This window comes from Rhizobium sp. P2_G2, assembly GCF_056403555.1.
Map to the genome: position 1 here is coordinate 1 of NZ_JBFUFF010000065.1, position 41,637 is coordinate 41,637.

Genomic DNA, 41,637 nt, shown 5'->3' on the forward strand with positions numbered 1-41,637 from the left:
CAAAGCACACTTTGGCAATGACTGTTGTAAACTCTCGCGGAGGAACGAGTTGATGAAAAAACTGCAGGAAACCGTAGCGGTCGTGACCGGCGGCGGCCGAGGCATCGGGCGGGAAATCGCCCTCCAACAGGCTCGCAATGGTGCCAAAGTCGCTGCACTCGCGAGAACCGCCCATGAGATCGAGACGACGGTTTCGGCCATCGAAGATGCAGGCGGCACCGCCATGGCCATCGCGGTCGATCTGGTCGATCGTGCCGCGGTCGAAGACGCATTCCGACAGATCACATCACGTTACGGATCGATTGACCTGTTGGTCAACAACCACGGTTCGTTTCGCGCCTTCGGTCCTATCTGGGAGTGTTCGCCGGAGACCTGGTGGCAAGATGTTGAGATCAATCTGCGCGGCACGTTCAACACCTGTCAGGTCGCCGTACCCGGCATGCTGGTGCGGAGATCCGGGCGCGTGGTGAATTTGGTGGGCGGGGGCACCGGCAACAGCTTCCCCAATGGGTCGGGCTATGCCGCCAGCAAGGCAGCGATCATGCGGTTCACCGAATGTCTCAACGACACGACGATCGATAGCGGCGTTCGTGCTTTCGCCGTCGACCCCGGCTTGGTCCGAACTTCCATGACCGAGCTGCAGCTCTTTTCCGATGCAGGCAAGGCGCATCTGCCTGGCATCCAGAAGCTGTTTGATGACGGTGTCGATGTGCCGCCTGCACGCGCCGCCGAGCTGATCGTCGATATCGCGGCAGGCCGCTTCGATCCTCTCGCCGGTCGCCTGTTGCGGGGCGTCGACGACAAGGATCTTCTCGAGCGGGAAATGCGGGCGATTGTCGACCAGGACGGACGCGCACTGCGTTTCAGCGGCGTCCAGCAAGAACGGCTGTGATCGGCCGCATCGTCGTGATCTGTCATGGGTGTCCCCGCCGACACGCCAGAGCCGATGCAGTAACTGCCTGGCTCTGGCGCGCATTGCATTTCGGCGCCCGGCCTCTGGTGCGCGACGAGCCGACAGCGCTTGGCGTGCGAAGTTCACCCGATTCAGGTCGCGCAATCTGCCCGGATGGCATGCGACTGGCCTTGTCAGCGATACCTCACCTGGTTCCAGCGGTGGCCAAGCAAGGACAGGATGATGATGAGACCGTAGAAGAACTGGGTGTAGAAGCCCGAAAGCCCGACGCCGACGACTCCTGTTTGAATGAAGGAGACCGTGAAGCTGCCGATGGCGCTTCCGAGTATCGTTCCGATGCCGCCCCACGGCGCCGTTCCGCCGACGAAGACCGACGCCAGGCCGGGGAGCAGGTAGCCATCGCCCGAAGTCGGCCACCAGGTGAAATTGATGAACACCGAGAACACGCCTGCCAGCGCCGCACCGAGGCCGACGAAGACAAAGGTCTGAAGCCGCACACGCTTGACATTGATGCCCATCTGCTGCGCTGCTTCGGGGTTGTCACCGACAATGTGGACACGGACACCGAATCGATGGCGGTTGTAGAGCAGCGCCGAGACGATGATGAACAGCAGAGCCCAGCCGATCTGGGCAGGTATTCCGAACACGTCCGCCGCCAGAACACGATATGCGAGACTGTCTCGCAGCTCCACCAAGGCGATGGAAATCCCCTCCGTCTTGATCTGGATGAGGCCGCGAAGCATGAAGTTCATTCCAAGCGTCGCAATCAGTGACGAGAGATTGCCGTAAACCACCAGAAAGCCATTGCAAAAACCAAGCAACAGCCCGGTTGCAACCGCAGCCAGCCCCCCCAGAAAGGGGTCATATCCGGCCTGAACGACAAGGGCGAATGCCCAGCCCGCCATGCCCATGGTCGCCGGAAACGACAGGTCAATCTCGCCGACGGTGACGACAAAAACCAGGGGCACCACCACGAACAGGACCATGGGCAGGCTGGTGAACACCGCCTTGTAGATGGTCCATTGAGCGAAGACCGCCGGATTGCCGACATAGAAAATTGCCAGCATGACTGCCGCGACCAACGCCGAACCGATCGCGGCACGGTTATCGATGGCGAACCTGCGCAGGCGAGACTGATCGGCGTGGTTGCCCTCGGCCAGCCTGCGCACAGCGTCGGCGTCGAGCGATCCATCCATTTCCTTCTCCGGTGCGTCCAGCATCAACTCGCTCATATGGACGCCCTTTCAAGCAGCTGACGCCCGATCTCGCCGGGATGCGCGATATCTTCCATGAACTTGATCAACCTCTCCGCAGAACCGATTTCGGCTTTGGTTGCCTGCACTGCCACCCTCCCCCGATCCAGAACGATGAACCGGTCGGCAATATCGAAGACGTGGTGTATGTTGTGCCCGATGAACAGGATCGAACGTCCAGCTGCGCGTGCCTGACGGACGAAATGAAACACCTTGGCGGTTTCGGTGAGCGAGAGTGCGGTCGTCGGTTCGTCCAGCACGATGAGTTCGCTTTGATTGTAGAGCGCCCGCGCGATCGCGACGCCCTGCCTTTCTCCGCCGGACAATTGACCCACGATAGAGTTCGGGCCAAACACTTTTGACGTAAAGCCGATCTCACGCATGAGCCGGGCCGCCTCTTCGCGCTGCTTGCGCGCCCTCAGGAAACCGAGTGGCCCGACGATCTCGCGGCCCATGAAAATGTTCCAGGTTATCGTCTGCTGGACCGCGAGCGCGCGATCCTGGAACACAGTCTCGATGCCTGCCTGCCTCGACTTTGCTGCATTCCATCTTGCCGTCACCGGCTCGCCGTGCACGAGGATCTCCCCGCTTGACGGCCGGACTGCGCCAGCAAGGATCTTGATCAGGGTCGACTTGCCGGCACCATTGTCTCCGACCAGGCCGACCACCTCGGCCTTGCCGACATGCAGGTCAACACCGCCGAGGGCATAGACTTGGCCGTATGATTTCTTGACGTCCCTTAGTTCTATTATCCGATCGCTCATCGTTCGCCTTCCAGCAAGGGGAATCCGGCCAGTGGCCGGATTCCGCAGGTGACTAGCGCAGCCCTTGCTCGGCGAGCTTGGCGACTGCCTCATAGTTCTCTGGCGTGACAAATCCGGCGCCTGTATCCACGTTTACGGGGCCAAGGCCGAGAACCACCTGCTCGCAAAGATTGAGCACCGGAAGGTATCCCTGTTGAAACGGCTGCTGGTCGGCCGTAAGCTGCACCCATCCGTCCCGGAACGCCTGGATGATCTGCGGGCTGGTGTCGAAGGAAATGTTGATGATCTCCCCCGGCTTCTTGCCGGCCGCCTTCATATAGGCGGGCGCGGTGCCCAGCTGCTGACCGCCGGCATAGGCGATGACCTTCGTGCCGGGGTTGGCAGCGAGCGCTGCGGTGATGATCGGAATGCCCGCATTCGGATCGGCCTTCATTTCTTCCGGCTGCTGCAGCTTGACGACTTTCATGCCCGCCGCCTCGAACACCTCGATGATGCCCAACTCACGCTGCGCACGCTCTGCCTGGGCAAAGTCGCTGATGACGATCGCCACGTCGCCAGCCTTGAACCCGAAGCGGCGCAGGGCTTCGGTGCCCAACGCCCGCCCCTGGGCCTTCTGCTGGGCACCGACATAGCCGCCGCCGAACTTGGCGACGACCTCGTCGACGGGAACGTTGAGATACATCATCTTGATGCCGGCCTTGGAGGCTTCGTCGGCCAGCCCCATGATCGCTGCATTGCCGGGATGACCCATCATGGCAATCGCTTCAGGCTTGGCCGCGATCGCCTCACGCAGCTGCTGGATCATCGTTTCCGAGTTCCACTTCGAAAACAGATAGTCCACCTGCGCGCCAGTATCGGCGGCTGCCTGCTTGGCGCCGTTATAAACGATGGTGCCGAACGCGTCGCCCTCGCCGCCGCCGGTAAAGAAGCGGATATGGACATTCGAACACCACTTGTCGGGAAGCGGACCCGCTTTGGCGACGGCGGAAAATGCGGCGATCATCAGGGCTGCGGTCGCAATGGACTTCAGCGTCCTTGTATAAACAGTCATATAGTCCTCCCTTTGTGCTTGGCTTGATGTGAGATGCGCTTCTAAGCTGCCTCGCTCGCGAACCGGTCAGGGGCGAGCGCTGAATTTCCCCTCGCAGCCGGGCCGCGAGATCTTCATTTTCACCTGCTTGAAACAACGCGACTGCATTTGCCGATCGTTCGAGCGGCCTTGTGGCACCGGCTATCGGCACATGCCGATCGATGGTGACCCGTTTCACGGTGACGATCGCGGCTGGATAATCGCCGCATGGGCCAATTCGCCCGGTCTGCGCACGGCTGGGCAAGCCGTCCATGGTGAAGGTCCTGCTCCCCGCAGGGTTCCCGCAATCCGACTGCACGGCTCGTCATGATCTCCTCCCAGAGCGCACCCTACCGTAAGCGCTTACGGAAGTTCCGTAAGCGCTTACGAAGCTATTATTTTTGTGAGTTTCATGTCAATAGGAAACAAAGAGCACGAGGAATTCATGCGGGGCATAGCTCGACTGGCCAAGGAACTCGGTATTTCTACCGGCACTGTGTCGCGTGCGCTCAATGGCAAGCCGGATGTCAGCGACAACACACGGCGCATCGTGCTTGAGGCGGCGCGCCGGCTCGGCTACGCGCCCAACCAGGCGGCAAGGGCATTGGCGCAGGGCAGCTCACGCTCGGTCGGGTTCATGATGGACCTTGACCATGACAATGCTCCCAGCAGCGAATATTTCTTCATGGGCGTGTTCGACGGCGTCCAGTCGGTGCTCACCCGCCATGGTCTCGACCTGCTTGTCCTGCCACGGCCGACCAACGAAGATTCCCATCGCTTCCTCGAGCGCTACGTGGCGCGCGGGGTGTTTGACGCAATGATACTGTCGGGCACACAGACGATCGACCCACGTATCGACATGCTCGAAGCCGCCGGCGTTCCATTCGTCACGCTCGGACGAAGCCGTTCCGGAAGCGACTATCCGTGGATCGACATGGATTTCGAGGGTGTTGCCGATGCCGCGGTCGACCGCCTTGTGCAGCAGGGTCATCGCCGCATTGCCGTCACCTTGCCCTACGGAGGCATCAACTTCGGTCCGGTCTTCGCTGACGCATACAAGAAGGCGCTGGAGCGCAACGGCATCGCATTCGACCCGCAGTTCGTCTTCGTCACGCGCCGAAATGAGGAGGCAGGTTACGAGCTGGTTGACCGCATGCGTGCCGTCCCCAATGCGCCCACGGCGGTGCTGCTGATCTACGAGATCACGGCCATCGGCATATACAGGCGGTTGGCCGAGATCGGTGCCGTGCCGGGGGCAGACCTCGCGCTCATCGGCTTCCGCGACGAACCAACCATCCGCTTCCTCGCGCCCGCGCTAACCTGCTTCAGTGTTTCCCTCGATCGTCTTGGGGAAGAACTCGCAATCGCGCTCCTGAGCAGGATGCCGCAACATGCCGGGGCGTTCCCCAAAAGCCTGGTGCAAAAATTGGTGCCCTTAGCCTTGCGCCCCGGTCAAAGCGGCTGAGGCGGCCAACGCACACGGCGTCCACCGGCATGCTGGCATTGAAACAGCGCCAATTGGCTCAGCGTTTACATCACAGGCCACATCTGCTATCCGAGCGCCAATCCGTATTGCCGCGGCTGCTGACCCGCAAGCAAACGGAGCATAATCATGCAAGAACCGCTCACGAAAGCCGGTATCGCGTCACTGCGTGTATCGGACTATACCGTTCATTCGGTGTCAGCCTTCAACGAAACCGAAAGCCAGAAGCGCAAGTCCTACAGGGATCTGGCAGAGGCATTGCCTGACGCCGCAGCCTGCGACGAGGTCTCGGCCTCGATCCGCTCGATCGTCACCACGCCCGATTTCCATCCCGGCAAGCCGGTGCCGGTCGGCGTGGTCGCCGATATCGAGGGCGGCCTGCTGCCGCATATGATCGGCAACGATATCGGTTGCGGCATGCGCATGATCGTGGTCGATGGTGTCGGCCCGGACGATCTGCCGCCTGCCCTCGATCATCATCTACGGCATATTTTCTTCCAGGGCGGCCGCGACATCGCTCTGACCGGCCACCACCGCCAGGCGCTGCTGCGTGACGGCTTGCCCGGCCTCTTCGAAGGCCTCGCCGTCCGCCGCCGCGGCCTGCTGGAAAAGCTGGATATCGGCCAATACTGGTCCGACCTCGACCGCACCTGCGATACCGGCGCCTTTGCCACAACCGGAATCGACCCCGATTTCGCGCACTACGCTTCGCCGGACGACGATTTCCGCCACGACGCCATGCTCGGCAGCATCGGCGGCGGCAATCATTTCGTCGAAATCGGCCGCGTCGAAAGCATCGCCGATGCCGCTTTTGCCCAGGCTTTGGGCGTCGGAAGCACCTCGCTGATCGTCGTCGTGCATTCCGGATCGCTCGATTTCGGCCAGCGGATCGGCTCCGCCACGCGTGAACGGCTGTCGCAGCGTAAGGGCAAGCGGCAAGATCACCGCCTTCTCTCGCGACACGCGGATGCCGCTCTCTATGCGCGTTTCGTCATGGGTCAGGCCAATGCGGTCAATGCCGCCTTCGCCAACCGTTTCTTTCTCGCTCTCCAGACGGTCGAGGCGCTGAGCCGGGCGACCGGGCGCACTCTCGGCTTCCGCACTGTCTACGACGCGCCCCACAATGCGATCTGGATCGAGGATGACGGACAGACGGCCCTGCATCGCAAAGGGGCCTGCCCTAGCCGCGGCCCCGGCGGCATGCCGGCTTCTCCCTGGATCGGCGAACCCGTCATCCTGCCGGGCTCGATGGGCGACGGCACCTGGCTGCTCGGTGGCTGCGGCAATCCCACAATGCTTGAATCCTCCGCCCACGGCGCCGGCCGCCGGCTGTCGCGGCAAGAAGCGCGCAAGGCGCCCTCATCCTTCGATCATCTCAGAGTGGTCGGGCCAGTGGACCTTGATGATCCGATGATCCGCAGCCGCCCGGAGATCGTCGGCGAGGCCCTGGGTCGGCTGAAAGAGGAAGCGCCGACCGCCTACAGGCCGATCGACGATGTGGTGGAAGCGATGTGTGCCGCCGGCATGGTCCACAAGGGCGTTCGCATCAAGCCATTGCTGACGGTGAAGGGGTGAGCCAACGCTTTTGAACCCAATAGCGGCATCAGCCTAAAATGCTGACGCCGTGCTTCCGCACGATGGAAAGCAGCTTCAGTGCGGTACCCGATGGGCGCTTTGCCCCCGACTCCCATTTCTGCACCGTGGATTCGCTGGTGTTGAGATAACGGGCAAAAACCGGTTGGCTCAGATGACTTCCTTCCCGAAGATGCTTGATCTCCTCGGGTGATAGATCGAGAGCTTTTTCAAGGCAGAGATCATCGAATTCGCGCAGGGTCACCTTGGACACCGTCCCCGCTCGAACCATTCCGGAAACTGCGCTGTGTATCGCCTCGAAGGCATCGGATTTGAAGCTATTTTTCCGCATGGCATATTTCCTCGAGTTCGCCGATCTCCAGTTCTTTTGCCAGGGCTCCCGGCGATTTCTGTCGATAAAGGGCGGCGAGCTTGCGAAACGCAGCCAATTCATCGTCTGTGATATTGGCTCGATCCTTTTTGGCGAACAGATAAGCAAACACCCAAAATTCCCCGCTCTTCGCCAAAATGATCGATCGATGGCGATTGTCATTCAGGCGCTCTTGAAAACGCCACTGCCGAGGTTATCGGCCTAGCCAAGCGCGACCTCTCCGATTGCTTTGCACAACTCGGAATCACCTATCCGGGCGCTACGCGCCGCCTTTGAAAACCACGTCGTCTTGAAGACCCGAGCCATTACAAAAAAGATAGCACCAGGTGCCACCCGATTCAAGTCGCCGAATGGAACGCAGTGACACTGAGGCGATGCGTCACGTCAACAGCACAACCCGCCCTCTCCGCATTGACGGGAAGGGCTTTAACCATTGCTGCCAGTTCGACAGGGACCGGCTGCCTTTGTCCTTCAGACTCAAACCGGCTTATTGCCCGCCGTCCGAATCGTCGTCGTTATCATCCTGGCCGCCGGCGCCGGTATTGTCGTTCTGGTTTTCCATCTTGTTGCGCTTGTTGCGTTTGCCGTTTTCGTCGCCACCATTTTCCTTGTCCTGCTTCGGACCGCGCACGCGGACGACATCGGTGCCGAGCGGGCTGCCCAGTTCGACCTTGCCGGTCCTGCGATCGACAATGCAGATCACCGCGGCCCTGCCCCTGAGCTCCTTGGAGCGACCCATCACGATCGCCAGGCCATAGGTCTCGGTGCCGCTGGGATCGACGACGACCTGCGGGCGGCGGAAGTCGGCGCCGGCGGCATCCATGCATTTCTGTTCGACCTGGCCGGCAAACGGGTCGGCGGCGCCGTTGGACGCGGCGAAGGCGGCGCCCGGCGTGGCGAGCGCGAGCACAATGAGGGCAGTTTTGGCGGGTTTCAGCATGATGGTCCTCCACATGGATTCAATCTGAATGATTAAAGCGACTGTCGGAAACAACAAGTCGGTAGAGACGTTAGGGCAGCGAATTTATTCGCCGTCGACTGTTGCCTTCCAACGATGGCAAACCTATGTTCCAACCGGCTTTTATTCCTTGGCCACAAGGATGAATTAAGGAGAGACGACCATGGCTTTTGAACTTCCGCCCCTGCCGTACGACTATGATGCGCTTGCCCCATTCATGTCGCGCGAGACGCTGGAATTCCACCACGACAAGCACCATCAGGCCTATGTCACCAATGGCAACAAGCTGGCGGAAGAATCCGGCATGGCGAACCTGTCGCTCGAAGACGTCGTCAAGCAGTCGTTCGGCAAGAATGCCGGCCTGTTCAACAATGCCGGCCAGCACTACAACCACATCCATTTCTGGAAGTGGATGAAGAAGGGCGGCGGCGGCAAGAGCCTGCCGGGCGCGCTGGCCAAGGCGGTCGATTCCGATCTCGGCGGCTATGACAAGTTCCGCGCCGATTTCATCAATGCCGGCACCACCCAGTTCGGCTCCGGCTGGGCCTGGCTCTCGGTCAAGGATGGCAAGCTCGAAATTTCCAAGACCCCGAATGGCGAGAACCCGCTCGTGCATGGCGCCAGCCCCATCCTCGGCGTCGACGTCTGGGAACACTCCTATTACATCGACTACCGCAACGCCCGACCGAAATATCTCGAAGCCTTCGTCGACAGCCTGATCAACTGGGATCACGTGGCTGAAATGTACGAAGCCGCGACCAAGTAAGCACGACGTCCCGCTAAGCAAAACACCCGGTGCTGCCGCCAGCGCCGGGTGTTTTCATTTTCCGCTGCCGCTCTCCTGTTCGAGCAGGCTGTCGAGCAAGGCACGAAGCCGCGCGAGACGCTTGAGGTCGCGGTGATAGCCAAGCCAGGTGTCCCGCGACGGCGGCATTTCAGAAAGCGGAACGCAGCGAATATCGGGAACAGCATCCCCGAGCGGTCGCGGCAGGACAGCGATACCGACGCCGCCGGCGCAAAGAGCCGCCTGCACATCGCGATTGTTGCTGCGCATCGCCACCCTTGCTTTGGGAAATTGCGCTTTCAGCCAGGCGACATCAGGCATGCCGCTGAACGCCTCATCCATCGTCACCAGTTCAAGACCCTCGCCATCTCCGGCCACAGGATCCTCATAGTCTGCGCCGATGTAGACGCCGTATTCGACATGCATGAATTTCCGGGCAATCACATCCGGCTCGGTGAATGGCCGGATCCGGAAAACCAGGTCCGCCTCCCGCCGCGAAAGATTGAGAAGCTGGCTGTCGGTGATGAGCTCCACCACGACATTCGGATGGCGGCGATGAAACCGCGCCAGCATCGGCGACAGGATATGCCGGCCGAACCAATCCGAAGATGAGATCCGGATCAACCCATCGAGTTGCCGATCGTAACCGGAGAGCGCGCGCTGCAAGCCAAGCGCCTCCTCTTCCATCCGCTCCGCATGCGGCAGCACCGCCGCGCCCTCGTCGGTGAGCACGAATCCATCCGCCGTGCGCTGGAACAATGTCTGGCCGACGGCTGTCTCAAGCGCCTTCAACCGCCGTCCCATTGTCGGTTGCGTCACGCCGAGCCTGCGGGCCGCCGCACCCAGCGTGCCCTCGCGGGCAATGGCCAGGAAAATCCTGAGATCGCTCCATTCCATCACAGTATCCCATACAAAAATGCATGGATATTAAACAGTATTTTTGATTTTCATACAAGAATGAAGGTGCCACATATATGGCCATGCAAACACGGAGACCCCCAATGGCCGCTATGATGAAGTCCCTGATTCTCGATGCTCCCGACGCCCGGTTCCGCCTCGCCGATATGCCGCGGCCGGAGCCGCGCGCCGGCGAAGTCCTGGTCCGCATCCGCGCCAGCGGCGTCAACCCGCTCGACACCAAGATCCGCGCCGGCAAGGCCGCTCATGCTCGCCACCCCTTGCCCGCCATTCTCGGCATCGATCTTGCCGGCGTGGTCGAGGTTGTGGGCGAAGGCGTCACCGCCTTCCGTCCGGGCGACGAGGTCTATGGGATGACCGGCGGCGTCGGCGGCATCCAGGGTTCGCTGGCCGACTACGCCGCCGTCGATGCGCGGCTGCTTGCGCCAAAACCCTCGCATCTGTCGATGCGTCAAGCCGCCGCCCTGCCGCTCGCCTTCATCACCGCCTGGGAAGGTCTCGTCGACCGGGCGAATATTCAGCCTGGCCAGAGGGTGCTCGTGCTCGGCGGCGCCGGCGGCGTCGGTCATGTCGCGGTCCAGATCGCCCGGGCGAAAGGGGCGGAAGTCTTTGCCGTCGACGGTGCGGCAAAGGCGGACTACCTCCGCAGCCTCGGCGCGACGCCGATCGATCGGAATGAAAGCGTCGAGGATTACGTCGCGCGCCACACCGACGGCAAAGGCTTTGACATCGTCTACGATACTGTCGGTGGCGCAGGTCTCGACAATGCCTTCCAGTCGGTGAAGCGTTTCGGCCATGTGGTGAGCGCGCTCGGCTGGGGCACGCATGCACTGGCGCCGTTGTCCTTCAAGTCAGCGACCTATAGCGGCGTGTTCACGCTGCTGCCGTTACTCACAGGCGAAGGCCACGAGCATCACGGCGAGATCATGCGGCAGGCGACGGCGCTGGCGGATGCCGGCAAACTTGTGCCGAAGCTTGATCCCCGCAGCTTCACACTCTCGGACGTGGCAGAAGCCCATGCCCTGATCGAAAACCGCCAGGCCCAGGGCAAGTTGGTGATCGATATCGCCTGAGTGAAAAGAGAGCCGCCGCATCGCGGCAACGACGCGGCGGCTATTGACCAGATATCTCGATCAGGGTGTTACCCGCACCGGGCTCCGCATATCGACATAGGATCGCGGAGCAAAGAACGTCCCACCCGCTTCGAACGGATGAAGCTCTTCCGCCTCGAGTGCTGCCTGGACGCTTGGACGCGCCGCGACGGCCTGCCGGAAGACCTGCAGCTTCGGCCAGCGGTCCATGTCGATGTCGATCCAGGGCGCCCAGTTCAGGCAGACAAACAGATAGGCGTCAGCGACGGTAAAGGCCTCGCYGGTCAGGTAAGGGCCGGCCATCCTGTCGCTCATCCAAGCGAGCCGCTTCTCCACCGTGCCTCGGATACCGTCATGCGCCCCCGCCAGCGCCGCGTTGAACAACATCGCCATCGGCTTGTGCAGTTCCGAGGTGATGAAGTTCAGGTAGGACTGGATTTCGCTGCGGGCAAACGTGCCCGAGGGCGGCAGCATGCGCGTGCCTTCGGGCGTGCTGTCGGCCAGGAATTGCGCAATCGCCGGCCCTTCGGTCAGCACCTTGCCGTCATCAAGCATCAGCGCCGGCACATAGCCGTTGCCATTGATCGCCAGATAATCCTCGCCGCGGCTCGTCCTGTGCGTCTGCCGGTCGACGGTCACCAGTTCGATATCGAGGCCGAGTTCGCGGCTGATAATGTGCGGCGACATCGAGCAGGCCGCGGCATGCATGTAGAGCTTCATCGTTCCTCTCCCGCGCGGATCACACCGCGCCATTGCGATTGAACATTTGTACTATTTCGCATAAAATTGATTTGGTCAAGAATTTTATGCGAGGCGGTACAATTATGAAGGACGAAAAGAAACGCGGCCGGCCGCGCGCCTTCGATGCGGCGAAGACAATCAGCCGTGCAAGGGAGGTATTCTGGGACCGCGGCTTCACCGGAGCATCGCTGGACAATCTCAGCCAAGCCACCGAACTCAACCGGCCCAGCCTCTATGGCGCTTTCGGCGACAAGCTGGACCTTTATGTGGACACGCTGGAGGGCTACCGGGCCGACAGCAACATAGCCCTGGACAAGGCGCTCGACCCGTCACTGCCGATCCGCAACAACATCGCCAATATCTACGACACCGCGCTTGTCATCTACCTGCACGGCATATCCGGCCCGCGCGGCTGTTTCCTGATCGGCACGGCGACGGTGGAATCGGTGCAGCACTCCCGCGTCCAGGAGGTTTTACGTCGCAGTCTCAATGAGTTCGACGCAAAAATTGAATCACGTTTGGAACTGGCTGTCGAGAAGGGTGAACTGCCCAAAGGCACCGATCCGAGGATGCTGGCGAAGCTCACCTCCGCCATCATGCATTCGCTGGCAGTGCGCTCGCGCGCCGGCGACAGTGAGGCAAGCCTCAGGGCGCTGGCCGCAGCCGGCGTCGAGATGATCTGTGGCAAAGCATGAGCGAAGACGAACGCACAGGACGCCGGGATTGCTACGATCCAATTTCGCCAACAGACCGTCGCCGAAAGCATAGCCTGAGCAACAGACCGCCGAGGTGCTCGAGAGCGCCGCTTGAAACTCGAAACACCCGGTTAAGTCTTCCAGGGTCCGGCCAGGCGCGTATGACAGGCAATCCGACCTTGGAAATGTGGCGAGCGGCGATCGCATCGAGATCGATGTCCTCGACCGGAACAGGCTCCGGGCGGTAGATCTTGCCCTGGTCGAGCGACAATATGGTCAGCGTGGTGATCATGATGGCCTCCCTGTTCGATGACAGGAGAGAGCATCGGTCGGCGCGGATGAAATGTCCTTCAGCCGTCGCCTAATAATTGCTAATTGTTGTGAAGACCGGCTGCGGAATACCTATTGCAAGCCTGCCAGGCGAAGACCTTCGAGCAGCGTTTCGACGCGGCCTCGATGCAAAGCAGGTTGACCGGCCTCGATGCTTTCAAGCGTAACCGCCGGCGACATTTTGCGCAGCCTTCCGAGACAATGACGCGCCTCGTCAAGCCGTCCGAGATGCGCGTTGGCGGCAATCAATACCCAGAGCGCAGGGTCGAAATTGGGATTGCTCGCCAGAGCCCGCCCGGCACACACTATGGCCTCCTCAAAATTGCCGAGGATAAGATGAGCATGCCCCATGCCGGAGAGGGCGAAATGCGCGCCCGGATCGCCGGGGCCCAGCAGGCTGGAACGCTGGAAGAAGTCGAGCGCCTGCTCGACGCTGCCGCAATGCAGATGCGCCACCCCTGCCCTGACGACGACCATCGGATTGTTGGGATTGACCTCGACAGCCGACTGAATGACCGACATGCCCCATCGATAATCCTTCGCCGTCTGCAGCAGCGCTATGCCGCAATGCGCCATCACGATCGCATCGCCATCCGCATGGCGAAGGGCGTGGTGGATGAATTCGATGCATAGCCCGCGGTCGTCGGCGGTCAAGGCGGGCCAGCCCATTGTCGTCCGATGCTCGATCGCCCAGACGGCATGCGCCAAAAGCAGAGCATTATCGGGCGCAAGTGCCAATCCCTTTTGAAGAAGAAGGAATGCCGCGGCGTTATCCTGCTCCGACTCGGTGGATATCAAAGCCAGCGCCTGCAGATAGATGTCGTAGACGGCAATGCTTCCGGGTCGCTCGGTTCTGGCGCGCAAAATCTCAGCGCGCTGAATGTTCGGTTCGATCAGCGCGACGACATCTTCGGCGATCCTGTCCTGGAAATCGAAGATCTGGTCGATCGAGCCGTCATACCGCCTTGCCCACAACTGGCGGCCATCAGTGCCATCGACGAGTTCGGCAGAAATCCGTATACGATCCCTCTCGCGCTGGACACTTCCCTGCAGCACATAGCGGACCTGAAGCCTGTTTGAGGCTTCCTGGGCAGACGCGCCTCGCAGATGGAAAGACGCGCTACGGGCGACAACCGCAAAACTCTTGAAGCGACTGAGTGCGGTGATGATGTCGCCGACAACCCCTTCGGCGAAATAGGCGGCATCGGGATCGCTCCTCGGCTCGGTGAATGGCAGCACGGCCAAGCGAGGCTTGTCGAACTCAGACGAAGATGATTGCCGGGCCGTATCCGGCAACGCGAGGCGGTATCCAAACCGCGGCACAGTGACGATCCAGTCTTCGCCCTCATCGGTTTTGCCGAGCGATTTTCTCAGCGCAGAAATCTGGACCGTCAGGTTATTTTCCTCGACCAGCACATCGGGCCAGGCATTGGCAAGCAATTGCGATTTGCTCACGGCCTCTCCCTTGGCCGCAGCGAGTTCCCCCAGAATGGCGAGCGCGCGTTGATTGACGGCAATCGGCGATCCCTGGCGCAGGAGCACCCCGCGGCGCACGTCGAGCGTGAATGGACCGAAACGATCTATTTCCATGCCGATCATTTATAGGAGGTGCGTCGCCCTGTCGCAAAGCGAAAGTCGGTTGCTGCTACCGGCTCATCTTAAGGACATTGGTTAGGCACGATTACGACTTGGCCGAAATCGCCGTCAGTTCCTCAAGGTCGAGATCGCGTTCCAATTCGTGCAATGTTTCGTCATCGATATCGCCTGCGCGGTGCAATCGAATGAGTTCGCGTCGTCCAGTGGCGACTGCCGCGAGGACGACGTCGAAATGCGCCTGCAGCATGGGCGTGTAATGCTCCGTCCGTTCTGCATAGTCGACGATTGCCACGGCCCGCCGCTGATAGCGCTCCAGCAATTGCGGATGGATGAGCGTGCCGTCGCTGTCGTAAGCGTGGCTTTGGACGGTGGCGAACTGCGCCTGCGCCATCGACGCCTCCGCCTGGCTCATGCTCATCTTCGGCTTTTCCGACTGCGGCTCGCTCAGCCGTGCCCAGTCGATCACGCGGCCCAGCGTCGTGCCCTGGATGAGCACGGTGCCGAGAATGACGGCGAACGATGTCACCAGGATGAAGTCGCGGCCGGGAAAGCCCTCGGGCAAGCTGAGCGCCAGCGCCAGAGTGACGACGCCGCGCACGCCCGCCCAGCCAAGCACGGTGGAGCCGCGGGCGCCAAGCGGCTTGTAACGCTTAAGACCCAGCGCATTGCAAAGCGCGATCGCCAGGTCGGACCCGAACACCCAGGCAAAGCGCGCCAGCGTCAGCGCGAGCAGGATCACCAGGATCGGCCCGCCCATGGTTGCCAGCACCACGCCGAAGCCGCCGCCGCGCTCGACGACGCCGCGCAAGGAGAGCCCGATCAGGATGAAAACCGCCGCCTCCATCAGGAAGATGATCACCGTCCAGAAAGATGTGCCGCGCATGCGGGTCGCGGCCGAAAGCAGCGTGTGCTGATACCAACCGGCGATCAGGCCGACGGTGACGGTGGCGATGACGCCGGAGACACCGAGCATTTCGCCGAGCAGATAGGACACCCAGCCCAATAAGGTCGTGGTGGCGATGATCAGATATTCGTCGCTCAGGCGACGGACGAACAAGACCCAGACCGTGCCCACGGCGATGCCGACAAGCGCGCCGCCAACCGCCAGCAGGAAAAAGCTTCCCACGGCATCGGCAGTACTGAAGACACCGGTGACGACTGCAGCGACCGAGAAACGGAAGAGCACCAGGCCGCTCGCATCGTTGAGCAGGCTTTCGCCTTCGAGCAGGATCTGCAGCCGCCGCGGCAGTCTCACCCGCTGCAGCACGGCGCGGGCGGAAATCGCATCGGGCGGCGAAACGACTGCGCCCAGCACGGCACAGGCCGCCCAAGGCAGTGCTGGAAACAACAGATGCGTCACCACGGCAACGACGGCAGACGTGAAAAACACGGCACCGATCGCCAGCGAGGCGATACCGAATACATGCCGGCGCAACCGGCCAAGCGCGATCGCCCATGCGCCATCCATCAGAAGCGGTGGCAGGAAGATGACGAGCACGAGGCCGGGATCGACCGTGATCGTCGGCAGGCCAGGCAGGAAGGCAAGCAGCGCCCCGCCCGAAAGCAGCGCCACCGATGGCGGCAATCCCAGCCGTTCGGCAACGTAATGCAGCGCGATGATCGCCATGAACATGGCAATCACCAGTTCGAACAGGTGCGTTGAGTCCATGAGCTCGCAATTCGAGTGTTACGGAAGCTCTATGTAATAGCGAAGCCGAGGCCGACGTCCAGAGGCAATCCGGCGAACAGGAGCGGCCTTGCAGTCAAGCTATTCAATCACTCGACAATGATCGTCGCGCCGTCCTTGACGCGGCCGTAGAGGTCGATGACATCCTGGTTGAACATGCGGATGCAGCCCGACGAGGCCTGCTTGCCGACCGATTTCCAGTCCGGCGTGCCATGGACGCGGAACAACGTGTCCTTGCCGCCGGCATAGATATAGAGCGCGCGCGCCCCGAGCGGGTTCTTGATGCCGCCGACCAGACCGCCATAGGAGGCGGAGAACATCTTCATGTCGGGCTTTTCGGAGACGTAATTGTCCGAAGGCGTCCAGCGTGGCCATTCGCGCTTGTACTGGATCACGCCGCGACCCTTCCAGGCATAGCCCAGGCGGCCGATGCCGACGCCATAGCGCATCGCCCGGTCATGGCCGAGGATCAGGTAGAGATGCCGGGTCGCGGTGTCGACCACGATCGTACCGGGCCGCTCGCTGGAGGGATAGTCGACTTCGGCGCGCAGATATTTCGACGCCACGTCCTCGGTCGGGATCGGCGGCAGCCAATGGCCGGCATCGTCGACCTTGTCGTAGAGTGCGACACTGGTCGTCGGGATCGATTGCGTCACCATGCTGGTGTCGGTCTCGACGCGCTTGTAGATCACTTTCCGTTTCGGCTGCGGATCGATATCGCTGGCCGACACGCCGGGATCCAGATGCGTGCCCTCGGTATCGCCGTCATCGGACGTATAGACGGGGATGTTTTCAGGCTGAGAGCGGACATAGCGCTTGTGGTTGGTGGTGTATTGCTCTTCGCGGAAGAGATCGCGCTCCTTGTAGGGGCCGGTCCGGTTCCAGACGGGATAGGTCTGGCGTGCGAACCGTTCCGCGTCCATGGAACCGGTGTCGTAGACGTTGACGTCGTTGAGGAATTGCCCTGTTCGGTCGTCGGCGGTGCAACCCGCAAGGACGATGAGGGTAGAGCCTACGAACAGCAGTCGGGAAAAGGATCTGGCCATGGTGAATCCGCGCGCGTGAATGCCTATCCGGCATGCCACAGGCATCTGGCGCGGGGCTTGCCGCCGGCTCTACGCGTTCTCGGAGCGGAGGATATGTTCGAAGCGGCGGCTCGGGATCAGCCAGACGAGCGCCACGAGCGCATAGATGGCAAGGCTGACATAGGGCACGACGAAAGCAAGCGCGATGCCGATCGCATAGGCGATCACCGACAGCCAATCCCGGTGATCACCCTGGGCGGCGCGTGCCAACTGGCTGTCCTTGGCATGATGATGCAGCAGCACCCGCATCAGGATCGTATAGGCCGCACCGCAAAGCGCCAGCACAAGACCATAAAGCGCGACCGGCAGGCTCTCGAAATGGTCTTCGGCCATCCAGGCCGTGGTGAAGGGCGTCAGCGACAGCCAGAACAGCAGATGCAGATTGGCCCACAGCACCCCGCCGGTGACATTCTTCACCGCGTGGAACATGTGGTGATGATTGTTCCAGTAGATGCCCACATACATGAAACTCAGCACATAGGAGAGAAAGACCGGCCAGAGCGCCAGGAGGTCATGCAGTTCCGGACCATGCGGCGTTTTCAGTTCCAGCACCATGATGGTGATGATGATCGCAATCACCCCGTCCGAAAATGCCTCGATCCGCCCCTTGCCCATCAGCCACCCTCTGCCATTGCTTCGAAAGCGCCTTAACACATGTCCGGCGGCAAGGCGATGTCCTGTTCCGGAACATATCTCCTGGCACGCCGCTTGCTCGTTTCCGGCATGACGATGAGAGCTTCGATATCGAGACGCGCGTTCTTAGCAGGCATTGCCGCCACCCTGCCGGCAATGGCCAAGGCCGGCAACCCGTCATTGATGGCCGCGGCGGATTTCCGCGGCTCGCTGTCGCCCGGCGACTATGGTGTTCAGCCGAATGCGCTCGACCCGGCGGCAAAAGCTTTTTCGCTGATGCTGGCGGATGCCTCGCGCCGCAATGTGCCGATCTTCCTGCCGCCCGGCATCTACCGGATCGCCGATATCGACCTGCCGGAAAATGTCCGCATCGAAGGCGTGGCCGGCGCCACCAGGCTTGCCTATACCGGCGACGGCAAATTCCTCAATGCCCTCGGCACCAAGCGGCTGCAGCTTTCCAATCTCGTCATCGACGGTGCCAATCGCTGGCTCAATGATGACCAGCCGGGGCTTCTGACGCTGCGCGATGTGCCGGATCTCAGCATCGACAATTGCGAGATTCTCGGCGCCTCCAAATTCGCCATCTGGTCGGAGCGTTCCTCCGGCCGGCTCGCCGACAACAGGATTTCGGGCGCGGCCGAATCCGGTATCTACGCGGTGGAATGTTCGGATTTCGAGATCCGCTCGAACCATGTCAGCGATTGCGGCAATGGCGGCATCCTCGTTCATCGCTGGACCAAGGGCCGTGACGGCACGATCGTTACGAACAATCGCGTCGAGCGGATTGCCGCGAAGGGCGGCGGCACCGGCCAGAACGGCAACGGCATCAACATTTTTCGTGCCGACGACGTCATCGTCTCGGACAACCAGATCAGCGACTGCGCCTTCACCGCCGTGCGCTCCAACGCCGGCTCGAATATCCAGATTTCCGGCAACAAATGCCTGAATTCCGGGGAAATGGCGATCTATTCGGAATTCGGCTTCGAAGGCGCCGTCATCACCGGCAACCTCGTCGATGGCGCCGCCAACGGCATTTCGTCGACCAATTTCAACGAAGGCGGCCGGCTGGCGATCATCTCCGGCAACATCGTCCGCAACCTGCATTCCGACGCTCCCTATCAGGAAGACGGCCAGTATTTCGGCATCGGCATTTCGGCGGAGGCCGATGCGGTGATTTCGGGCAATGTGGTGGAAAACGTGCCGCTCTGGGGCCTGCAGCTCGGCTGGGGTCCCTATCTGCGCAATGTCAATGTCAGCGGCAATGTCGTGCGCAAGGCGCCGGTCGGCTGTGCCGTCAGTGTCGTCGAGAACGCAGGTACAGCAATGATCCGCGACAACCAGTTCTCGGACATTTCCGATGTGGCGATTGCCGGTTTCCGCTGGGCGGACAAGGTCTCCGGCGACCTCGCCAAGGATGGCGCCGGCGACTATGCAAATCTCAGCATCGCCGGCAACCAAGTGTCATAACGCATGTCTCCCGAAAGTGGTCACCGGTTTCGGGATAAAGACATGCGCAAAACTCGTATCAGTCCCGCTCTGCCAGCGCCCGCCAGACCACGCCGGCAATGAGTGCGCCGAGGATCGGGGCAAGCCAGAACAGCCAGAGCTGGCCGATCGCCCAGCCGCCTTCGGCAAACAGCGCCGGACCGGTCGAACGTGCCGGGTTGACCGACGTATTGGTCACCGGGATCGAAATCAGGTGGATCAGCGTCAGGCCAAGCCCGATGGCGATCGGCGCAAAGCCCACCGGCGCCCGGCCATGCGTGCTGCCGAGAATGATGATCAGGAACATGAAGGTCAGGACGGCCTCAGCGACGAAGGCGGACAGCAGCCCATATTTGCCGGGAGAATGATCACCATAGCCATTGGCCGCAAAGCCGCCGGCCGTGAAATCCGCCTTGCCGCTGGCGATCAGGTACAGCACCGCAGCACCTACGATCGCGCCGATCACCTGGGCGATGATATAGGGAATCACGCCGGATATCGGGAAACGGCCGGCTGCGGCGAGCCCCACCGTCACAGCCGGATTGAAGTGCCCGCCCGAAATGCCACCCACCGTATAGGCCATGGTCATCACCGTGAGCCCGAAGGCGAACGAGACGCCAAGCAGGCCGATGCCGACGCTCGGAAACGCCGCCGAGATCACGGCGCTGCCGCAACCGCCGAAGACAAGCCAGAATGTGCCGAGAAATTCCGCAGTCCACTTCTTGTACATGTAACCCCCGAAAATGCTTTTTGAGTCGCTGCTATCATATCGCTCACAGCCTTGCCCGCAATGGGAGCATTGCGCAATCGAATCACGCCAGTAAGCAGCCCTTGACTTAGGCAATCCGCGCCGCCACGTCAGCAGCGATGGCAATTCACGCAGGACAGGGAGCTTCACCATGCACATGGGAATTCGAGCAATTTTGACGGCACTGGCGCTGTTTGCCGGCTGCACGAGCGCAGAATCCGCCGAGACAGTCGGCAAGGTCGGTGTCGACTGGACCGGCAACGACATTCTCGTCGACGCGGTGCAGGACCCCAAGGTCCAGGGCGTCACCTGCCATGTCACCTATTTCGACCGCAGCGTCATCGACCGGCTGCGCAAGGGCAACTGGTTTGAGGACCCCTCCAATTCCTCGATCGCCTGCCGCCAGACCGGCCCGATCACCGTCGGCGACATCGAACTCGGTCGCGGCGGCGAAGAAGTGTTCCGCGCCGGCCTGTCGCTGATCTGGAAATCGCTGATCGTCACCCGCATCTACGACAAGACCAACGACACGCTGATCTATCTCATCCATTCACGCCAGGTGGTGAACGGCTCGGCCAAGATGGCGATCTCGACGGTGCCGCTATACGGACAGCAGGTGACGTGGACGAAAGGCAAGCCGGAGTGACGTGATACTTGCTTATTGTACTTATTTGAGTACAAAATCTTTATGCGTTCGACATCTTACAGCGATCTCCGAAAAAACTTAGCGGCCCGGCTCGACGAGGTCGCCGAGGATCATGCACCGCTGCTTATTACCCGTGAGCGCGGCAAACCTGCAGCAGTCCTGATATCGCTGGAAGACTTCGCCTCTTACGAAGAGACGCAGTACCTCCTAAAGAACCCTCATAATGCCGAGCGGCTGTTGAAGGCCGTGCGAGATTTGGACTCCGGCGAGAATGGGCATGAGCACGAGCTTCTGAAATGAAGCTGATTTTCCATGAAGTGGCCTGGGAGGATTATCTCTCCTGGCAGGCCACGGATAGGAAGATGCTGGCGCGGATCAATTCGCTCATCGCGGAAGCACAACGCACACCGTTTCAGGGGATTGGTAAGCCTGAACCACTGCGCGGAAAACTCACGGGCTGGTGGTCACGGCGGATAGACCAGGAGCTTCGCCTCGTCTATCGACCGACAGAAGATGCGCTTCTAATCGCACAATGTCGTTTTCACTACTGATAGACTGACTGTCGCAGCCGAAATCTCAAAATCGAAGTGCCGCCGCGCCCCATTGAGACGCAGCAGCGAGAGTTCCAAGATTGCTCAGCCGAGCCCTTACGCCGCCTGCTTCAACTCGTCGGCGATGACCGTGTCGAGGTTGAGGAAGCAGACCATCGACTTTTCCAGCGCCACGATGCCGCGGCAGAAGGCGCGCTGGGCTTCCGGGATGATTTCCGGCGGCGGCTGCAGGTCTTCGTTCTTGATCGTCATCATGTCGGAAACCTGTTCGACCAGCAGGCCGACCAGCTTGCCGCCGATATCGGTGACGATGATCGCCGAGCGCTCGGAGGGCTCGGTCATCTTCATGCCCAGCCGGCAGGCCATGTCGATGACCGGGATGACGGCGCCACGCAGGTTGATGAGGCCGAGAACGTAGTTCGGCGTGTGCGGCATCGGGGTGACCGGCGCCCAGCCGCGAATTTCGCGGATCGCCATGATGTCGATACAGAATTCCTGATCGCCGAGATGGAACGACACGATTTCGAGATGCGAGCCGGACTGCTTGATCTGCATGTTCATGATCAGAACTCTTCCCAGTTGTTGGAGTTTGAGCCGGCGCTGGCGGCGACGGGGGCGGGTTTGGATTGAAAGGCGCCGGCTAGCTTGTCGACGAGATGGCGGGCTGGGGAAACCTTCGGCTTGGAGGCCTGGGTAACCGGCTTTGGCACGGCTCTGAGCTGCGAGGATGCGGATTCGGCCATCTGGAACTGTTTCATCAGCACCGTCAGATTGCCGGCATCCTGCGCCAGCGTGTGGCTGGCGGCATTGGTCTCCTCGACCATGGCCGCGTTCTTCTGCGTCATTTGGTCCATCTGGCCGATGGCCGTGTTGATTTCCTGGATACCGGTCGATTGCTCGTTGGCAGCCGTGGCGATCTCGCTCACCAGTTCGTTGATCTTCGAGACGTCCTCGACGATATGGCTGAGCTTGTCTCGCGTGGCGGTGACCAGCTGCACGCCGGTGCGCACTTCCTCGCTCGACCGCGCCACCAGCGCCTTGATGTCCTTGGCCGCACCTGCAGCCCGTCCGGCGAGTTCGCGCACTTCCTGGGCAACGACGGCAAAACCCTTGCCGGCTTCGCCGGCGCGCGCCGCCTCGACCCCGGCGTTCAACGCCAGAAGGTTGGTCTGGAAGGCGATCTCGTCGATGACGTTGATGATCTTGCCGATCTCCTTGGAGGCGCCTTCGATGCGCTCCATCGCCGCCATCGCCTCGGAGACGACACGGCCCGATTCGGCCGCATTGCTGCGCGTGCCGTTGACCATCTTGTTGGCTTCGTCGGCGCGGGCCGAGGAGTTGCGCACGGTCGACGTGATTTCTTCGAGTGCCGCAGAGGTTTCTTCGAGTGAAGCGGCCTGCTGTTCGGTGCGCTTGGCGAGATCGTCGGCGGCGCTGCGCATCTGCTGGGCATTGGCCTCGATCGAGCCGGTATTGGACTTGACCTCGCCGATCACCGACTGCAGCTTTTCGATGGCGCGATTGAAATCCCCGCGCACGCGCTCCAGATCGGAGCGGAACGGCTGGCGAAGCGCTATCGTCAGGTCGCCGTCGGCAAGATGCGAAAGGCCTGTCGCGAGCGAATCGACGGCGAAGCGGATTTGAGTCTCTTCTTCGAGCTTGGCGGCTTCGTGCGCGGCGCGGTCCGCATCGTTGCGCTCGCGATCCCGACGCGATGTCTCGGTGAGCGCGCGCTTTTCCAACGCCGACAGGCGCAGGCTTTCGGCAGACAGTGCCATGGCGCCGAACTCGTCGCCGCGCTCCCTGCCCTCGACCGGCGTATCGAGTTCGTCGTTTCGAATCCGCTCAAGGCTGTCGCGGATCGCCGTCACGCCCTTGCGGATGGCAACGGAATTCATGCGGAAAAGCCCGGCAAACACCAGGGCACCCAGGAGGCCGACAATGATCTGAATCTTTAGCGTCATCTGCGATTCATGACCGACTTCGTGCGCCGCATCATCGCCGACGACTTCGCCCGCTTCGGTCAACTGGTCGAACAACTGCGATACGCGGGCGCCGGCGCCATCGACGGCATCGTCGATTTCGCCAAGCTGCTCCTTGCTTGCTCCGGCTGCGATCAGCTTCGGCAGCTTGACCGCGATAACATCATTGAGCGTGCTGATATCGGCGTCGTAGGCGCTGGTCAGCTCCGGTTTGCCGGCCATCGCGGCCAGCGTCGAAACTGCCGACGCCTTGGCGCGGAGCACCGAGATGGAATCTGTGATGATCTTCATCCGCTCAGGCCCGACATCGCGATTGTCGCGGTCGATCATCGCATCATTGGCGGCGAGCACCAGCTTGAGATTGGCGACGCGCAACTCGTTGACGTCCTTGATCCGATCACGGGTCACCTGTTCGTCGGCAAGCGCGGATGAGGCCTTGTCGGTTTGGTACCAGCTGGCGCCGACCATGATGGCGAGGCCGACGAGGCCCGCGGCACCCAGCGTCAAAAGCCGCTGGTTCACAGAAATTGTGCGTTTGGTTTTGATTGCATGCGATGACATGAATGGCCCCCGAATCCACATCATGCTATGCGGCAAAAGCTGCGATCCCGTTAACGACGATCTGCGAAGCTTTTGTCATGCAAGGCCGAATTTTCGCTGAAATACACGCCTTTGCAACGCGAGGGATTTCCCAGGCGCCTGAAGTATCGGTTAACGAATTTGATAAAATACAACAAACTCCAGAGGCCCGCCCCTGTCCGGCTGCGGAGTGGCATCCTATATTGCTGCTGATCGCCGCAGCCTGCGAAACACGCGATTTTGATGATGCCGGGTTTGCCCCCGGAGACTATCATCGCTAGAAGAGCGGTCCGTTCCGCTACTGGGTAAGGAAATGAAAGCCGTACGCATCGTCCTCATCGTGCTCGCCGCCGTCATGGCCGGCCTGTTCTTCTGGCTCTGGAACCAGGTCAATACCGAAGCGACCGCCTTGTCGAACGAACCCTGGGGGGTGCCGTTCTCGCTGACCCGCCAGGACGGCGCCCCGATCACCGAACAAGCCTTCCGCGGCAAGCCGACGGCTTTGTTCTTCGGCTTCACCAATTGCCCGGAAATCTGCCCGACGACGGTCTATGAACTGGCGGGCTGGATGAACAAGGTCGATCCAGGCAAGGACAAGCTGCAGGCCTATTTCATCTCCATCGATCCGGACCGTGACACGCCGGATGCGCTGAAGACCTATCTCACCAATGTCACCGACCGGATTGTCGGCATTTCCGGCGACCCGAAGAAGGTCGAGGACATGGCGCGCGGTTTCAAGGTCTACTTCAAGAAGGTGCCGACCGATCCCAAACAGCCGTATGGTGAATATACCATGGATCACACGGCCTCCGTCTTCCTGCTCGATCGCCAGGGCCGCTTCTCCGGCACGATCACCTATGGCGAGAACCCGGATGTCGCCGAGAAGAAGCTTGAAAACCTGATCGCGAAAAATTAGAGCCTTCACGACCGAATGAAAGGCTCTTGAGCCTCAAAGCCCCAGGCTGGAAAGGCCCTGCCGTGAGTGAAATCCGCCTCTATGTAACGACGTCCGAAACCGGGGCCGCAGATGTGTTCGACGCACTCTCCGACCTGTTCGGCGAGGAGGACCGTGCAATCGCCACGCAGGAGATCGACGAGGTCAATGAGATCTGGGAAGCCTCGATCTACATGACCGCCGATGAAGAGGCCGAACTTGCGGTCCGCTTTGGCGCCTTGATCAACGAGCAATTTCCCCACCTGTCCATCCAGCGCGAGGCCTTGCCCGACATCGACTGGATCGCCAAGTCGCTCGAAGGCCTGAAGCCGGTTCGCGCCGGCCGCTTTCTGGTCCATGGCAGCCATGACGCCGAAAAGGTCGGTCCGGGCGATATCGGCATCCTGATCGAGGCCGGCCAGGCCTTCGGCACCGGCCATCATGGCACCACGGCCGGCTGCCTCGACATGATCGGCGATGTGCTGAAGTCACGCAGAGTCAGGAACGCACTTGACCTAGGGACAGGCTCGGGCGTGCTGGCAATCGCTGCCTATCGCCTGGCACGCATACCTGTCGTCGCCACCGACATCGACCCCGTCGCCGTCCGCGTGGCGCGCGACAACGCGCGCATCAACGGCGTCGCCAGCGGCATCAAATTCGCCACCGCGCCGGGCTTTCACCACGGCATTTTCCGGGAAAACAGCCCGTTCGACCTCATCATCGCCAATATCCTGGCCCGACCGTTGATGAAGCTGGCGCCCGAATTGGTGCGGCATCTCTCCGATCACGGCACGGTCGTACTTTCGGGCATTCTGGCCTCGCAACGCTGGAAAGTGATTTCGGCCTACAATGGCGCCGGGCTGAAGCACATGCGCACGACTTGGATGAACGGCTGGGTGACGATTGAGCTGAGGCGATAGGCAGAAGGTGTTTCGGTCAGCGCACCGACGCGAAAATTCTTCGTCCCTAGCTCACGCAATGAAACCCGGAAAAATGCCGCCGTCGAAAAATCGGCAATAAAAAAGGCGGTGCCGGGAGGAGGAGGGCACCGCCTTGATCAGCAAAGCTGACCAGTCTTCCCGGGGCTGGGAGGAGGAGTGCCCGAGGAAGACAATATCATGTCCGGATTTACCGGCCTGGGAGGAGGAGTGGCCAGGCAAATCCTTTCGACATGAACTCGTCTGGTCTTGCGACCGAAACTCATTCTTCGGACTGGGCAACGCCCCGTCCGTCGATGATCAATAGATATATCACCTTATCGGCCGGAGTAAGGGGCCCGCTGGCATGGGTGCCATGCGCTTTTTGCATGTTTTTACCGATTGGTAAAAATATAGGCAAAACGATATTTAGATAGCCAATCGGGCTTGCCGCGCCGTTGTGTTTTTGCAATGCAGCATGTAATCATTTGCCCGCGATCGGCGCCAGGGAGGGGTCATTGCAAATCGTTTCCACCATCACCGCGATGCGCGAGCACTTGCGGCCTTTCCGCCACGCCGGCAAGTCGATCGGCCTTGTGCCGACCATGGGCTACCTGCATGACGGCCACATGTCGCTGGTCAAACGCGCCCGGGCGGAGAACGAAGTCGTCGTCGCCTCGATTTTCGTCAATCCGCTGCAATTCGGCGCCAACGAGGATCTTGGCAAATATCCGCGCGACATGCCGCGCGACAGCGCCATGCTTCTCGCCGGCGGCGTCGATTTCCTCTTCGCGCCTGGCGTCGAAGACATGTATCCGCGACCGATGCAGACCGTGGTCGACGTGCCCACCCTCGGCCGCATGCTGGAGGGCGAGGTTCGGCCTGGCCATTTCGCCGGCGTCGCCACCGTCGTCACCAAACTCTTCAACATCGTCCAGCCCGACCGCGCCTATTTCGGCGAGAAAGATTACCAGCAGCTCAGGATTATCAAGCGCATGGTCGAGGATCTTGCCGAACCGGTCGAGGTGATCGGCATGCCGACGATGCGCGAAGCCGATGGTCTCGCTGAGTCATCCCGCAACGTCTATCTCTCACCGGAAGAACGCCGGGCAGCAGCGATCGTGCCGAAAGCGCTCGACGAAGCCGAGCGCCTGCTGGCGCAGGGCTATCGCGATCCCGCCGAAATCGAAGCCCGCCTCACTGCCTTCGTCGCTACTGAAGCACTGGCGAAACCCGAAGTGATCGCGCTGCGCGATCCCGAGACGCTTGCGCCTCTCGAAACGATCGGCCCCTCGCCCGTCCTCTTGCTGCTGTTCGTCCGCTTCGGCACGACCAAGCTGCTTGATAACCGTATCCTGACTGCCCACATGCGCTGAAAATCGGAGAAGTCCCATGAGCGTCCAGCCACAGCAGAAGCGCCGCACCGCCGCCTCCATCCAGGCGCTTAAGGGTGAACGACCGATCGTCATGCTGACCGCCTATACCGCGCCGATCGCCAAACTCCTCGATCCGCATTGCGACGTGCTCTTGGTCGGCGACAGCCTGGGCATGGTCATCTACGGCTATGACTCCTCCGTGCAGGTGACGCTCGACATGATGATCAATCATGGACAAGCTGTGATGCGCGGCTCCAAGGATGCCTGCGTCATCGTCGACCTGCCGTTCGGTTCGTATCAGGAATCGAAGGAACAGGCTTTTCGCGTCGCCGCCCGCGTCATGAAGGAGACGGGCGCTTCGGCCGTGAAGATGGAAGGCGGCGAGGAAATGGCCGAGAGCGTGCAATTCCTCAGCCAGCGCGGCATTCCCGTCTGCGGCCATGTCGGGCTGATGCCGCAATTGGTCAACGCCACCGGCGGCTACCGCTCGCTCGGCCGCAGCGATGCCGAAGCCGAGAAAATCCGCCGTGACATCAGGGCGATCGACGAGGCCGGCGCCTTCTCCATCGTCATGGAAGGCATGGTCGAGACGCTGGCGCGCGAAATCACCGCCAATGTCCGGGCCGCCACGATCGGCATCGGCGCCACCGCGGCCTGCGATGGTCAGGTCCTGGTCAGCGACGACATGCTCGGCATCTTCACCGGCTTCAAGCCCCGCTTCGTCAAGCATTTCGCCAATCTGGCGCCGGAGATTTCCGCAGCGGCGGAAGCCTATGCGGCCGAGGTCAAGGCGCGCACCTTCCCGGCAGAAGAACATACTTACCAGATGAAGCGGCAGAAAATGTGAGGCGCCTCTCCTCTCCCGATCGGAGAAGGAGAGTGTCCTCAACCATCCTTGTACGGCCTGCCATCCTTGTGCACGAACCGGCCATCGGCATTGGCGCTTTTCATATCGATATCCGAACAGGTCGTCATGTCCTCCGGCCATCGTGAGCCGACTTCGAGATAGATGGCGACCGCATCGGACCGGTTGATCATGTGATGGCCATTGCCGGTATTCTTCGGAAAGGCCGCACAATCGCCGGCGCGAAGCAGCGTCTCGCCATCGTCCTCGACCAGCACCAGTTCGCCTGCCAGCACATAGACCAATTCGTCCTCATGCGAATGCCAGTGCCGCTGGCTCGACCAGCCGCTGGGCGGCAGATGCATGAGATTGACGCCGAAATCCTTGAGCCCGCCAGCATTGCCCAGCCGCTGCCGGATACGATCCGCCAGGGGCGCCTGGAACTCTTTCGGATAGCCTGAGCCTTTGACCTTCGGGACGCTTGCAACATCGATCTTTGGCATGGCGTTCCTCTCGTGCCGACGCTTCATCTGCCCCGATGGTAACACGACATCGGGGGCAGACTGAAAGGTCTGCCGTCACCGCTTGATGGCATATTTGGTGAGCGCTGGCTCCGCGACCGGTGTAAACAGATTGACGAGATTGCCGTCCGGATCGCGGAAGAGCAGCGACCGGTTGCCCCAGGGCATGGTGGTCGGCTCCTGCACGACTTCTGAGCCCCCCTGCTTCATCCTTGCATAGTCACCATCGACATCCTCGACGAGGAATTCGACGATAACAGTATGATTGTCGGCGCCATGGGCGGCACCCTGGCCGAACAGCGCCATGGTGCGCTCGCTGCCCACCGCAATCGTGCAGGATGGCGTCGGCAATTCGGCGAATTCTTCCGTAAGCCAGACCGGCTTCAGGCCCAGGATAGTCTCGTAGAAACCCACGAGCCGCTTGATATCCTTGGTGATGATGCGGATCGAAACGAAATTCATGACAGGTCCTCTCTTTGATGATGTATGACCCTGGTGTTGTCGCAGAAGCCTGCTGACAGCGTGGTGTCAGCAGGAATCCCTTGATGCGGCGAGCCGATCGACTGTTCCAGATCATCCAGATTCTCCGACGCTCGAGCCGCCCGGTGACGGCAGCGGCGCTGGCCGAAGAACTCGAAATCTCCACCCGCTCCGTCTATCGCGACGTCGCCGACCTCATCGGCCAGCGGGTGCCGATCCAGGGCGAGGCCGGGCTCGGCTATATCCTCGACAGCGATTTCGACATGCCGCCGCTGACGCTAACACCCGACGAAATCGAGGCAGCCGTTCTGGGCGCACAGTGGGTTTCCCAGCGCGGCGATCCGGCTTTGGCAAACGCCGCGCGCGACCTGATCACCAAGATCGCCGCAGCCGTGCCGGATCATTTGCGACCATTCATCGCCGAGCCGACCATCGGCGCACCGGCCAACACCATGCAGGCGCCCGATGGCCTCGACATCGCCAAAACCCGCCATTGGATCCGCAGCGGCCGCAAGATCCACATCCGCTACCGCAACGAGCGCGGCGAGGAAAGCGAGCGCACCATCTGGCCGGTGATCATCGGCTATGCCGAGACCGTCCGCCTGCTGGCAGCCTGGTGCGAGCTGCGCCAGGAATTCCGCCATTTCCGCACCGACCGAATTTTTGATGCGGAATTCCTGGAGGAAAAACACGGCGCCCGCCCGAGCGATCTGAAGCACCGATGGAAGCGGAATATGGAGAAGGAGCGAGGCGTTCGGCTATCGTGAGCCTGTTCCCTCAGCGGCCGTCCGTAGAGGCCAGGGATGCGCCGGGAATGTAGAGCGAAACCGGCCTGATCTCATAGACGGCACTCGGATTGGCGCGCTGAAGATCGCGCGCAGCCTCAATCGCCCCCTCGATCGTCGGGAAATCCACGATATAGAAGCCGAGCAATTCCTCCTTGCTTTCGGCAAACGGTCCATCGGTGACCACGCCAGCCCCCGACCCGCGTAGCGTCACCGCACCGGCCGTGGCACCGAGCCGGGCGGCCGGGCCGAGCTTCTTCTCCGCCACCAGCCGATCATTAATATTCAGCAAGTCCGCCATCAAAGCCGCATCTTCCTCCTGGCTCCAGGATTCGACCAGTCCGGTGGCGTGATAGGCGAGAATGGCATAGTACATAGAGGTCCCTCGAATGCTTTTCACTCATCTCTGGCTTTGTGAGCTGCGCGCTCTTAGGTGCGTGCCATGCAACGCAATTTCAAGCAACACACCTTGCGAAATGCGACCTCGGCAGCTTTTGGCATGGCATGTCGTCTCTCTGATGTATAAGGATGGTTTCCGATCCCACCACCCTCAAACCGTGTGCCGACATGAATTTTTGGACGTCTCTTTTTCGCGGCAAACAACCACCGCCGGCGCCGCCCGTTGAGAAGCGCGTGGATGGCTACGCAGCGTACACAACGATTTTCGACCAGGAAATCAGGTCGTCGCAATTGGACTATGTGCTCGTCCCACCCACACCAGCGGTTAGTTTGGAGCGCGATCAAGCATGGCAAGTATTCGACAAAGGCCTGCAAGCCTGGCGCATGAACGCTGAGATTCATGCATTGAACGCCGCGTCGAATGTTCGCGCTTCGGTTTCGGCAGACGCACTGAAGAACACTGTCGTCACCCTGCTCATTGATCATTCGGGTTCGATGGGTGGACAGAACATTTTGCTTGCCGCAGCATCGACGCATATTGCAGAGGAGTTTCTCAGTCGTCTCGGATGCTGCGTGGAAATACTTGGCTTTACAACCTCGTCGTGGAAAGGCGGCCGCGCACGCGAACTCTGGCTCAGGAACGGACGTCCCGGCAGCCCGGGCCGACTTTGCGAACTACTGCATATCGTCTACCGATCCGCCGACGAAAATGCTCCCCGGGACAGACTCACGAACCTGAGGAGCATGCTTAGACCTGATCTCCTTAAGGAAAATGTCGATGGCGAGGCGTTGCAATGGGCTGTATCGCGATTGGCGAAATTGCCCCACAAAAGAAAAGCGCTCGTCGTCATTTCGGACGGAGCTCCCGTCGACGATTCAACGCTTTCCGTCAATCCTGCGAACTATCTCGAACGCCATCTGTTGCACGTGATTTCGATGTTGGGGAAAGATCCATCCATCGCATTATCGGCGATTGGCATAGGATACGACGTTAGCCGCTATTATCGCAATGGCAGGACGGTTCACACACCAGATGATTTGGGCACGGGATTGCTGGATGTACTGACGAGAGTGCTCATCCCTGGCAACGAAGTCCAGGAGCTCGCTCCCTGACAGCGACGATGCCGTCGATTTTTGCCGTGCCCTCCTGACAGCAGTCCACTCTGCTGCCGTAAAGTGTTTGTGCAACCCCTCACCAAAGCTGATGCTCCTATCGCAAGGCTGCGATTGTAATGCCCAACGCTTTCGCTTAGGTCCGGTCATCCTCCCAGGATCGATCGGTCTATGAATCGCGACGAAATCATCTCGGGCATGCGCGCCGCGCTGCCAACGCTTCTGAGCGCCCTTCCCTTCGGCGTACTGCTCGGCGCCGTCTCGGCCAATATGGGCCTGTCGATCGGCGAAATCCTGCTGATGAACATGACCATCTATGCCGGCGCTAGCCAGTTGGTCGGCATCGCGCTCTTCCGCCATAACATCGCGCCGTGGATCGTCGTCGCCTCGATCGTCGCGGTGAATTTCCGCCATATCCTCTATTCAGCGGCGATCGCCAGCCATATCGAGCATTTTCGCCTCGGCCAGAAGATTGTCGCTTTCTTCCTACTTGTCGATCCGCAATTTGCCGAAACGGTCAAGCGCTCCGAGAGCGGCCACAAGGTCAGTTTTGCCTGGTACATGGCCTTCGGCCTGACCTTTTACATCACCTGGCAGATCACCGCCGTGCTCGGCGCGATTTTCGGCAAGTTCGTTGGCGATCCCAGGGCGCTGGGGCTTGATGTCCTGCTGACGGTCTACTTCCTCGGCTTGGTGCTCGGCTTCCGCAAGAAGGAGAACTGGCTGCCGACGGTGATCGCCAGCACGATCGCCTCGATCGTCGCCTATCACTTCGTCGGCGAGCCCTGGCACGTCTCGATCGGCGCACTGGCCGGCATTGCTGTCGCCGCAGCACTGCCTGCGAAGATGCATAGCTCCCCCGAAGTCGAGCCGGAGATCCCGTGATGGACATCACTTTCACGCTGACCATCCTCGCCTCGGCGCTCGCCACCTATGCGACCCGCACCGGCGGCTACCTGCTGATCAAGTCGATGAAGACCATTCCGCCGCGGTTGGAGGCGGCGCTGAATGCCGTGCCCGCCGCCGTCCTGACGGCGTTGGTGGCGCCGAGCTTCGTCTACAATGGTCTCGACGTGACGACGACATTGCTTGCCGCGTTGCTGATCGGATTGCGTGCGCCGACGCTGGTGATGCTACTTCTGTCCTGGGCCTTTGTTATCGCCATCAGGCATTTTTGGGTGTGAGATCAGCTGTTTATCTCGGCAATCGGACTCTCTTCCGGAAGATGAGCATCACTCTGCCGCGGTGACTTCCTGGAAGCGCGCCTCGAATTCGTGCCGCAGCGCCCTTCGATCCCCCGCGGCCTTCTGGCGCCGCGCCTTGGCCGACGTGTCGATGATAAGCTGAGGCACGGCGGTCGGCTTGCCCTCGGCGTCGACCGCCACCATGGTGAAATAGCAGGAATTGGTGTGACGCCGTTCGCCGCTGCGGATATCCTCGGCCTCGACACGGATACCAATCTCCATCGACGTCCGACCGGCATAATTGACCGAAGCCCGGAAGGTCACCAGCTCGCCGACATGGATCGGCTGGCGGAACGTCACCTGGTCGACCGACAGCGTCACCGCATAATGCTGCGAAAACCGCGCCGCACAGGAATAGGCGACCCGGTCGAGCAGGTTCAAGAGCGCTCCGCCATGCACCTTGCCGGAGAAATTGGCCATGTCGGGCGTCATCAGCACGACCATATCGAGCTGGCTGGGGTCATGCGCGCGGTCCATTCCAAATCCTTTCGCAGTGCGGAAATTGGAATGGATGTAAACGAAGTTCATGTCCGAGGGAAAGGGGCTGGAGCGAGAACAGTCCGTCCCCGATCGCTTCAGCCGATCGGCGCCGTCGCCTGTTTCAGCCAGGCCTTGATCTTGTCATCGTCGATCAGCGGCGCGAGCTTGAATTCGACCTCGGCATGATAGGCGTTGAGCCAGTTCAACTCCTCGCGCGTCAGCAGGTCCGGCAGGACCAGCCGCCGGTCGATCGGGCACCAAGTGAGCGTCTGGAAACTCATCATCGGCCGGTCGCCGCCTTCGAGCATTTCGAAATCACGCACATAGACGAGGTTTTCGATGCGGATGCCGAAGCCGCCAGGCCGGTAATAGCCCGGCTCGTTGGAGAGAATCATGCCCGGTATCAGGTCCTGCATCGCTGCACGCGAAATCCGCTGCGGCCCTTCATGCACCGAGAGATAGGAGCCGACGCCGTGGCCCGTGCCGTGGCCATAATCCACCCCCGCCTTCCAGAGCGCGATACGCGCCAAGGGATCGAGATCGACGCCACGCGTGCCCTTGGGGAAACGCGCCGTCGAAATAGCGATCATGCCCTTCAGCACCAGCGTGAAGAATTTCTTCTGTTCCTCCGGCACAGCGCCGATCGCCACCGTGCGGGTAATATCGGTCGTGCCATTGATATATTGGCCACCGGAATCGACCAGATACATCTCGCCCGATTTGAACCGGCGATTGGTGAGTGTCGTCACCCGATAGTGGATGATCGCGGCGTTCTCACCTGCGCCCGAAATCGTATCGAAGGAAATCTCCTTGAGCGGGTTCTGCATCCGCTCGCCGACGCGCATGCGCGACGCTTCCAACACCTTGACCGCATCGATTTCAGTAATGCTCTCCGGCTGCTGCATGTCGAGCCAGTAGAGATATTCGACCATGGCGGCGCCGTCCTGCAGATGCGCCTTGGTCGTGCCCTGCAGTTCAGCCACATTCTTGGTGGCGCGCGGCAGCTTGGCGGGGTCTTCGCCGGATATCACCTTGCCGCCGGCCTTCTCGATCAGCCCGAAGAGGATATAGGGCGCGAGATCGGGATCGAGCATGATCGAGGCGCCCTCGCGGGCGATCCATTCCAGTCGCGTGACGAATTCGTCCGGCGGCAATTGAGTCGCCATCTGCGCCAGATAGGCGCGCTGCTCGATGCCGGTCTTCTGCTCGTCGAGGAAGATATCGGCACGGCCATCGGAATAGATGATCGCGCGCGCCAGCGGATACGGCGTATGCAGCACGTCTGCCCCGCGGATATTGAAAGCCCAGGCGACCGACGACGGATCGGTCAGCACCATCGCTTCTGCCGCCATCGAGGGCAGGCCTTCGGCAATGCTTTTGATCTTGGCGATGGCGAGTTCACCAGCCTCCTGCTGACGCTGGATCATCACCTTGCCCATCGGCGGCGCCGGCCGGTCCTGCCAGATCTCATCGAGCGGATTGCCGGCGAGGAAGACGACGCTGCCATTCTTTCCGGCCAGTGCCTGCTGCAGCTTCGTCACTTCAGCCTGCGTATGCAGCCAGGGATCCACGCCGAGCCGAAAACCATCCGGCGCATGCGCGGCCAGCCATTTGTGCGGCGGTTCGCCCACGAGGTCGCCGCCAATAAACACATTGCCGTCGACCTGCTCCTTCAATTGCGTCGTATAGCGGCCATCGACAAAGACGATTGCCTCGTCCTTCATCACAAGCGCCAGCCCGGCCGAGCCGGTAAAGCCGGTCAGCCAGGAAAGCCGCTCGGCGGAAGCCGGCACATATTCTCCCTGGAACTCGTCGGCACGCGGCACGAGGAAACCGTCGATCTCCAATGCCACGATCTTCTCGCGCAGCTTGGCAACGCGCTCGGCGCCGAATTGCGGCTCGGCGGTAGTTTCGAAGGACTGGAACATGAGGGCACTCCGGAAGCAAAGGATTCGGGGCCGACCTTAGCGGAAAATCCGAACCCGACGAAGGAATACCGTCAGGAATTTTCCTGTGGCAGCCGATCGGATGACAGCAATGCAAGACGGAGCGAGCGAAACGCTTCCTCAATCTCCATCACTCGACCTCCATCGGCATTAGCGATACCTCTGTCCAGAGCCGCATCCAGATCTACAGTCAGTCTAGGCATGTCACCTTTGGTTGGACACTCATTCTCGGCCATATCAGCCTCCAATGAGCACCAGCCACTCATCCTCATCCATCACTTCCACACCCAACTCGCGCGCCTTGTCGAGCTTCGAGCCTGCACCCGGCCCGGCGACGACATAATCCGTCTTCTTCGACACCGATCCCGCCACCTTCGCGCCCAGGCTTTCCGCCCTCGCCTTGGCCTCGTCGCGGGTGAACTTCTCCAGCGAGCCGGTGAACACCACCGTCTTGCCGGCCACCGGGCTGCCGGATGTCGTCGGCTGTTCGGCCGGCAGCACTGTCAGCTGTTCCAGAAGGTCGGAAATAACCTTGAGATTGCGCGGCTCCTTGTAGAACTCGACCAACGCCCTCGCGACGATCTCGCCAATACCCTCGATGGCATTGAGCTCGTTCCACCCTTCGCCCTCATCGGACGAGGCCTCCTTCAGACCGGCTTCGAATGCCTCGTAGGTGCCATAGGCGCGAGCCAAGAGCTTGGCATTGGTCTCGCCGATATGGCGGATGCCGAGTGCATAAATGAAGCGGTGAAGCGCAATCTCGCGCCGCGCATCGATGGCGGCGAATAGCTTGCCGACGCTGACCTTGCCGAAGCCGTCGATATTCTCCAGCTTGGTCAGCGACGCCTCCTGCCGGGCGCGCAGCGTGAAGATTTCCGGCGCATGGCGGATTTGCAGGCCAAGGTCCTGGCTGTTGAAGAAGAACTCGATCTGCTTCGATCCCAGTCCCTCGATGTCGAACGCATCGCGCGAGACGAAATGCTTCAGGTGCTCGATCGCCTGCGCGTCGCAGACGAAACCGCCGGTGCAACGGCGCACCGCATCCATCTTGCCCGTTTTCTCATTGACCTCCCGCACCGCATGGCTGCCGCAGACCGGGCACGTTTTGGGGAATTCATAAGGCACCGCATCGGCGGGCCGCTTTTCCATCACCACATCAACGATCTGCGGAATGACATCGCCAGCGCGCTGAACGATCACCATGTCGCCGATGCGGATGTCGCGACCCTCGCGGAGCGGCTCGCCACTGTTGCCGATGCCCTTGATGTAATCCTCGTTGTGCAGCGTCGCATTGGTCACCACCACGCCACCCACCGTGATCGGCACCAGCCGCGCCACTGGCGTCAGCGCGCCGGTGCGGCCGACCTGGATGTCGATGGCCGTCAGCGTCGTCGTCGCCTGCTCCGCCGGGAATTTATGCGCCGTCGCCCAGCGCGGGCTGCGCGAGCGGAAGCCGAGCCGCTGCTGCAGGTCGAGTTCGTCGACCTTGTAGACGACGCCGTCAATGTCATAGTCGAGCGAGGCGCGCTTGAGGCCGATATCGCGGTAATGCGTCAGGATATCCTCGACCGAATTGAGCTTCACCATCAGCGGATTGGTGGGGAAGCCCCAGCGCTCGAAGGTCTTGACGGTCTCGAATTGCGTCGGCGCCAGCCGCAGGTCCCTGCCCCCGGCATCCCTGATCTCGCCCCAGGCATAGGCGAAGAATTTCAATTTGCGCGAGGCAGTGATCTTGGCGTCCAACTGGCGCAGCGAACCCGCCGCCGTGTTGCGCGGATTGACATAGATGGGCTTGCCCTCGGCAGCCATCTGGGCGTTGAGCGTCGCGAAATCCGACTTCGCCATATAGACTTCGCCGCGCACCTCGACCACAGCTGGCGCATCGGCGGGCAAGATTTGCGGTATTTCCTTGATGGTGCGGATATTGGCCGTGACATTCTCGCCAACCGTGCCGTCGCCGCGCGTGGCGGCCGTCGTCATGCGGCCGTTTTCGTAGCGGATCGACATGGAGAGCCCGTCGATTTTCGGCTCCGCAGTGAAGGCGATCGAGCTGTCCGGCAATCGGCCGAGGAAACGATAGACGCCGGCGACAAAATCCTGCACGTCGGTATCGGAGAAGGTATTGTCCAAAGACAGCATCGGCCGCGCATGCACCACCTGCTGGAAGCCGGCCGCCGGCGCCGCTCCCACATGGCGTGACGGGCTGTCGGCGCGGATAAGCTCCGGAAAGGCCGCCTCGACCGCATCATTGCGGCGCTTCAGCGCGTCATAGTCCGCATCCGAAATCTCCGGCGCATCCTTGGCGTGGTAGAGGGCATCATTGCGGGCGATTTCCTTGGCGAGGAAATCGAGTTCCTCCGCCGCTTCCTCGACGCTGAGTTCGGTGACTGGTTTGCTGGACGTCGTCATGGCTCTCCCCGGAATGCGTTTCCACTATCTAATCAGGGAGAGAGATGATGGGAAGGGGTCAGCCGCTGCCCTTGAGCAGCTTGCCGGCTGCTGCCCTTGCCTCTTTGGTGATTGTTTCACCCGCGAGCATGCGCGCGATTTCCTCACGACGCTCTTCCTCGCCCATGGTGGCGACACGGGTGGCTATGCGGCCGCCATCGTCGCCGGCCGGCCCCTTGGAGATCAGGAGATGCGTGTCGGCACGGGCAGCCACCTGCGGCGCATGCGTCACCGACAGGACCTGCACCCGCGACGATAGCCGCTTCAGCCGCTGGCCGATGGCGTCGGCTACAGCGCCACCGACGCCGGTGTCGATTTCGTCAAAGACGAGCGTCGGCGCGGAGCCGCGATCGGCAAGCGCCACTTTGAGCGCCAGAAGAAAGCGCGAGAGTTCGCCGCCGGAGGCGACCTTCATGATCGAGCCGGGCCTTGTGCCGGGATTGGTCTGGACATGGAATTCCACCTGGTCGATGCCGGCAGCGGTCGCGTTTTCCTCCTCTGTGGTGATCTCGGTCATGAACCGGGCGCGCTCGAGTTTCAGCGCCGGCAATTCCGACATCACGGTATCCGACAGCGCCTGCCCGGCATTATGCCGCTTGGCGGAAAGATTGCGCGCGGCGGCGAAGAATACCGCCGCGGCTTCGCGCTCGCGGACATCGAGCGCCTTGAGCTTTTCCTCACCCTGATCGAGCTCGGCGAGATCGGCAACCATTTGAGCGGCAAGTGCCGGCAGGCCGGTCACCGGCACTGAGAATTTGCGTGAGGCGCCGCGTAGCGCAAACAGCCGCTCCTCGACCCGCTCCAATTCGCGCGGGTCGAATTCGGTCCGCCGCAACGCGTCCTCGACCAGGTTCTGCGCCTCGGAAAGCAGGTCCAGCGCTTCGTCGAGCGCCTTCACCGTCTCCTCCAGCAGGCCGGGCGCCTCGGCGGACTTCCGCTCCAGCCGCCGTACCAGCGAGGCAATATGTGGGACCGGTGAGGTCGAGCCGTTGAGATAGTCGGAGGCTTCGGAAATATCGCCGGCGATACGCTCGGATTTCATCATCCGTGCCCGCTTTTCAGCCAGCTCCTCTTCCTCGCCGTCGACGGGAGAGAGTTTTTCCAGTTCCTCGACGGAGGCACGGAGATAGTCGGCTTCCCGTGCCGCGGCTTCGACCTTGGCGCGATGCGTCTTCAGTTCCCGGCCGGCATCCTTCCAGGCGCGGAACAGCCGGCCAACACTCTCTGCTTCCTCGGCGAGACCGGCAAAGGCATCGAGCAGCATCCGATGCGCTTCGGTATCGACAAGCGCGCGGTCGTCATGCTGGCCATGGATTTCGACAAGTTGGTTGCCCGCCTCGCGCATCAGCTGGACGCTGACCGGCTGGTCGTTGATGAAGGCGCGGCTGCGACCGTCGGCGGACTGCACACGGCGGAAAATGATATCGCCTTCATCGTCGATGCCGTTGTCGCGCAAAAGCTTGCGCAGCGGGTGCAGCGGCAGGATGTCGAAGACGGCGCTGACCTGTCCCCTCTCCTCGCCATGCCGGACAAGGTCGCCATCGCCGCGCCCACCAAGGGCCAGCGACAGCGAATCAAGCAGGATGGATTTGCCCGCACCGGTTTCGCCTGTCAGCACGGACAGGCCCGGCGCGAACGAAAGATCGAGCCGGTCGATCAGGACAATATCGCGGATCGACAGCTGGACAAGCATGGATCAACCGATGGCTGGGTCAGGACTCGCCGAGCAGCAACTTTTTGCCCGCACGCGCCAGCCAGGAACCGGGATTTTCTTCCGGCTCATAGCCCTTGGACTTCAACAGAGCATAGCTCGCCTTGTACCATTGGCTGTCGGGATAATTGTGGCCGAGAACCGCCGCAGCGGTCTGCGCCTCGGAGATCAGACCGAGCGCATAATAGGATTCGCAAAGTCGCGCCAGCGCTTCCTCGACCTGGTTGGTATTGGGGAACTGCTCGACGACGTTGCGGAAGCGCGAGATCGCGGCAAGGTATTCCTTGCGCTCCTCGTAATAGCGGCCGATCTGCATTTCCTTGCCGGCCAGCTGGTCGCGGGCGTAGCGGATCTTGGTCTGCGCGTCGTCGACATATTCCGAATTCGGATAGTTGTTGACGACTTTCAGCATCGCTTCGATCGTCTTGGCCGCGTTGCGCTGATCCTGCGTCACCGTCGGGATCTGCTTCGAATAGGCAAGCCCGATCAGATACTGCACATAGGCCGCATCCTTCGTCTCCGGATAGAGATTCATGTAACGCGTGCCGCTGGTGATCGCGTCGTCGAAATCGCCCTCGCGATATTTGACGAAAGTGCTCATCACCAGTGCCTTGCGTGCCCATTCAGAGAAGGGCTGCTGGCGGTCGAGCGCGTCGAACTTCTTCTCGGCCTCCGCGACCTTGCCGGCATTCAGGTTGGCAAGGCCCTGATCATAGAGTTTCTCCGGCGGATCGGTATCAACCGCAAGCTTGGTGATATCGATATCGGGATCGCTCGTGCAGGCGGAGAGCAAAGTACCGGCGGCACCGATGGCCAGCGTCAGAAGCACGGCGCGTGCGGATATCGTCATCATCTCACTTCCTGCAAAACCCCAAGGGTCCAGAACCGGCTTACCGCCGGTTCACCCGCTCATGCGAAGCGTACTAGCCACAAAACTGCCAGAACCGCAACGACCCGTTACCCAAATCATATATATTTGTGGCGAAAACCGGGTCGGCACTGTTGCCTCAATGACCCGATCGCAAAGGAATTCACAGCCTTGTTGAGCGCTTCAGGCGGTCCAGGGCGCGTATTCCTGATGGCTGACGGCGATCAGGTCCGGCGCGGCGACGCGCGGACGCTGGCCGGCCGATTCCACGATCTCGTAAGCGGACTTGTCCGACAGAAGCGCACGAAGCGCCATGGCATTGACCTTGTGGCCGCCGCGATGAGAACGATAGAGGCCCAGGAACGGAGCACCGGCCAAAGCCAGGTCACCGACGGCATCAAGCGTTTTGTGACGGACGAATTCATCGCCGGGATAGCGCAAGCCTTCCATGTTGATCACCCGGTTGTCGTCGCTGATCACCACCGAATTCTCCAGCGAGGAACCGAGTGCCAGGCCAGCCGCCCAGAGCCGCTCGACATCGCGCATGAAGCCGAAGGTGCGGGCGCGGGACAGTTCGCTTTTGAAGGTCGAGGCGTTGACATCGCCCTTCCAGGTCTGGCGGCCGATCAGTGGACTATCAAAATCGATCTCGACTTCAAAGCGGGTGCCGTCATAGGGCCGGAACTCGGCCCAGGAGGCGCCGGCGTCGACACGGACGTTTCTGAGTACACGGATATAGCGGCGCTTCTTCATCAGCGAGCGAATGCCAGCCTGCTCCATCGCATCGACGAAAACCGCAGCACTGCCATCCATGACCGGCATCTCGGCACCATCGACCTCGATGATCGCATTATCGACACCAAGTGCATATAGAGCAGACATGACATGCTCGACCGTCGCGACCGAACGCGCCGGTGAGAAACCGAGAACGGTGCAGAGATCGGTATTGCCGACGGTGGCGGAGACCGCCTTGAGATCGGTGCTCTCGCCGTTCGGCCCGACGCGCTGGAAAATGATGCCTGTGCCCGCTTCAGCAGGGTTGAACGTTGCGGTCACATCCGCGCCGGAATGAACGCCGACGCCACGAATCGTGAAGGAATTTGCAAACGTTGTCTCAAATCCCGAAAGTCCCAATGCCATAAAGCCCCGCTATCTCCGACGGTTCCCCAGCGCACCGCCTAGTCCGGCTTCCCGCCGGACATTCTCTTGATCCTAAATGCGTCACCGCATTCCGTCGAAACGCAGTCTGTACTCCCCGAACAAACCCAGGCTGAAAATATAGACGCAGACGCGCCATTCCAAATCAATGTTTCTTTCGATTTGTAACGATCTGCCAAGCGGCTTGTGCGCACCTTGTTGACGACTTGCAAATCGGGATAGGGGGGAGCCAATCAGCTCCGCCCCTCCCACACCACCCGGCATGCGGGTCCGCACCGGGCGGTTGGAGCGGTTGAAGTCGTCAGGCTTATAGTTCTCCCGGCCCGACGCTTGGGTTTGCTTATTCTGGTTCGGCGGGTTTGATTTCTCGCTGCCGTGGCCTCTCGGGCTTCACCCTACCTGCCAGATCGGCGAGCTTCGCTGACGCGACCATCTGAGACCGTCCAAATCCGATAACCA

General features: G+C 61.1%; 43 protein-coding genes and 1 pseudogene. 19 read left to right on the forward strand and 25 right to left on the reverse strand.

From position 1 onward, the window contains the following. Nucleotides 1–52 precede the first annotated feature (52 nt). Nucleotides 53–892 (forward strand): SDR family oxidoreductase, encoded by an 840-nt coding sequence (locus AC1D06_RS29810; RefSeq protein WP_477876782.1) that lies wholly within the window; start codon nt 53–55, stop codon nt 890–892. Between the two features lie 194 nt (nt 893–1,086). On the opposite strand, the gene AC1D06_RS29815 is transcribed toward AC1D06_RS29810, so the two are convergent. From AC1D06_RS29815 to AC1D06_RS29825, 3 genes are read right to left on the reverse strand one after another with little or no spacing between them, the layout of a single operon-like run. Then, the gene (locus AC1D06_RS29815; RefSeq protein WP_477876781.1) at nt 1,087–2,145 is read right to left on the reverse strand and encodes an ABC transporter permease; all 1,059 of its coding nucleotides are present in this window, start codon (nt 2,143–2,145) and stop codon (nt 1,087–1,089) included. Further along, complete coding sequence (locus AC1D06_RS29820; RefSeq protein ID WP_477876780.1) at nt 2,142–2,930, reverse strand: ATP-binding cassette domain-containing protein; 789 nt, start codon at nt 2,928–2,930, stop codon at nt 2,142–2,144. Before AC1D06_RS29820 ends, AC1D06_RS29815 begins: the two co-directional genes overlap by 4 nt. 52 nt (nt 2,931–2,982) lie before the next feature. Further along, nucleotides 2,983–3,981 (reverse strand): substrate-binding domain-containing protein, encoded by a 999-nt coding sequence (locus AC1D06_RS29825; protein WP_477876779.1) that lies wholly within the window; start codon nt 3,979–3,981, stop codon nt 2,983–2,985. A 463-nt stretch (nt 3,982–4,444) separates the two neighbouring features. On the opposite strand from AC1D06_RS29825, the gene AC1D06_RS29830 reads away from it, so the two are divergent. Beyond that, on the forward strand, nt 4,445–5,464 hold the full coding sequence (locus AC1D06_RS29830; protein WP_477876778.1) for a LacI family DNA-binding transcriptional regulator: 1,020 nt from the start codon (nt 4,445–4,447) through the stop codon (nt 5,462–5,464). Between the two features lie 147 nt (nt 5,465–5,611). Then, on the forward strand, nt 5,612–7,057 hold the full coding sequence (locus tag AC1D06_RS29835; RefSeq protein WP_477876777.1) for an RtcB family protein: 1,446 nt from the start codon (nt 5,612–5,614) through the stop codon (nt 7,055–7,057). Between the two features lie 28 nt (nt 7,058–7,085). On the opposite strand, the gene AC1D06_RS29840 is transcribed toward AC1D06_RS29835, so the two are convergent. The 3 genes and pseudogenes from AC1D06_RS29840 to AC1D06_RS29850 form a co-directional block, all read right to left on the reverse strand. After that, complete coding sequence (locus AC1D06_RS29840; RefSeq protein ID WP_477876776.1) at nt 7,086–7,406, reverse strand: helix-turn-helix domain-containing protein; 321 nt, start codon at nt 7,404–7,406, stop codon at nt 7,086–7,088. Beyond that, nucleotides 7,393–7,751: pseudogene (locus AC1D06_RS29845) on the reverse strand (type II toxin-antitoxin system RelE/ParE family toxin). The gene AC1D06_RS29840 and the pseudogene AC1D06_RS29845 overlap by 14 nt, the downstream one beginning before the upstream one ends. 181 nt (nt 7,752–7,932) lie before the next feature. Then, nucleotides 7,933–8,385: a hypothetical protein gene (locus AC1D06_RS29850; RefSeq protein WP_477876775.1), complete on the reverse strand. Its 453-nt coding sequence runs from the start codon at nt 8,383–8,385 to the stop codon at nt 7,933–7,935. 181 nt (nt 8,386–8,566) lie between these two features. Here AC1D06_RS29850 and AC1D06_RS29855 point away from each other — a divergent pair, with 181 nt between their 5' ends. Then, on the forward strand, nt 8,567–9,169 hold the full coding sequence (locus AC1D06_RS29855) for a superoxide dismutase (protein WP_477989540.1): 603 nt from the start codon (nt 8,567–8,569) through the stop codon (nt 9,167–9,169). 54 nt (nt 9,170–9,223) lie between these two features. On the opposite strand, the gene AC1D06_RS29860 is transcribed toward AC1D06_RS29855, so the two are convergent. Then, nucleotides 9,224–10,084, reverse strand: a complete 861-nt coding sequence (locus AC1D06_RS29860) for a LysR family transcriptional regulator (protein WP_477989542.1) — start codon at nt 10,082–10,084, stop codon at nt 9,224–9,226. Nucleotides 10,085–10,188: 104 nt separating this feature from the next. Between AC1D06_RS29860 and AC1D06_RS29865 the strand changes: the two genes are divergently transcribed. Then, a complete protein-coding gene (locus tag AC1D06_RS29865) occupies nt 10,189–11,178 on the forward strand; it encodes a zinc-dependent alcohol dehydrogenase family protein (RefSeq protein ID WP_477876772.1) in 990 nt (329 codons plus the stop codon). A 60-nt stretch (nt 11,179–11,238) separates the two neighbouring features. Here the strand turns inward: AC1D06_RS29865 and AC1D06_RS29870 are convergent, their stop codons facing one another. Then, on the reverse strand, nt 11,239–11,916 hold the full coding sequence (locus AC1D06_RS29870; protein WP_477989544.1) for a glutathione S-transferase N-terminal domain-containing protein: 678 nt from the start codon (nt 11,914–11,916) through the stop codon (nt 11,239–11,241). 104 nt (nt 11,917–12,020) lie between these two features. On the opposite strand from AC1D06_RS29870, the gene AC1D06_RS29875 reads away from it, so the two are divergent. Then, nucleotides 12,021–12,632: a TetR/AcrR family transcriptional regulator gene (locus AC1D06_RS29875; RefSeq protein WP_477989546.1), complete on the forward strand. Its 612-nt coding sequence runs from the start codon at nt 12,021–12,023 to the stop codon at nt 12,630–12,632. Between the two features lie 31 nt (nt 12,633–12,663). Here the strand turns inward: AC1D06_RS29875 and AC1D06_RS29880 are convergent, their stop codons facing one another. The 5 genes from AC1D06_RS29880 to AC1D06_RS29900 all read right to left on the reverse strand — a co-directional run bounded on the left by AC1D06_RS29880 (nt 12,664) and on the right by AC1D06_RS29900 (nt 17,945). Further along, nucleotides 12,664–12,924, reverse strand: a complete 261-nt coding sequence (locus AC1D06_RS29880) for a hypothetical protein (RefSeq protein ID WP_477989548.1) — start codon at nt 12,922–12,924, stop codon at nt 12,664–12,666. A 110-nt stretch (nt 12,925–13,034) separates the two neighbouring features. Continuing rightward, nucleotides 13,035–14,552, reverse strand: coding sequence for a winged helix-turn-helix domain-containing protein (locus tag AC1D06_RS29885; RefSeq protein WP_477989550.1), 1,518 nt, complete (start codon nt 14,550–14,552; stop codon nt 13,035–13,037). A gap of 91 nt (nt 14,553–14,643) precedes the next feature. Then, nucleotides 14,644–16,227 (reverse strand): Na+/H+ antiporter, encoded by a 1,584-nt coding sequence (locus AC1D06_RS29890; protein ID WP_477876767.1) that lies wholly within the window; start codon nt 16,225–16,227, stop codon nt 14,644–14,646. A 107-nt stretch (nt 16,228–16,334) separates the two neighbouring features. After that, complete coding sequence (locus AC1D06_RS29895) at nt 16,335–17,291, reverse strand: L,D-transpeptidase (RefSeq protein ID WP_477989552.1); 957 nt, start codon at nt 17,289–17,291, stop codon at nt 16,335–16,337. Nucleotides 17,292–17,360: 69 nt separating this feature from the next. Further along, a complete protein-coding gene (locus AC1D06_RS29900) occupies nt 17,361–17,945 on the reverse strand; it encodes a TMEM175 family protein (protein ID WP_477876765.1) in 585 nt (194 codons plus the stop codon). Between the two features lie 114 nt (nt 17,946–18,059). On the opposite strand from AC1D06_RS29900, the gene AC1D06_RS29905 reads away from it, so the two are divergent. Continuing rightward, nucleotides 18,060–19,430 (forward strand): TIGR03808 family TAT-translocated repetitive protein, encoded by a 1,371-nt coding sequence (locus tag AC1D06_RS29905; protein WP_477989554.1) that lies wholly within the window; start codon nt 18,060–18,062, stop codon nt 19,428–19,430. Between the two features lie 58 nt (nt 19,431–19,488). Here the strand turns inward: AC1D06_RS29905 and aqpZ are convergent, their stop codons facing one another. Further along, complete coding sequence (gene aqpZ, locus AC1D06_RS29910) at nt 19,489–20,178, reverse strand: aquaporin Z (RefSeq protein WP_477876763.1); 690 nt, start codon at nt 20,176–20,178, stop codon at nt 19,489–19,491. Between the two features lie 175 nt (nt 20,179–20,353). Between aqpZ and AC1D06_RS29915 the strand changes: the two genes are divergently transcribed. Genes AC1D06_RS29915 through AC1D06_RS29925 form a run of 3 tightly spaced genes read left to right on the forward strand, consistent with a single transcriptional unit; the run spans nt 20,354 to nt 21,393 of the window. Further along, a complete protein-coding gene (locus AC1D06_RS29915) occupies nt 20,354–20,842 on the forward strand; it encodes a CreA family protein (protein ID WP_477989599.1) in 489 nt (162 codons plus the stop codon). A 42-nt stretch (nt 20,843–20,884) separates the two neighbouring features. Beyond that, a complete protein-coding gene (locus tag AC1D06_RS29920; RefSeq protein WP_477989558.1) occupies nt 20,885–21,142 on the forward strand; it encodes a type II toxin-antitoxin system Phd/YefM family antitoxin in 258 nt (85 codons plus the stop codon). After that, nucleotides 21,139–21,393: a Txe/YoeB family addiction module toxin gene (locus tag AC1D06_RS29925; RefSeq protein ID WP_477989560.1), complete on the forward strand. Its 255-nt coding sequence runs from the start codon at nt 21,139–21,141 to the stop codon at nt 21,391–21,393. Before AC1D06_RS29920 ends, AC1D06_RS29925 begins: the two co-directional genes overlap by 4 nt. Before the next feature lie 96 nt (nt 21,394–21,489). Here AC1D06_RS29925 and AC1D06_RS29930 read toward each other — a convergent pair whose 3' ends face one another. Next, nucleotides 21,490–21,954 carry a chemotaxis protein CheW gene (locus tag AC1D06_RS29930; protein WP_477876760.1) on the reverse strand — a complete coding sequence of 155 codons (465 nt, stop codon included), beginning with the start codon at nt 21,952–21,954 and terminating at the stop codon, nt 21,490–21,492. Between the two features lie 2 nt (nt 21,955–21,956). After that, nucleotides 21,957–23,936: a methyl-accepting chemotaxis protein gene (locus AC1D06_RS29935; RefSeq protein ID WP_477989562.1), complete on the reverse strand. Its 1,980-nt coding sequence runs from the start codon at nt 23,934–23,936 to the stop codon at nt 21,957–21,959. A gap of 2 nt (nt 23,937–23,938) precedes the next feature. On the opposite strand from AC1D06_RS29935, the gene AC1D06_RS29940 reads away from it, so the two are divergent. From AC1D06_RS29940 to panB, 5 genes are all read left to right on the forward strand, one after another. After that, nucleotides 23,939–24,235, forward strand: a complete 297-nt coding sequence (locus tag AC1D06_RS29940; protein WP_477989564.1) for a hypothetical protein — start codon at nt 23,939–23,941, stop codon at nt 24,233–24,235. Between the two features lie 32 nt (nt 24,236–24,267). Beyond that, the gene (locus AC1D06_RS29945; RefSeq protein ID WP_477989566.1) at nt 24,268–24,870 is read left to right on the forward strand and encodes an SCO family protein; all 603 of its coding nucleotides are present in this window, start codon (nt 24,268–24,270) and stop codon (nt 24,868–24,870) included. Nucleotides 24,871–24,932: 62 nt separating this feature from the next. Continuing rightward, the gene (locus AC1D06_RS29950) at nt 24,933–25,808 is read left to right on the forward strand and encodes a 50S ribosomal protein L11 methyltransferase (protein WP_477989568.1); all 876 of its coding nucleotides are present in this window, start codon (nt 24,933–24,935) and stop codon (nt 25,806–25,808) included. Nucleotides 25,809–26,323: 515 nt separating this feature from the next. Continuing rightward, a complete protein-coding gene (gene panC, locus AC1D06_RS29955; protein ID WP_477989570.1) occupies nt 26,324–27,181 on the forward strand; it encodes a pantoate--beta-alanine ligase in 858 nt (285 codons plus the stop codon). Nucleotides 27,182–27,197: 16 nt separating this feature from the next. Next, nucleotides 27,198–28,028: a 3-methyl-2-oxobutanoate hydroxymethyltransferase gene (gene panB / locus AC1D06_RS29960; RefSeq protein WP_477989573.1), complete on the forward strand. Its 831-nt coding sequence runs from the start codon at nt 27,198–27,200 to the stop codon at nt 28,026–28,028. A gap of 38 nt (nt 28,029–28,066) precedes the next feature. Here the strand turns inward: panB and AC1D06_RS29965 are convergent, their stop codons facing one another. Together AC1D06_RS29965 and AC1D06_RS29970 are read right to left on the reverse strand one after the other, a co-directional pair. Beyond that, nucleotides 28,067–28,528 (reverse strand): cupin domain-containing protein, encoded by a 462-nt coding sequence (locus tag AC1D06_RS29965; RefSeq protein WP_477989575.1) that lies wholly within the window; start codon nt 28,526–28,528, stop codon nt 28,067–28,069. Nucleotides 28,529–28,603: 75 nt separating this feature from the next. Continuing rightward, nucleotides 28,604–29,008, reverse strand: coding sequence for a VOC family protein (locus AC1D06_RS29970; protein ID WP_477989576.1), 405 nt, complete (start codon nt 29,006–29,008; stop codon nt 28,604–28,606). A gap of 83 nt (nt 29,009–29,091) precedes the next feature. Between AC1D06_RS29970 and AC1D06_RS29975 the strand changes: the two genes are divergently transcribed. Next, the gene (locus AC1D06_RS29975; protein ID WP_477989577.1) at nt 29,092–29,793 is read left to right on the forward strand and encodes a helix-turn-helix transcriptional regulator; all 702 of its coding nucleotides are present in this window, start codon (nt 29,092–29,094) and stop codon (nt 29,791–29,793) included. Between the two features lie 10 nt (nt 29,794–29,803). On the opposite strand, the gene AC1D06_RS29980 is transcribed toward AC1D06_RS29975, so the two are convergent. After that, nucleotides 29,804–30,187, reverse strand: a complete 384-nt coding sequence (locus AC1D06_RS29980; RefSeq protein ID WP_477989579.1) for a YciI family protein — start codon at nt 30,185–30,187, stop codon at nt 29,804–29,806. Nucleotides 30,188–30,339: 152 nt separating this feature from the next. Between AC1D06_RS29980 and AC1D06_RS29985 the strand changes: the two genes are divergently transcribed. From AC1D06_RS29985 to AC1D06_RS29995, 3 genes are all read left to right on the forward strand, one after another. Continuing rightward, the gene (locus AC1D06_RS29985; RefSeq protein WP_477989581.1) at nt 30,340–31,323 is read left to right on the forward strand and encodes a cobaltochelatase CobT-related protein; all 984 of its coding nucleotides are present in this window, start codon (nt 30,340–30,342) and stop codon (nt 31,321–31,323) included. A 171-nt stretch (nt 31,324–31,494) separates the two neighbouring features. Next, nucleotides 31,495–32,208, forward strand: a complete 714-nt coding sequence (locus tag AC1D06_RS29990; protein ID WP_477989583.1) for an AzlC family ABC transporter permease — start codon at nt 31,495–31,497, stop codon at nt 32,206–32,208. Further along, complete coding sequence (locus AC1D06_RS29995) at nt 32,208–32,507, forward strand: AzlD family protein (protein WP_477989587.1); 300 nt, start codon at nt 32,208–32,210, stop codon at nt 32,505–32,507. The genes AC1D06_RS29990 and AC1D06_RS29995 overlap by 1 nt, the downstream gene beginning before the upstream one ends. Before the next feature lie 48 nt (nt 32,508–32,555). On the opposite strand, the gene AC1D06_RS30000 is transcribed toward AC1D06_RS29995, so the two are convergent. From AC1D06_RS30000 to lpxC, 6 genes are all read right to left on the reverse strand, one after another. Continuing rightward, nucleotides 32,556–33,044: an acyl-CoA thioesterase gene (locus AC1D06_RS30000; protein ID WP_477989589.1), complete on the reverse strand. Its 489-nt coding sequence runs from the start codon at nt 33,042–33,044 to the stop codon at nt 32,556–32,558. A 98-nt stretch (nt 33,045–33,142) separates the two neighbouring features. Then, complete coding sequence (locus AC1D06_RS30005) at nt 33,143–34,975, reverse strand: aminopeptidase P family protein (protein ID WP_477989591.1); 1,833 nt, start codon at nt 34,973–34,975, stop codon at nt 33,143–33,145. Between the two features lie 255 nt (nt 34,976–35,230). Then, on the reverse strand, nt 35,231–37,402 hold the full coding sequence (gene ligA / locus AC1D06_RS30010) for an NAD-dependent DNA ligase LigA (RefSeq protein ID WP_477989593.1): 2,172 nt from the start codon (nt 37,400–37,402) through the stop codon (nt 35,231–35,233). 58 nt (nt 37,403–37,460) lie between these two features. Next, nucleotides 37,461–39,134, reverse strand: a complete 1,674-nt coding sequence (recN, locus tag AC1D06_RS30015; protein ID WP_477989595.1) for a DNA repair protein RecN — start codon at nt 39,132–39,134, stop codon at nt 37,461–37,463. A gap of 19 nt (nt 39,135–39,153) precedes the next feature. Next, nucleotides 39,154–40,002 (reverse strand): outer membrane protein assembly factor BamD, encoded by an 849-nt coding sequence (locus tag AC1D06_RS30020; RefSeq protein WP_477876899.1) that lies wholly within the window; start codon nt 40,000–40,002, stop codon nt 39,154–39,156. A gap of 201 nt (nt 40,003–40,203) precedes the next feature. Further along, entirely contained in the window at nt 40,204–41,160 is a 957-nt protein-coding gene (gene lpxC, locus AC1D06_RS30025; protein ID WP_477989597.1) for a UDP-3-O-acyl-N-acetylglucosamine deacetylase, read from the reverse strand. Between the last annotated feature and the right edge of the window lie 477 nt (nt 41,161–41,637).

Excerpts from the sequence above, each read along its gene's own strand:
- AC1D06_RS29925 (WP_477989560.1), top strand. The coding sequence starts at position 21,139 with ATGAAGCTGATTTTCCATGAAGTGGCCTGGGAGGATTATCTCTCCTGG.
- AC1D06_RS29980 (WP_477989579.1), bottom strand. The coding sequence starts at position 30,187 with ATGTACTATGCCATTCTCGCCTATCACGCCACCGGACTGGTCGAATCC.
- AC1D06_RS30020 (WP_477876899.1), bottom strand. The coding sequence starts at position 40,002 with ATGACGATATCCGCACGCGCCGTGCTTCTGACGCTGGCCATCGGTGCC.
- AC1D06_RS29860 (WP_477989542.1), bottom strand. The coding sequence starts at position 10,084 with ATGGAATGGAGCGATCTCAGGATTTTCCTGGCCATTGCCCGCGAGGGC.
- AC1D06_RS29815 (WP_477876781.1), bottom strand. The coding sequence starts at position 2,145 with ATGAGCGAGTTGATGCTGGACGCACCGGAGAAGGAAATGGATGGATCG.
- AC1D06_RS29930 (WP_477876760.1), bottom strand. The coding sequence starts at position 21,954 with ATGAACATGCAGATCAAGCAGTCCGGCTCGCATCTCGAAATCGTGTCG.
- AC1D06_RS29855 (WP_477989540.1), top strand. The coding sequence starts at position 8,567 with ATGGCTTTTGAACTTCCGCCCCTGCCGTACGACTATGATGCGCTTGCC.
- AC1D06_RS29970 (WP_477989576.1), bottom strand. The coding sequence starts at position 29,008 with ATGAATTTCGTTTCGATCCGCATCATCACCAAGGATATCAAGCGGCTC.
- AC1D06_RS30000 (WP_477989589.1), bottom strand. The coding sequence starts at position 33,044 with ATGGACCGCGCGCATGACCCCAGCCAGCTCGATATGGTCGTGCTGATG.
- AC1D06_RS29985 (WP_477989581.1), top strand. The coding sequence starts at position 30,340 with ATGGTTTCCGATCCCACCACCCTCAAACCGTGTGCCGACATGAATTTT.
- AC1D06_RS30005 (WP_477989591.1), bottom strand. The coding sequence starts at position 34,975 with ATGTTCCAGTCCTTCGAAACTACCGCCGAGCCGCAATTCGGCGCCGAG.
- AC1D06_RS29905 (WP_477989554.1), top strand. The coding sequence starts at position 18,060 with ATGAGAGCTTCGATATCGAGACGCGCGTTCTTAGCAGGCATTGCCGCC.
- AC1D06_RS29895 (WP_477989552.1), bottom strand. The coding sequence starts at position 17,291 with ATGGCCAGATCCTTTTCCCGACTGCTGTTCGTAGGCTCTACCCTCATC.
- AC1D06_RS29820 (WP_477876780.1), bottom strand. The coding sequence starts at position 2,930 with ATGAGCGATCGGATAATAGAACTAAGGGACGTCAAGAAATCATACGGC.
- AC1D06_RS29935 (WP_477989562.1), bottom strand. The coding sequence starts at position 23,936 with ATGTCATCGCATGCAATCAAAACCAAACGCACAATTTCTGTGAACCAG.
- AC1D06_RS29900 (WP_477876765.1), bottom strand. The coding sequence starts at position 17,945 with ATGGGCAAGGGGCGGATCGAGGCATTTTCGGACGGGGTGATTGCGATC.
- aqpZ (WP_477876763.1), bottom strand. The coding sequence starts at position 20,178 with ATGTACAAGAAGTGGACTGCGGAATTTCTCGGCACATTCTGGCTTGTC.
- AC1D06_RS29880 (WP_477989548.1), bottom strand. The coding sequence starts at position 12,924 with ATGATCACCACGCTGACCATATTGTCGCTCGACCAGGGCAAGATCTAC.
- AC1D06_RS29995 (WP_477989587.1), top strand. The coding sequence starts at position 32,208 with ATGGACATCACTTTCACGCTGACCATCCTCGCCTCGGCGCTCGCCACC.
- AC1D06_RS29940 (WP_477989564.1), top strand. The coding sequence starts at position 23,939 with ATGGCCCCCGAATCCACATCATGCTATGCGGCAAAAGCTGCGATCCCG.
- AC1D06_RS29840 (WP_477876776.1), bottom strand. The coding sequence starts at position 7,406 with ATGCGGAAAAATAGCTTCAAATCCGATGCCTTCGAGGCGATACACAGC.
- AC1D06_RS29875 (WP_477989546.1), top strand. The coding sequence starts at position 12,021 with ATGAAGGACGAAAAGAAACGCGGCCGGCCGCGCGCCTTCGATGCGGCG.
- AC1D06_RS29825 (WP_477876779.1), bottom strand. The coding sequence starts at position 3,981 with ATGACTGTTTATACAAGGACGCTGAAGTCCATTGCGACCGCAGCCCTG.
- AC1D06_RS29885 (WP_477989550.1), bottom strand. The coding sequence starts at position 14,552 with ATGGAAATAGATCGTTTCGGTCCATTCACGCTCGACGTGCGCCGCGGG.
- AC1D06_RS29990 (WP_477989583.1), top strand. The coding sequence starts at position 31,495 with ATGAATCGCGACGAAATCATCTCGGGCATGCGCGCCGCGCTGCCAACG.
- lpxC (WP_477989597.1), bottom strand. The coding sequence starts at position 41,160 with ATGGCATTGGGACTTTCGGGATTTGAGACAACGTTTGCAAATTCCTTC.
- AC1D06_RS29965 (WP_477989575.1), bottom strand. The coding sequence starts at position 28,528 with ATGCCAAAGATCGATGTTGCAAGCGTCCCGAAGGTCAAAGGCTCAGGC.
- recN (WP_477989595.1), bottom strand. The coding sequence starts at position 39,134 with ATGCTTGTCCAGCTGTCGATCCGCGATATTGTCCTGATCGACCGGCTC.
- ligA (WP_477989593.1), bottom strand. The coding sequence starts at position 37,402 with ATGACGACGTCCAGCAAACCAGTCACCGAACTCAGCGTCGAGGAAGCG.
- AC1D06_RS29810 (WP_477876782.1), top strand. The coding sequence starts at position 53 with ATGAAAAAACTGCAGGAAACCGTAGCGGTCGTGACCGGCGGCGGCCGA.
- AC1D06_RS29975 (WP_477989577.1), top strand. The coding sequence starts at position 29,092 with ATGCGGCGAGCCGATCGACTGTTCCAGATCATCCAGATTCTCCGACGC.
- AC1D06_RS29830 (WP_477876778.1), top strand. The coding sequence starts at position 4,445 with ATGCGGGGCATAGCTCGACTGGCCAAGGAACTCGGTATTTCTACCGGC.
- AC1D06_RS29865 (WP_477876772.1), top strand. The coding sequence starts at position 10,189 with ATGGCCGCTATGATGAAGTCCCTGATTCTCGATGCTCCCGACGCCCGG.
- AC1D06_RS29850 (WP_477876775.1), bottom strand. The coding sequence starts at position 8,385 with ATGCTGAAACCCGCCAAAACTGCCCTCATTGTGCTCGCGCTCGCCACG.
- AC1D06_RS29915 (WP_477989599.1), top strand. The coding sequence starts at position 20,354 with ATGGGAATTCGAGCAATTTTGACGGCACTGGCGCTGTTTGCCGGCTGC.
- AC1D06_RS29920 (WP_477989558.1), top strand. The coding sequence starts at position 20,885 with ATGCGTTCGACATCTTACAGCGATCTCCGAAAAAACTTAGCGGCCCGG.
- AC1D06_RS29835 (WP_477876777.1), top strand. The coding sequence starts at position 5,612 with ATGCAAGAACCGCTCACGAAAGCCGGTATCGCGTCACTGCGTGTATCG.
- AC1D06_RS29945 (WP_477989566.1), top strand. The coding sequence starts at position 24,268 with ATGAAAGCCGTACGCATCGTCCTCATCGTGCTCGCCGCCGTCATGGCC.
- panB (WP_477989573.1), top strand. The coding sequence starts at position 27,198 with ATGAGCGTCCAGCCACAGCAGAAGCGCCGCACCGCCGCCTCCATCCAG.
- AC1D06_RS29890 (WP_477876767.1), bottom strand. The coding sequence starts at position 16,227 with ATGGACTCAACGCACCTGTTCGAACTGGTGATTGCCATGTTCATGGCG.